The sequence below is a fragment of the Enterovirga sp. genome (assembly GCF_035325185.1).
Lineage (GTDB): Bacteria > Pseudomonadota > Alphaproteobacteria > Rhizobiales > Beijerinckiaceae > Enterovirga.
The window spans coordinates 1-51,900 of sequence record NZ_DAOLAJ010000019.1; the positions used below are offsets into that span (position 1 = coordinate 1).

Here is a 51,900-nt window from a genome sequence, read left to right on the forward strand (position 1 = left end):
CGCTCGGTGCCGTTGACGATGAAGGTGCCGTTATCCGTCATGAGCGGCATCTCGCCCATGTAGACGTCCTGCTCCTTGATGTCCTTGACGGATTTCGCCTGCGTGTCCGGGTCGACGTCGAACACGATGAGGCGGAGCGTCACCTTGAGGGGCGCCGAGAAGGTCATGCCGCGCTGGCGGCATTCGTCCACGTCGTATTTCGGCGGCTCGAAGGTGTACTTGACGAATTCGAGGAGCGCGGTCGAGGCGAAGTCGGAGATCGGGAAGACCGACTTGAAGACCGATTGCAGGCCCTCGTCGGGCCGCCCGCCCCTGGGCTCGTCCACCATCAGGAACTGGTCGTAGGAAGCCTTCTGAACCTCGATCAGGTTCGGCATCTCGGCCACCTCGGCGATCTTGCCGAAGAACTTGCGGATCCGCTTGCGTCCAGCGAGCGTGCTGCCCATTTGGCCCTCGTCCTTGCGAAACATCTGGCCGGGCGTCCGCGCCCCCAACGGGCGCCTGGTCAGATGTCGGCGGAAGCCCGCCTCGGTTGCGTTTCGTTCCCGGAACCCGGAAACGGCCGAACGGCCCCGGGCACGAGGCCCGGGACCGCCGGATTTCTATTCTTCCCGTCCCCACGCCACGGCCGGACTCGGCCCGGCCATCGCGATGGGGGGACGTGCGGGCCGCCGAGATCCTTGGATCTCGGCTCCGCCCCGTCCGAGGACGGAACTCAAGCGCGCCTTCGGCTTACTTGAGTTCCACCTTGGCGCCGGCCTTCTCGAGCTGGGCCTTGAGCTTGGCGGCATCGTCCTTCGACACGCCTTCCTTGACGGGCTTGGGAGCGCCCTCGACCAGATCCTTGGCCTCCTTGAGGCCGAGGCCCGTGATCGCGCGGACCTCCTTGATGACCTCGATCTTCTTGTCGCCGGCGGCGGCGAGGACGACCGTGAACTCGGTCTGCTCCTCGACGGCCGCGGGAGCCTGGTTGACCGGCGTGGCGACCGAGACGGCCGCGGCCGCCGAGACGCCCCACTTCTCTTCGAGCATCTTAGCGAGCTCAGCCGCCTCGAGCACGGTCAGCGACGACAGGTCGTCAACGATTTTCGCAAGATCAGCCATGATTTGGGTATCCTTGAACGGTTCGATAAGGGGCCGCGCCAAAATGCGCGGCGGCTCTCCGAGGGATCAGGCCGCCTCGTCCTTCGCGGCATAGGCTCCGAACACCCGCGCGAGCTTCGCGGCGGGGGCGTTGGCGAGCTGGGCGAGCTTGGTGGCCGGCGCATTGACGAGGCCGACCAGCTTGGCGCGCAGTTCGTCGAGCGAGGGAAGCGTCGCGAGCGCGCGCACCCCGTTCGGGTCCAGTGCGGTCGTGCCCATCGCTCCGCCGAGGATGACCAGCTTGTCGTTGGTCTTGGCGAAGTCGACGGCGACCTTGGGCGCCGCGACCGGATCGCCGGAATAGGCGATCAGGGTGGGCCCCTTCATCAGGGGCCCGATGGACGCGACGTCCGTGCCTTCGAGGGCGATCTTGGCGAGCCTGTTCTTGGCGACCTTCACCGTGGCGCCGGCCTGCTTCATCTGCGCGCGCAGCTTCTGCATGTCGGCGACGGTGAGGCCCTTGTAGTGGGCCACGACCACGACGGCGCTTTCGCTGAAGACGCCGTTGAGCGTCGTGACGAGCTCGCGTTTCGCTGCTCTATCCACTGGCTCACTCCGTTAGACGGAACCAAATCGGCTCCGCCGGTGACGAATGCCGGCCGGACGATGCCCGGCCGACGGTGAGAGCCCTGTCCACCCCGGCGGCGAGCCGCCCGGGCGAGATGGTTCGAACCGTCTGCGTTCCGCCGCGTCGCCGCGGCGGTGAATTCGGCTTCCCCGTCTATGCAGGCGGAGGATTAAGCCGTCGGGGCGCGAAGCCCCTCGGGCACCTGCAGTCTCGGACAGGACATGGCCGGACCGGACCGGGAGAATCCCGGATCGGCCGGCCGTCCATCCAGCCGGTCGCCCGGCTGGAATGCGAAAACGATCACCGGCCCGAAAGGAGCCGCCGACCGTTCAGATTGAAAGACATGAATCGCCTCTTAACGGCTTGCATGCGCGATGCCAAGCGGCGAATCGCGCATGCAACGCAGACATCCCCTGCCTTCAGGGCAGGCTGCCTCAGGCCGCCGAGACGCTCGACGGATCGACCTTCACGCCGGGACCCATCGTGGAGGAGACCGCGATGCCCTTGATGTAGGTGCCCTTCGCGCCGGCCGGCTTCGCCTTGGCGACCGCCTCGACGAAGGCGCGCAGGTTCTGCGTGAGCTTGTCCGCGCCGAACGAGACCTTGCCGATGCCGCCATGGACGATGCCGGCCTTCTCGACGCGGAACTCCACGGCGCCGCCCTTGGCGTCCTTGACCGCCTGGGTGACGTTCATCGTCACCGTGCCGACGCGCGGATTCGGCATCAGGCCGCGCGGGCCCAGCACCTTGCCGAGGCGCCCGACGAGACCCATCATGTCCGGGGTCGCGATGCAGCGATCGAAATCGATCGTGCCGCCCTGGACGGTCTCGAGCAGGTCCTCCGCGCCGACGATGTCGGCCCCTGCCGCCTTCGCCTCGTCGGCCTTGGCGCCGCGCGCGAAGACCGCGACGCGGACCGTGCGGCCCGTGCCGTTCGGCAGGTTGCAGACGCCGCGGACCATCTGGTCGGCGTGGCGCGGATCGACGCCGAGATTCATCGCGATCTCGAGCGTCTCGTCGAACTTCGCGCTGGCGCGCGACTTGATGAGCGCCACCGCCTCGTCCAGCGGATAGAGCCTGGCGGTGTCGATGCCCTCGCGGGCGGCGCGGATGCGCTTTCCAGCCTTTGCCATCGTCCCCTCCTCAGCCCTTGACTTCGAGGCCCATGGCCCGGGCGGATCCCCGGATCATGGCGACCGCCGCGTCGATCGAATCGCAGTTCATGTCGACCATCTTCTTCTCGGCGATCTCGCGGAGCTGCGCCTCGGTCACGCGGCCGGCCGGCGCGCCCTTGCCCGGCGTCTTCGAGCCGGAAGCGGGCTTCTTGCCGATCTTGAGGCCGGCGGCGCGCTTGAGGAAGAACGAGACGGGCGGCTGCTTCATCTCGAAGGTGAAGGAGCGATCCTGATAAGCCGTGATCACGACCGGGATCGGCGTGCCCTTCTCGATCTGCTGGGTCTTCGCGTTGAAGGCCTTGCAGAATTCCATGATGTTGAGACCGCGCTGACCGAGCGCGGGACCGATGGGCGGCGACGGATTGGCGGCGCCGGCCGGGACCTGGAGCTTGATGTAGCCCGAAACCTTCTTGGCCATGGGAACACTCCCGATTGTGCCGCTCCCCGGGCTGCCGGCCCGGCTCGCGGCGCTTCAGAAGCCGCGGTGCGATCCCCTTCGCAGGCCCGGCTGGCGGCCGGGCGGGATCTCCCGCGGATTTGCCCTCCGGGGAGGGCTTCACCCCGCAAAGCGGGGAGAAGGGGATATGCGCTACTGCTTCTCGACCTGCCCGTATTCCAGCTCGACGGGCGTCGCGCGACCAAAGATCGAGACCGCGACCTTGACGCGGGCGCGGGCCTCGTCGACCTCCTCGACCGTGCCGTTGAAGGAGGCGAAGGGGCCGTCGGCGACGCGGACCGTCTCGCCGATCTCGAAATGGATCGAGGGCTTGGGCCGCTCGATTCCCTCGGCGACCTGCCCCTTGATGCGCTCGGCCTCGGCATCGGGGATCGGCACGGGCTTGGCCTTGTCGGCGCCCAGGAAGCCGGTGACCTTCGGCGTGTTCTTGATGAGGTGATAGACCTCGTCCGTGAGGTCGCATTTCACCAGCACGTAGCCGGGGAAGAACTTCCGCTCGGTATCGACCTTCCGGCCGCGGCGGACCTCGACCACCTTCTCCATCGGCACGAGGATCTCGTCGAACTTGTCCTCGATCCCCCGCTGCGCGGCCTGGTCCTTGATGGATTGCGCGACCTTGCCTTCGAAATTCGAATAGGCGTGCACGATGTACCAGCGCTTGGCCATGGCCTCAGCTCCCGATGCCGAGCACGAGGCCCACGGCCTTCTGCATGATGAAATCCGCGAACAGGAAGAAGACGGAGGCGAGAATCGCCATCACGATCACCATGGCGCTCGTGATCATGGTCTCCTTGCGGGTCGGCCAGGTGACCTTCTCGCCCTCGGAGCGCACCTGGGCCAGGAATTCCAGGGGCGACACGCGCCGCTTCTTCTTGGGGACGACCGCCTGCGGGGTCGCGTCTGACTTTGCCATGTCTCTCGAACCGTCGGGCCAACCGAGAGGGCGCGGCGACCAGCGGCCGACCGCGCACATCCCTCAATCCCGCATGGAAGATGGGGCGCCATACAGCAAACGAAAGGGCGTGTCGAGCGAGCCGCCCGCGAAGAACGCCTCGCCGCCACGGACGGCACCGGGATCGAGAACGGCGCAGGCGGAATATCCGACGGGGAGCGGCAGGAGAGGCCCCTGGCAGGAGTGGAGGGATTCGAACCCACGACCCCCGGTTTTGGAGACCGGTGCTCTAACCAGCTGAGCTACACTCCTGCACCGCGGGAATCCCGCGGGCAGCGGCCCCTACCATGCCGGCTCGCGGGAAACCAGTGCCTTCCTGCCGCTCCGAGACGATCCGCATTCCGATCGCGGAACGGCGCGATCGAGGCGAGCCGCCGCATCCACGAAAAACGCCCCGCTCAGGCGAGCCCGCGGGCCTCCCGCTTTGCGCTTAACGAATCGGCAAGGAAATGTTCTCTATTTGTTCTCTCGCCACGACACGGGAGCCCGTCATGAGTGAAACCGAGATCGCCCTCGCCCGCGCCTATCTCACGGCTGCCGACCAGGACCCGGTGGCCGCGCTGATCCGCTCGGTGAAGGATCTCGCCCAGACCCGCCGCATGCTGGCGAGCCTGCCCGCGCTCATCGCCGCACTCCATGACGAGGAGCCGGTTCCGCGCTCGCCGGAGACGATCGGGGACGAGGAAAAGCGCGGGGAGCGGGAGCCCGCGCCCGCGCCCCGCGGGGCGTGGATTTCGCCTCTCGACAGGGGCGCCGTCTTTCCGGTCTAGTGAGCGGGTCGCCATGTCCCACGGCCGCAGAAGGAGACGCGATGTCGAGCGACTGGAGGATTCCGCCCGGCATCCAGCCCCGCCCCCAGGATTACGATTTCGATCTCGAGCGGAGCCTGGCCTCGGTGCTCGGATTGTCCGCCAGCATCCCGGCCGACGCCTTCACCGCCGAGACGCTGGGGCGCGAGCGGGCCGGCCATGCGGTGCTGATCCGCGACGATGGAATCGCGCTCACCATCGGCTACCTGGTCACGGAGGCCAGCAGCCTCTGGCTCACCACCCAGGACGGCCGCGTCGTCCCCGCGACCGTGATCGGCTTCGACGGCGAGACCGGCTTCGGCCTCGTCCAGGCGCTCGGGCGGCTGGACATGCCCGCCCTGCCCCTCGGCGATTCGTCGCAGGTCGCGGTCGGCGACGAGGTGGTGATCGCGGCGGCCGGCGGCCGGCGGCGCTCCGTCGCAGCCCAGGTCGTGATGAAGCAGGAATTCGCGGGCTACTGGGAATATGTCCTCGACGAGGCGCTCTTCGTCGCCCCTTCCCATCCCCATTGGGGAGGCACGGCCCTGATCGGGGAGCGGGGCGAATTGCTCGGCATCGGCTCGCTGCAACTCCAGCAGGAGGAAAGCCGGCACGGCTCGGCCGTCAACATGGTGGTGCCGATCGACCTCCTGAAGCCGATCCTGGCCGACATGCTGCGGACGGGACGCGCGGCGCGCCCCGTCCGTCCCTGGCTCGGCCTCTTCGCGGCGGAGATCAACGGCCGGGTGACGATCGCCGGCGTGATCCCCGGCGGGCCTTCCGAGAAGGCGGGGCTCGAAGCCGGCGATCTCGTGGTCGGCGCGAACGGCGTCGCGCCGAAGAGCCTCGCCGCGTTCTTCCGCGCCGTCTGGAAGGCCGGACCCGCGGGCACGTCCGTCCCCCTGCAATTGCTGCGGGACGGACAGCCCCTGGAGGTCGAGATCGCCTCGACCGATCGCGCTCTCCTGCTCAAGCGTCCGGTTCTGCACTGAATCCGGTCGAAACCTTACCGGCCCCCGATTCGTTGGATGCGGCGACACGGAGATTGACATGGACATCGATCAGGCGGCCGGCGAGGCGAAGAAGATGGCGGAGCAGGCGGGGGCGAAGGCCACGGTGGTGCTCGACGATGCCTCGAACGCAGCACAGAACGCCGCGGTCCAGGCAAAGGACGCCGCCCAGGATGCTCTCGACCGCGCCCGGGAGGCCACCCAGGATGCCGTCGACAGGACCAGGGATGCGGCCAAGGCGGCCTATGGCCAGGCCAGGGACACCGTGAGCGACTATGCCGGCCAGGCGGGCGATCTCGCCGAGCGCACCCTGGCGGAAGGGCGGCGCTACGCCCATGAGGGACGCCGCTATGTCGACGAGCGGCTGGAGCAGCTCCCGGATGCGCGGCACTATGTCGAGGAGAGCCGGCGGGCGGTCAGCCACAGCCCGCTCGCGGCGGTGCTGATCGCCGGCCTCGTCGGCTATGCGCTCGCGCTTCTCGTCCACAGCCGGCGCTGACAGGGCCGGTGGCGAAAACCGATTCTTTCGAAGGAAGGCGGCGGGCGAGGCCGGGACATGGTGGGCGCGACAGGGATTGAACCTGTGACCCCTACGATGTCAACGTAGTGCTCTCCCGCTGAGCTACGCGCCCGGACGGCGGGGCGAGCCCCGCCGGAAGCGGCCGTATAGAGACTTGCGCCGGACGGCGCAAGCGTCCGATTTCACCTCGCCGGGACGATCCGCCGAAGCGCCCCGCCGCCCTCACCTGAAGGCGGCGCCGGGCCACAGGGCGGGCGCGGCGCGGGCATATTGCGGCGGCCGCGAGACCTCGGCGCCGAGCGCCTGGGCGGCGTGCCAGGGCCAGTGCGGATCGTCGAGCGCCGTGCGCGCCAGTGCCACCATGTCGGCCTCGCCCGAGGCGACGATTCCCTCGGCCTGCCCGGGCGTCACGATCAGCCCGACGCCCATGACGGGCAGGCCCGTGCGCCGCCGGACCTCCGCCGCGAACGGGATCTGGTAGCCCGGCCCGATCGCGATCTTCGCCTCGAGCGAGATGCCCCCGGAACTGACATCCACGAAGTCGCAACCCCGCGCCTCCAGCTCCGAGGCGAAGGCGACCGCCTCGTCCACGGTGATGCCGCCCTCGATCCAGTCGAAGCCGGTGATGCGCGCGCCGACCGCGAGGCCCGGCGCCGCCGCCCTGACCGCCTCGAAGACCCGCAGCGGGAACCGCATGCGATTCTCCAGGCTGCCGCCATATTCGTCCTGCCGCCGGTTCGAGACGGGCGAGAGGAACTGGTGGAGCAGATAGCCATGCGCCGCATGGACCTCGATCAGGTCGAAGCCGAGATGCACCGCGCGCCGCGCCGCTGCCGCGAAGGCCGCCACGATCCGGTCGAGATCGGCCTCGCTCGCGGCGGCCGGCACGTGCCAGTCCGGCGCGAAAGGCACGGCGGAGGCGGAGACGGTCGGCCAGGGATCGCCGTCCGGACCGAGCGATCGCCCCCCCTCCCAGGGCGCCTGCGAGGACGCCTTGCGCCCCGCATGGGCGAGCTGGATGCCGAGCTTCGCGGAGCCGTGCCGGCGGCAGAAGCCGAGGACGCGCGTCAGCGCCGCCTCGTTGTCGTCGTTGTAGAGGCCGAGGCAGCCATGGGTGATCCGCCCGATCGCCTCGACGCCGGTCGCCTCCACCACCAGGAGCGCCGCGCCCGACATCGCGAGCGATCCGAGATGGACGAGATGCCAGTCCGTCGCGTCGCCGTGGATGGCGCTGTACTGGCACATGGGAGCGATCGTGATCCGGTTCGGCAGGTCGAGCGGCCCGAGCCGGATGGACGAGAAAAGCTGGCTCACGATCAATCCTTCAGATGCAGCGGCCGCCATCGACCTGCAGAACCGTCCCGGTCACCATCTCCGCCTCGTCCGAGCAGAGGAAGAGGGCGGCATGGGCGATGTCCTCGGGCGTCGACAGGCGTCCCCAGGGAATCGTGGCCTTGAAGGCCGCGCGCTTCTCCGGCGTGTCCTCGCCCATGAAGGAGGCGAGGAGCGGCGTCTCGCCGGCCACCGGCGCGATGCAGTTGACGCGGATGCGGTCGGGCGCGAGTTCCACCGCCATCGATTTCGACAGCAGGTTCACCGCCCCCTTGGACGCATTGTACCAGGCGAGGCCCGGCCGCGGCCGGATGCCCGCCGTCGAGCCGATATTGAGAATGCAGCCTCCGCCATGGCCGCGGAAATGCGGCACCACGGCCTTGGCGAAGAGGTAGATCGACTTCACGTTCACGTCGAAGACGCGGTCGAACTCCTCCTCCCCGACCTCCAGCATCGGCCGGTTGCGATGGGTCGTGCCGGCATTGTTGACGAGGATGTCGAGGCCGCCGAGGCCCCGGATCGCCTTCTCGCACGCCTCCGCGACCTCCTCCGCCTTCGAGACGTCGCAGCGAAGCGCCAGGGCCGCCGGCCCCAGCTCCGCCGCCGCCCGCGCGGCGGCCTCCCCGTTGAGGTCGAAGAGGGCGACCAGGGCGCCCTCGCGCACGAAAGCCCGCGCGATGCCGAGGCCGAAGCCCTGCGCGGCGCCGGTGACGATCGCGATTTTGTTGTGAAGCTTCCCGGCCATGCGGCTCCTCCTGCGCCGTGTCTCCCGCCTCCCTTCCGGCACGTCAAGCCGAAGCCGGGGGAACGGCCGCGCTTTGGGGTTGATCCATTTCCAGCTTTGAACAAGACTGTCCGAAAGCGGTCCATCACACCGTCGCCGGCTTCCACGACCGGCCGTGGCGTATCACGGGGGCGCAGTCTGGAGGCCAGGCAGGCATGACCGGAACGCGCCGGATGACAGCGCTCATTGTCGAGGACGATCGCGGACAGAGCGAGCTTGCCGCCCTCCTCCTCGAGGAATTCGACCTGCGCGTGATCCAGGTCGCCTCGGCCGAAGAAGCGCTGGGCCGCCTGTGCGACCTGTCCGAGGAGATCGGCGTCGTCCTGATCGACATCCATCTGGAGGGGGAGATGGACGGCCTCGCCCTTGCGGAGCGCGTGGCCGTCCTGTGGCCGACGCTGAGCGTCCTCGTCACCTCGGGCGATGTCGATGCCGCGGCCTGCGGCCTGCCCCCCCGCGCCACCTTCATCCCCAAGCCCTGGCGGCCGCTGGACATCGTCGCGGCCGCGGAGCGGGCCGCGCGCGCCGACCATTCGGTCCACGCCCTGCGCCTCTGAGAGACCCCGCCCGCTTCGCGGGACGCCCGGTCGTGCCGAATCGCGCCAGCGCCCGCTGCGCGCCGTTAACGCGCCGTTAGAGTTTGAGTGGTCCACTCAACACATCGTTTACCAGCCGGAACGGGGGCAACCCGACCGGCCTCGAGAGGTGAAGCGATCAACGGGAATTCGGAGGTCGAATCGTGGCCAGGCAGCTCACAGTCCTTCTTGTCGCGAGCGACGGACTGACGCGGCAAATCACGGCGAACGGACTCGCCATGTACGGCTACGAGACCCTCCTGGCAAAGGACGGCGTGGAGGCGATGGGGGCGATCACCGCCGGGGGGCGCATCGACATCCTCGTCGTCGATGCCGATATCGGCGGGGACATTCCCGGGCTCGAAGTCGCCAAGGCCGCGAGGCTGCGCCATCCCCGGGTCGACGTGATCTATACGTCCCGCATGCCTTTCCGCATCCCGGAGGCGGCGAAGGTGAAGGGCGCCCCCTCGATCCGTACGCCCTACCAGCCCCAGCAGATCGTCGGCATGATTTCCGAGCTGCGCCACCGCGGCAGCGCCGACGAGGCCCGCCGGGTCGCCTGAGGACAGGAGCGCCGCATCGCCGCGAGACGGTTGATCCGGGCGCCAAAGGCTGGTTCCGTGGCGGCGAGGCCGAACGGCCGCAACGGGGAGCCGCCATGAAGGCCGTCGTCATTCATCCGCCGCATGAGCTGCGCGTCGAGGACACGGCGCTGGGCGAGTGCGGCCCCGGCCAGGCCGCGGTGCCGATCAGGGCCGGCGGCATCTGCGGCTCCGACCTGCATTACTATCGCCATGGCGGCTTCGGTGCGGTGCGGGTGAAGGAGCCCATGGTGCTCGGCCACGAGGTGGCGGGCGAGGTCCTGGCGGTCGCGCCGGATGTCGGGCGCGTGAAGGTGGGCGACCGCGTCGCCGTCAATCCGAGCCGCCCCTGCGGCCGATGCCGCTACTGCGCCGAGCGTCTCTTCAATCATTGCGAGAACATGCGCTTCTACGGCAGCGCGATGCCCTTCCCCCATATCCAGGGCGCGTTCCGCGAGACGCTCGTCTGCGACGCGAGCCAATGCGAGATCGGGCCGCCGGGCATCTCCTTCGAGCTGCTCGCACTGTGCGAGCCGCTCTCGGTCGTCCTGCACGGGATCGGCCGCGCGGCGCCGCTCGCCGGCAAGCGCGTGCTCGTGACGGGCTCGGGGCCGATCGGCGGGCTCGCCGCCCCCCCCCTCCGCCATGGCGGCGCGGCCGGGGCCGTGCCCACGGATGTCCCGGGCGAGCCCCCCTCCGTCGCGACGCGCCTCGGCGCCGACCGCACGATCGACGTCGCCGCCGAACCCGAGGCGCTCGCCGCCTATGCGGCCGGCAAGGGCACCTTCGACCTCCTGGTGGAATGCTCGGGCAACGGGGAGGCCATCCGCGGCGCCATCCCGACGCTGCGCCCGCGCGGCGCCATCGTCCAGCTCGGCATCGCCGGGGGCGACGTGGCGCTGCCGCTGAACACCATCGTCTCCAAGGAGCTGGCCTTGCTCGGCTCCTTCCGCTTCCATGAGGAATTCGCGACCGCGGCCAAGCTGATCGGCTCGGGCGCGCTCGACCTGTCGCCGCTTCTTACGGGCACCTACCCGGTGGATCAGGCGATCGCCGCCTTCGAGCTGGCGGGCGACCGCCGCCGCGCGATGAAAGTACATCTGGCCTTCTGAAGCGGGGGCGGCGAGCCCTCCTCCGGCCGGGATGACGGGTGGCGGGTCTACCTCTGCGCCTCGCCCCTGGCCCAGCCTTCGCGGATCTCCGCCACGTGGTCGGCCAGCCGGCCGGCCGCGATGGCGGCGCGCAGGCCCGCCATGAGATCCTGGTAATAGGCGAGATTGGCCCAGGTCATCAGCATCATGCCGAGGATCTCGCCCGCGCGGACGAGGTGATGCAGATAGGCTCGCGAATAGTCGCGCGCCGCCGGGCAGGACGACGCCTCGTCGAGCGGGCGCGTATCCTCGGCGAAGCGGGCGTTCTTGAGGTTCATGCGCCCGAAGCGGGTATAGGCCATGCCGTGGCGGCCGGCCCGGGTCGGCATGACGCAGTCGAACATGTCGATGCCGCGCAGAACGGCCTGGGCGATGTCGTCGGGCGTGCCGACCCCCATCAGGTAGCGCGGCTTGCCGGCCGGCAGATGCGGCTCGACGGCCTCGATGACGCGCAACATCTCGGCCTGGGGCTCGCCGACCGCGAGGCCGCCAACCGCATAGCCGCCGAGATCAAGCCCGACCAGTTCCCGCGCGCTCTCAGCCCGCAGCGCCTCGTCCGTCCCGCCCTGCACGATGCCGAACAGCGCCCGGCCCGGCTGGCTGCCGAAGGCGGCGCGGCAGCGCTCGGCCCAGCGGAGCGAGAGCCGCATCGCCTTCTCGACCTCCTCGCGCGGCGCGGGCAGGCGCACGCATTCGTCGAGCTGCATCTGGATATCCGCCCCGAGCAGGGTCTGGATCTCGATCGAGCGCTCCGGCGTCATCTCGTGGCGCGAGCCGTCGATATGGGACTGGAAGACGACGCCCTTCTCGCTGAGCTTGCGGAGCGCCGACAGGGACATGACCTGGAACCCGCCCGAATCGGTCAGGATCGGCCCGTCCCAGCGCATCATCCGGTGCAATCCGCCGAGGCGCGCCACGCGCTCCGCGCCGGGGCGCAGCATCAGGTGATAGGTGTTGCCGAGCACGATATCGGCGCCGAGCGCCTTCACCTGCTCGGGATACATCGCCTTCACGGTTCCCGCCGTGCCGACCGGCATGAAGGCCGGAGTGCGAATCGCGCCGCGCGGCGTCACGATCACGCCCGTCCGCGCAGCCCCGTCGCGGGCATGTACCGAGAACGCGAATCCGCTCATGCCGGCGCGCGGTCGAGGAGGCAGGCGTCGCCGTAGGAATAGAAGCGGTAGCCGGAGGCGACGGCCTCGGCATAGGCGGCGCGCATCCGCTCCAGCCCCGAGAAGGCCGCGACGAGCATGAACAGGGTCGAGCGCGGCAGGTGGAAATTCGTCATCAGCACATCGACCGCGCGAAAACGATAGCCCGGCGTGATGAAGATCGAGGTCTCGCCGCAGAAAGGCCGGATCGTCCCGTCGGGATCGGCGGCGCTTTCGAGAAGGCGGAGCGAAGTCGTGCCCAAGGCGACGATCCGCCCGCCCGCTTCCCGCACCGCGTTGAGCGCCGCCGCCGTCTCCGCATCGAGCATCCCCTGTTCGGGATGCATGCGGTGATCCTCCGTGTCCTCGGCCGAGACGGGCAGGAAGGTCCCCGCGCCGACATGGAGCGTCAGGCGATGCAGCGTCACGCCGCGCTCTTCCAGCCGCCGCATCAGGTCGCGGCTGAGATGCAATCCCGCCGTCGGCGCCGCCACCGCGCCGGGCTCGGCCGCATAGACGGTCTGGTAATCGACGAGGTCCCGCTCGTCGGCGGGGCGCCGGCCGGCGATATAGGGTGGCAGCGGCACCTCGCCATGGGCCGCGATCGCATCGTCCAAAGCCGGGCCCTGGAAGGCGAAGCGCAGGCGCACCTCGCCCCCCTCCCCGCGCTCCTCGACCTCGGCATCGAGGCTGGCGAGAAGGCAGACCATGCTCTCCCGGTCGTCGCCGAAGCGGATGCGGTCGCCGGGCGCGAGCTTCTTCGCCGGCCGCGCAAAGGCGAGCCAGCGATCCGGTCCGAGCCGGCGATGCAGCATGATCTCGACGCGGGCCGCGTTCTCTCCCCTCACCCGCAGGCCCCGCAGGCGCGCCGGGACGACGCGCGTATCGTTCAGGACGAGCGCGTCGCCGGGCCGCAGGAGATCCGGCAGGTCGGCCACCGTACGGTGGCCGAATGCGCCGGCCGCCGGCACGACCAGGAGCCGCGCCGCCTCGCGCGGCTCCACGGGCCGCAGCGCGATGCGATCCTCGGGAAGATCGAAATCGAAGAAATCGACGCGCATGCCCACCCCTCCAGCCCCTCTCCCCGGTGGGAGAGAGGCCGGTGCCGACGCTAGGCGTCGGCCGCGATGCGGGCCTTGACGATCTTGTCCGGGCTGCGCACCGGCTCGCCGCGGGCGAATTTGTCGACATTCTCCATGCCGTCCGTCACCTCGCCCCAGACCGTGTATTGCCGGTCGAGGAAGCTCGCATCCGCAAAGCAGATGAAGAACTGCGAATTGGCGGAATTCGGGTTCGAGCTGCGCGCCATGGAGCAGACGCCGCGCTGGTGGGACTGCGCGTTGAACTCGGCGGGCAGGTTCGGATATTTCGAGCCGCCCGTGCCGGTCCCGGTCGGATCGCCGCCTTGCGCCATGAAGCCGTCGATGACGCGGTGGAAGACCACGCCGTCATAGAAGCCCTCGCGCACGAGGGTCTTGATGCGCTCGACATGCTTCGGCGCGAGGTCCGGGCGCAGGCGGATGGTGACGGGGCCCTTCGAGGTCTCGAGGACCAGGGTGTTCTCGGGATCTGACATCTGGAATCTCCTTGGAATTCTACTTCGCGTCCGCGGCAACCCGCATGCGGACGATCTTGTCGGGCGCGTCCACCGTGCCGTTGCGGCCCGGATCGCCCTTCTTGATCTTGTCGACGACGTCCATGCCGGAGACGACCTCGCCCCAGATCGTATAGGCGCCGTCGAGGTTCGGCGCCGCGTCGAAGGTGATGAAGAACTGGGAATTGGCCGAATTCGGAGAGCGGGCCCGCGCCATCCCGACCGTGCCGCGCTTGAATTTCTCGGTCTTCGAGAACTCGCCCGGAAGGTCGGGCAGGTCGGAGCCACCCGTGCCGTTCCCGTTCGGATCGCCCGTCTGGGCCATGAAGCCGTCGATGACCCGATGGAAGGTCAGCCCGTCATAGAAGCCGCGCCGCACCAGCGCCTTGATCTGCGCGACATGCTTCGGCGCGAGATCGGGCCGCAGGCGGATCGTGATGCGGCCGTTCTTGGTGTCGAGATAGATCGTATTCTCAGGATCGGCGGCGGCCCAGGCCGCGCCCGGCACCGCCGCGAGCAAGGCTGCGCCGGCGACGAAGATGCGGCGGGTCGGATGGGGCATGGGATCCTGTGCTCCTGTCGTCCGGGGATGGCGGGATGCCGTGACGAGCTACGCGCCCGCGGCCTTCCCGGCGGCGAAGCGCGCCGCGAGGCGCCCGGCGACGGCCGGGGGCACGAAAGAGGTCACGTCCCCGCCCATCCCGGCGATCTGGCGCACCAGCGTGGCGGTGATGGGGCGGGTCGCGGGCGAAGCGGGAACGAAGACGGTCGCGACATCGGGGGCCATGGCCTCGTTCATGGCCGCCATCTGCATCTCGTAGTCGAGATCGGTGCCGTCGCGCAGGCCGCGGATGATGAGCGAGCAGCCGAGCCGGCGCGCGGCATCCACGGCGAGATCGCCGAAGGTCACGACCTCGAGGACCGCTCCCCGTTCTTGCGCGAGCGGCTCCACGGCCTCGCGGATCATCTGGGCCCGATCCTCGGCCGGGAAGACGGGCGTCTTCGAGGAATGGACCCCGATGGCGACCACGAGGCGATCCGCCATGGCGCAGGCCCGCCGGCAGACGTCGAGATGGCCATTGGTCAGCGGATCGAAGGAGCCGCTATAGAGGATGGAGCGGCGGAGCGTGCTCATGAGGGGGGCTTACGCGAGGCCGCCCGCCGCCGCAACTCGTCGCCCGCGCCTCTGGATTCTGATATGCTGGCGCGTGACAGGACCGGCGGAGAGACGCTCCGGCGAAACGAGGCGGCCATCGTCCGCCGCGGAACCGCCATGCATTCGGCCGTCGCGTGGAAGAAGGCGCCGGGATGGTCGGTCGCAGCATCGGATATGCGCTTGCCGCCCTGTTCCTGGCGGTCGCCGCGCTGGCCGCGGCCGCCTATTGGTGGTCGCCTCACGCGACCATCCGCATCACGGTCGGACAGGTGGGCGGCCCCGTCGAGCGTTTCGTCGCCGCGCTCGTCGCCGTCTCGAAGATTCAGCATCCGCGCGTGCGGTTCGAACCCGTCACCGTCAACACGCTGAAGGAGAGCAGCGCGCAGATCGAAGCCCGCCGCGCCGATCTCGCGATCGTGCGGGCCGACGTGTCCCCACCGGCCAACGGCCAGACCATCGCAATCCTGCGCCGCGATGCCGTCGGCTTCCTCCTGCTGCCGGCGGCGAAGGTCGATTCCATCGCCGGCCTGGGCGGGCGGACCGTGCTCCTCATCGCCGGACGGACCGAGGACGACAATGCGGCGCTCCTCGATACGGTGCTCGGCTATTACAACGTCGTCCCCGCCTCCGTGCATCGTCGCGTGGTGACCATGGCCGATCTCTCGAAGGCGGTCCGGGACCATCACGTCGCCGCCGTGCTGGCCATCGGCCCGATCGGCCCGGGCGAGCTCACCGATGCCGTGGCGACCATCACCAAAGCCGTCGGGGCTCCCTCGCTCCTGGCATTCGACGATGTGGACGCTTTCGCCGACCGCAATCCCGGCTTCGAGAGCGTCGACGTGCCCAAAGGGGGGCTGCGCGGGCGGCCCGAGATCCCGGACGACACGGTCACCACGCTCGCGGTGACCTATCGGCTCGTCGCTCCCTTCAGCATGCCCAATCTCGAGGCGGGCGCGATCCTGCGCTCGCTGCTGGCTGCAAAGTCGAAGCTCGCGGAGGTCTCGCCCCTCGCGGCCTATATCGAGGCGCCCGATCCCGACCAGAAGACGACAATCCTGCCCGTCCATCCGGGCGTCGCCGATTACCTGTCCTCGGGCGAGGAAAGCTTTCTCAGCGAGCTTCAGAGCTACGGCTACGGCCTTGCCGTTCTTTTCAGCGTGCTCGCCTCGGCCTGGGCGATGCTGACCGGCTATTTCAGCCGCCAACGAGCCAAGCGGGACCTGGACCATGTCTCGCGCTTCGTCGGCATCGCCGAGGAGGCGCGGCGAGCCGCGGCGGACGACCTTCCGCGATTGGAAACCGAACTGCACGATGCCGTCGCCTATCTGGTCGCGCACGGGATCGCGGACAAGGGCCCCACCGTGGCCCTTGCGGCGTCGCACGCGCGGGCAGCCCTCGTCGCGCGACGAGCCGAGTTGCAGGCGATGGGCGTTGCGGTCGCAGCGGTCAGGCAGCCGGAACCGGCCCCCACCTGAAACGGAGGCCGCCGGGCGCCGGCCGGACCATCCTACCCTCCCGGATACATCGCGCGCAGCCGGGCCTGGAGCTTGCACATCCCGCCGAGCCAGCGGTCGTAATCCTCGGTCTTGCGGCGCATGTAGCCGAGCACCTCGGGATGCGGCAGGATCAGGAAGGTCTCCGCCTCGAGCCCCCGGATCGCCGCCTCGGCCACCGCCTCGGGAGTCAGGACGCCGTCGAAGGAGGCCGGGCCCGCATCGAGGGCGCGCAGCATCGCCGTATCGACGCCCTGCGGACAGAGGACCGCGACGCGGATGCCGTCCTCGCGATGGGAAATGGCGAGATTCTCGGCGAAGCCGATCGAGGCATGCTTGGTGGTCGAATAGACCGCGCTGCCGACCTGCGACAGGAGCCCGGCCGCCGAGGCGGTGTGGAGAAACCAGCCCCCGCCGCGAGCCTTCATCCGCGGCACGAGCGCCCGTGCCGCCCAGACATGGGCCATGACGTTGACCGTCCAGGACCGGGTCCATTCCTCGTCCGGCACGCCGGCCGGATGCTCCGCGCGGCGGTCGAGCCCGGCCATGATGCCGGCATTGGAGCAGAAGAGTCCGATCGGGCCAAAACGCCGCTCCGTCTCGTCGATGAGACGGACAATCTCGCTCTCGCGGGAGACGTCGCAGCGGAACCCGGCCCCCCCGAGGCGCGCGCCGAGCGCCTCGGCCCCCTCGCCGTCGAGATCGGCCACGACGACGGCCGCCGCGCCCTCCCGGGCGAATCCTTCCGCAAGCGCCCTGCCGATCCCCGACGCGCCTCCCGTGACGACGACGACCTGCCCGGCCACCTTCATGGCGCCTCCCACGCGCTCCGCGCGTCATCGGACATGCGGCGGGGCGAGGCCGGAGCGGGCTCCTCTCCCGCCCCGGCCCTTCGCCTCAGCTCAGATGCTTGGAGATGTGCTTGTTCATCTCGAACATGGTGACCTTGTCGGTGCCGAAGACCTTCTGGAGCTTGTCGTCGGCGAGGATCTCGCGGCCATTCTTCGGATTCTGGAGCTTGTTCTTCTTGATGTATTCCCAGATCTTCGAGACCACCTCCGTCCGCGGCAGCGGCGCCGTGCCCACGATCGCACCCAGCTCCTTGGAGGGGGTCATCGGCTTCATGAGGGCCGGATTCACTTTCTTGGGGGCGGCGGCGGGCTTCGCGGCCTTCGTTTCCTTCGCCATCACTGCTCTCCTTGGTCCGAATGTGCGAATACCGGCGAGCCTTGTGCGCCTCGGGGGGCGCCGTCAACAGGGGCTTCCCGCGCGGCACCACTTTTTGACAGCGTTTTGGCGCCCGACGCGCAAAACCGAAGCCCTGACGGACTTCGGCAAAAGCCGGGCTCCCGAAAGGCGACGGGGTGCGGGAAGCCGATTCGCCTCCCTCTCCGTTCAGCCGAGGGCGACCTTGAACTCCGCCTCGGTCTTCTCCCGGACCTCCTCGACCGTGACGCCGTCGGCAAGCTCGATGAGGGTGAGGCCGCCATCGCCCTTCTTGTCGATGCTGAAGACGCCGAGATCGGTGATCACGAGGTCGACGACGCGCGTGCCGGTCAGCGGCAGGGCGCATGTCTTGAGCAGCTTCGGCTCGATCGAGCCGTCCTTGTTCTTCGCCACATGCTCCATCGTCACCACGACGCGCTTGACGCCGGCAACGAGGTCCATGGCCCCGCCCATGCCCTTCACCATCTTGCCGGGGATCATCCAGTTGGCGAGGTCGCCGTTCTGGGCCACCTGCATCGCGCCCAGGATCGACAGGTTGATATGGCCGCCGCGGATCATGCCGAAGCTGTCGGAGGAGGAGAAATAGCTCGTCGTCGGCAGTTCCGTGATGGTCTGCTTGCCGGCATTGATCAGGTCGGGATCCTCCTCCCCCTCGAAGGGGAAGGGCCCCATGCCGAGCATGCCGTTCTCGGACTGGAGCTGCACGGTCATCCCCTCGGGGATGTGGTTCGACACCAGCGTCGGGATGCCGATGCCGAGATTGACGTAGAAGCCGTCCTCCAGCTCCTTCGCGGCGCGCTGCGCCATCTGATCACGGGTCCAGGCCATGTCGTCCTCCCTCAGGCGGCGCGCTTGCGCACGGTGCGTTGCTCGATGTGCTTGGCCGCGTTCGGCACGTGCACGATCCGCTTCACGAAGATGCCGGGGGTGATGATGTGGTCGGGATCGATCTCGCCTGCCGGAACCAGGTTCTCGACCTGGGCGACGGTCATCGTGGCCGCGGTCGCCATCATCGGATTGAAGTTCCGCGCGGTCTTCCGATAGACGAGGTTGCCTTCCGTATCGCCCTTCCAGGCGTGGACGACGGAGAGATCGGCCCAGAGGCCCTTCTCCATCACGTAGTGCTCGCCGCCGAATTCGCGCGTCTCCTTGCCCTCGGCGATCGCCGTGCCGTAGCCGGTCTTGGTGAAGAAGGCCGGGATGCCCGCCCCGCCCGCGCGGATGCGCTCGGCCAGCGTGCCCTGCGGGTTGAACTCGATCTCGAGTTCGCCCGCGAGATATTGCTGCGCGAAGAGCTTGTTCTCGCCGACATAGGACGAGACCATCTTCTTCACCTGCCGCGTCTCGAGCAGCACGCCGAGCCCGATCCCGTCGACGCCAGCATTATTGGAGATGACCGTGAGACCCTTGACGCCCGATTCCCTGATCGCGGCGATCAGCGCGTCCGGGATGCCGCAGAGGCCGAAACCTCCCGCCATGATGGTCATTCCGTCCCGCAAGACCCCGGCCAGCGCCGATGTTGCGTCCTGGTGAACCTTCTTCATCAACGCCCTCCCCGTGGCCCGGCTGTCGCGTTCCGTAGGGACCTTCAACATATCCGGCAGGACCCGCGCAACCCATTCCCGCCCCGTTTGGACAAATAGATGCCGAACGGCTAGGACGGGCATCCCGACGCGAGCGTCCTTCCCCTGGCGACACGCCGCCCCGGAGCCGATGACCCGCCGCAGGACAGCCATTCTCTGCCTTCTGGCCGGCGCGCTGCTCGCCGCTCTCGTCCCCTGGACGGTGCGCTCCGACCACGTGGTCGCGACGCTCGCCCGCCAGATCAAGGAGAGCTACGGGATCGTCCTGTCCTCGAACGGCAGCCTCACCCTGACCCTGCTGCCCCTGCCCCAGCTCACGCTGTCGCAGGTGCGCCTCGCGGGCGCCGACGGCGCGGTCGAGGCGGAGGCCGAGGAGCTGAGAATGCAGCTTCGCCCGCTCCCGCTCCTGCGCGGGCGCCTGCGGCTCTACAAGGTCTGGCTGGCGAGAAGCCGCGTCGCGATCACCCTGCCGGAGACGCCCTCCCCGAGCCTCGCGGGAACGCTGGCGCAACTGCGCGCGCGCATCGGCACCGCGCCCGATTCACGCTGGGTGCCGCGCATCGACCGCTTCCTGCTGACGGAGGGGGAGATCGCCGTCCGGGACCGGAGTGGGCGCGACCTCGCGCAGGTGCGGCAGGCTTCGCTGTTCCTCAACTCGCCCGAGCCGGACGGCGAGATCGACCTCACCGCGTCGGGCGAATGGAACGGCGAGAGCGCCATTGCCTCACTGAGCGGCCTCGACCTCAAGGCGATCCGCGACGGGCAACCGCAAGCCGTCGAGGCGGATGTCACCGGGCGCCTCGGGCGGCTGACGCTCGCCGGGCAACTGGTCTGGTCCGAAAAGCCCCGCTTCGAGGGCGCCATCCGGGGGCGGACGACGTCGCTCGGCGCCCTCGCGCGCTGGTCCGGCCTCGCGGCCGATCTCGCCGAGATCGACCGGCCCGGCTCGGTCTCCGGGAACGGCTCGATCGATCTCGCGGCGGTCCAGATCCCCCGCGTCTCGATCGAGATCGCGGACCGGCGCCTCGACGGCACCGTGGCGATGCAGTTCGCGCCGAAGCCGCAGCTTCGCGCCACCCTCGCGGGGGACGATCTCGATCTCGGCTGGCTGGGACGGATCCTCGACCCGGCCGGAACTGACCGCCTGGGCGCCGATTACGACGTGAGGCTTTCGGCCTCCACCCTCGCTCTCGGCCCGTTGCGGCTCGCGGATGCGGCGGTGAGCGTCCAGAGCACGGCGCGCGCGATCGAGGTGTCGCTCGGCCGCGCCTCCTTCGCCGGCGGCACGCTGCGCGGCCGCGTCTCCGCCGTTCTCGACGGAGAGGGCCGCGAGATCCGCGCGCTGGCCTGGGCGGAGGAGATCGATCTGGGGCAGGTCCTCCCCGTTCTCGCGGGCCTCCGCAGCCTGTCCGGGACGGCGAATTGCCAGTTCGCGCTCGACGTCACGGGAGACCGGAGCGCGAATCCGGTGCCCCAGATGCGCGGCCGGGGCATGGTCCAGGTTCGCGACGGCGAATTCGCCGCGGCGACCCTCGGCGAGGCGGCGAAGCGCGCCGCGCCCGGCACCGCGCCCGCCGATTGGCGCACCGGCCGGATGCGCTTCGGCGAGGCGCGGGCGACGATCGATTTCGGCCACGGACGGGCGGAACTGCGCGAAGCCGTCGTCGAGACCGCCGGCACGCGCTCGCAGCTCAGCGGCGGGGTCGATCTCAGGAGCATGGATGCCTCGCTGCGGCTCTCGACTCCCGCACCCGCCTCGGGTCCGGCGCCCGCCTCGGGCCCGGCGCCCGGAGCGGCGCGCCCTCCCCTGGTCCTCGATCTCAGCGGCCCGCTCCGGCACCTGAATGTCAGCGTCGATGCGGCGGCCCTGCCACCCCCCGTCGCCGGCCCCTGATCAGCCTCGCCCCCTGCGCGCCTTCGCAGCCAGGGTCGAGACCGTCAGCAGGACCGCGACCGCCGCGATCAGAAGCGTCGAGATCGCGTTCACCTCCGGCGTCACCCCGCGCCGCGCCTGGCCGAACACGTACATGGGCAGGGTGGTCGAGCCGGGCCCGGAGGTGAAGCTCGCAAGCACGAGGTCGTCCAGCGACAGGGTGAAGGCGAGGAGGAAGCCGGCGAGGACGGCCGGGGCGACGATGGGCAGCGTCACCGTCAGGAAGGCGCGCAGCGGCGAGGCGCCGAGATCGCGCGCCGCATCTTCCAGCGTCCAGTCGAAGCCGGCGAGCCGGGCCTGCACGACCAGCGTCACGAAGGACATGGTCAGCGTGACATGGGCGATGGCGACCGTCGTCGCGCCCCGCTCGAGATCGAGCGCGACGAAGAGCAAGAGGAGCGCGAGCCCGGTCACGACCTCGGGCAGCACCAGCGGCACATAGACGAGGGTCGTGAAGACGCCGCGGCCGAGGAAGCGCCCGGCCCGGACCAAAGCGAGCGCCGCCAGGGTGCCGAGCACGGTCGAGACGACCGCCGAGGCGAAGGCCACCTTCAGCGACGTGCCCAGCGCCGAGAGCAGCGCCGCATTGGCGGGCAGCGCCCGATAGGCGTCGAGCGAGAACCCCGCCCAGACAGTGACGAGGCGCGAGGCGTTGAAGGAGAAGATCACCACCAGCAGGATCGGCCCGTAGAGGAAGGCGAGGCCGAGCGCGAGGGCGGCGAGGTTGAGAGGCGTGAGCGCCCCGATCCGTCTCATCGGGCCGCCTCCTGCCGCCGCGTCTCGATCTCGCGCAGGGCGAGGATCGGCACGAGGAGCAGCGCGAGGAGTGCGACGGCGATGGCGGCGGCGAGTGGCCAGTCGCGGTTCTGGAAGAACTCGCTCCACAGCGTGCGGCCGAGCATGAGCGTGTCCGAGCCGCCGAGCAGTTCGGGCACCACGAACTCGCCCACCATGGGGATGAAGCAGAGCAGCGATCCCGCCGCGATTCCGGGCAGCGAGAGCGGCACGGTCACGCTCCAGAAGCGCCGCAGCGGCGAGGCGCCGAGATCGGCCGCCGCTTCGAGCAGGGCCGGGTCCTGCCGGTCGAGCGAGGCATGGACCGGCAGGATCATGAAGGGGAGATAGGCATAGACGAGGCCGACCAGCACGCCGGCATTGGTGTTGAGCAGTTCCAGCGGCTCGCGGATGACGCCCAGCGCCATCAGTCCCTGGTTGAGCCATCCGTCCTGCTTCAGGATGCCGATCCAGGCATAGACGCGCACGAGAAAGCTCGTCCAGAACGGCAGCACGACCGCCGCAAGCAGCAATCCGCGCCAGCTTTCGGGCGCCCGCGCGATGGCGAGGGCGACGCCGTAGCCGATCACGACGATGAGCGCGGTCGCGGCGAGGGCGAGGACGAGCGAGGTGAGGAGCGCCTCCGCATAGAGGCTGCTCGCGGCGAATTCCCGGTAGTTGTCGAGCGTCAGCGCGCCCAGCGCCTCGCGCCAGGCGGCCCCGTCGAGGCTCATGGGCAGGTGCGGGCGGTAGGGAGGTCGCGCCAGCGCCTTCTCGGAGACGCTCATGCGCAGGACGATGGCCAGCGGCACGAGCACGAAGAGCCCGAGCCAGAGGGCCGGGATCGCGATGGCGACCGCCCGTCCGAAGGTCGTGCGACCGGCCTTCACGGCAGCACCCGCGCGGCCGCGGCGGCGAAGGCGATCCTGGCCGGCTCGCCGGGCGCAGGAACCTCGCCCGCGAAGCCGGCGGGCGCCGAGACGCGCACCTCCTGCCCTTCCCTCAGCGCGATGCGAAGCGCGACCTGCCCGCCGAGATAAGAGGCGCCGGTCACGATGCCGTCGAGGCGGTTCGGCCCCTCGATGTCGCGCGCGGCGAGGGCGAGGCGCTCGGGCCGCACCATCACGGCGACGGCATCGCCCGGCTCTCCGGCCTGCGCCGCCGCCTCGACGGTCTCCCCGCCCGCAAGGACGATACGCGCGAAGCCGCCGAGCCGGCTCTCCAGAACCCCTTCCAGCAGGTTGGCCGCGCCGACGAAGCCGGCCACGAAGCGGCTCGCCGGCTCTTCGTAGATCTCGCGCGGCGTGCCGACCTGGACGAGGCGGCCGGCCTGCATGACGCCGATGCGGTCGGCGAGACCCATCGCCTCGTCCTGGTCGTGGGTCACCATGACGAAGGTCGTGCCGACCTGCGCCTGCAACGCCTTCAGCTCGGCCTGCGTCTCCTCGCGCAGGGCTCGGTCGAGAGCGCCGAGCGGCTCGTCGAGCAGCAGCACGCGGGGACGACGGGCGAGGGCCCGGGCCAGCGCGACGCGCTGGCGCTGGCCGCCCGAAAGCTGCGCGGGATAGCGTCCCTCGAGCCCCTCGAGCCGCCCGAGCCGGACCATGTCCGCGAGGCGGGCGGCGCATTCCTCGCGCGGCAGGCCCGCGAGCTTGAGCCCGTAGGCGATGTTCCCGGCGACCGTCATATGCGGGAAGAGCGCATAGGACTGGAACATCATGTTGATGGGCCGCTGGTGCGGCGGAGTGCGGGTGAGGTCCTCGCCGTCCAGCTCGATCCTGCCCTGGCTGGCGGTCTCAAATCCCGCGAGGAGCCGCAGCAGCGTGCTCTTGCCGCAGCCCGAGGGGCCCAGCAGGCAGAAGAACTCGCCCTCCTCGAGGTCGAGAGATACTCCGTCGATCGCGACGGCCGTGCCGAAGCGCCGCGTCACGTTCGCGATGCGGATGATCGTCTTGCTGGTCACCATGGCCCCATTGAAAACCGGCCCAGACCTAGCAGGGGATGGCGCCGGGGCTCAATCCGGGCAGCTTGACGGCGCGTCCCGCACCCTTGTCGACTCAATTGATGGATACGAGACGTTCGAAGCTGCCCCCGTCATCCCTGGCCGCCGCGCCTAATGCGCATCCGCGCCCGCTGCGGCGGCGGGCTTCTTCACGAAGACGAGCATCACCGTCATGCCCACGAACAGCGCAGTCAGGGCGAGGAACACGTCGCCGAAGGCCATGACCAGGGCCTCCTGCCGGAAGAGCGCTTCCAACTGCTTCAGCGCCGCCATTTCCGCGTCCGAGCCGAGGCGGGAGAAGGCTCCCTTGAAGGTGTCGAGGGTCTCGAGGGTGCGGAAATGCGACCAGGACAGAGTCTCGCGCAGCCGTTGCAGGTGCAGGTCCCAGCGCCAGTTGAGGAGCGTGTTGATGAGCGCGAGCCCGACCGCGCCGCCCAGGTTTCGGGTCAGGTTGTAGAGGCCCGACGCGTTCTTGATCCGGTCCGGCGGAAGGGTGCCGAGGGCGACGTTGTTGATCGGGATCATGCAGACCATCAGCGAGACGCCGCGGAAGATCTGCGGCACCACCAGTTCGCCGAAGGCCCAGTCCTTGGTGATGTAGGAGGCCCACCAGGTCCCGACGCCGAAGCCGAGGAAGCCGATCCCCATCATCACGCGCGGATCGAGCTTCATGGACATCCGCCCCGCGATGGGAGCGGTCAGGAACATGCAGATGCCGGTGACGAACATGGTCTCGCCGATCTGGAGGGCGGACATGCCGCGCACGCGCCCGAGATAGACGGGATAGAGATAGGTCAGGCCGTAGAGCCCGATCCCCATGATGAAGGAGAAGAGGGAGCCCACGGCGAAATTGCGGTCGGCGAAGGCGCGCAGGTCGACGATCGGGTGCTTCGCCGTCAGCACCCGCCAGAAGAAGGCGATCCCGGCGACGAGGCTGACCACCGCGCTGATCGCGACCGCCTCCTCCGACAGCCAGTCGTGATTGGGCCCCTCCTCCAGCACGTATTCGAGACAGCCGAGAAAGGCCGCCATGAAGGCGAGGCCGGCCCAGTCGAAGGTCGAGAGCAGGTTCCATTGCGGCTCGTCGAAATCGACCAGGAAATAGGTCGCGACGGTGACGAAGATGCCGGGCACGACATTGACCAGGAACAGCCAGTGCCAGGAAAACAGGTCGGTGAGATAGCCGCCGATGGTCGGGCCGATGGTCGGGGCGAGCGTCGCCACGAGGCCGATGAGCGGCGTGACCACCCCGCGCTTCGAGGGCGGGAAGATCGTATAGGCCGAGGCGAAGACGGTCGGGATCATCCCTCCGCCGATGAAGCCCTGGAGCGCGCGCCACAGGATCAGCTCGTTGATCGTGCTGGAGGTCGCGCACATGAAGCTCATGAGCGTGAAGCCGCCGGAGGCGATCACGAACATCCAGCGCGTCGAGAGCACGCGCGAGAGCGTGCCCGAGAGCGGGATCATGATGACTTCGGCGATGAGATAGGCGGTCTGGACCCAGGAGATCTCGTCCGCCGAGGCGGAGACGCCCGCCTGGATCTCGGTCAGCGAGGCGGAGACGATCTGGATGTCCAGGATCGCCATGAACATCCCGAACACCATGCAGAAGAAGGCGAAGAGCTTGCGCCCCTCGCTCTGCTCGGGCTTCGCTGCCGGAACGGCCCCATGGAGAGCAATGGTGCTCACGGCGCGCGCCTCAGAACGCCTGCCGGTCCTGGGCAGGCGCCATCGCCTCGAGGGCGGCGCGGGCGGTCTTCGGATCCCGGGTATCGACCTTGACCACCACCGACATGCCGGGCCGCAGGAAGCCCTTGGCCGCAACCTCGGGATCGACCTTCACCCGGACGGGCACGCGCTGCACGATCTTGGTGAAGTTGCCGGTCGCGTTCTCGGGCGGCAGCAGGCTGTATTGCGAGCCTGAGGCGGGGGCGATGCTCTCGACGGTTGCCGGCACATCGAGCCCCGGATAGGCGTCGATTTCGAGCCGGACGACCTGTCCGGGCCTGATCGAGGCGAGCTGCGTTTCCTTGAAATTCGCATCGATATGCACGGTGCCGAGCGGGATGAGCGCCGCGAGACGCGAGCCCGGCGTGACATAGGAGCCGACCTGCACGGCGCGGTTGCCGACGATGCCCGAGACCGGCGCGCGGATCTCCGTGAAGGAGAGATCGCGCTCCGCGCGGGCGAGCTGCGTGCGGGCCTCGTCGGCCGTGCGGGCGGCCTCGACCCTCTGCGCCTCGAGGACGTCCACATTGGCCCGCGCGACGGCGAGCGCGGCCGCCGCCGTCTTCACCGCCGCGACGGTGCGGTCGCGATCCGCCCGCGCCTGCTCGAACTTGGCCCTGGAGGCGAAATCGGCCTGGGCGAGCTTCGCCTGCCGGTCGTATTCCGCGGCCGCCCTGATCTGGTCGGCGCGGGCCGCGTCGATCTGCGGCTCGGCCTGGGCAACCTGCTCGCGCGCCGCCGCGACCTGGCGCTCGATCCGCGCCGTGGTCGCCTCCAGCGTCGCAAGCTTGTCCCGCGCTGCCTGTACGGCAAGCTTGTAGTCGCCGTCATCGATGCGCGCGACCACCTCGCCTTCCGTCACGGGCTGGTCGTTCTGGACCTCGATCGCGCTGATATAGCCCGGGATCTTGGCGGCCAGGATCGTGATGTCGCCCGCCACATAGGCGTCGTCGGTCGTCACGAGGAAGCGGCCGTCGGTCCAGTAGCGCCAGCCGTAATAGCCGCCACCCATCAGGGCGGCGAGAAGCACCGCGAGAAGCACGAGGCGCTTGCGGCCGGATTTGGGCTTGCCGGACGCCTGCTCCGCCGCCGGCTGCTCCGGGGCGGGGACCGTCCCCGGCGCGGGGAGCGTCCCCGGCGCGGGGGGCGCCCCCGGCGCGGGGAGCGCCCCCGGCGTCTCCCGGACCTCGGGCCGTCCGGCCGGAGCGGGAGCCTTGCGGGCGGGGCGGGAGCGGGCGGGCGCTTCGGCCTCGGCGGAAGCCGCCTGTTCGGGCTCGGCCTCCCGGGCCTCGGGCACCGAGCGATCCTCTCGATAAGCCACCACGATACTCCACGGATCGGGGTTTGAGGTTTGACAACGTCCGGAACGGGAAATAGTTTGACCGAACGGTTCGGTCAATAAGGATGGATGAGGGGCCATGAGCGAGGTGTCGGCGCGCACATCGGAGCGGGAGCGCGCGGCCGACTCGTCGAAGCGCCGGCAGATCCTCGACGGCGCACGGCGGGTCTTCCTCGCCGAGGGCTTCGACGGCGCCTCCATGGGCGGCATCGCGAAGGCGGCCGGCGTCTCGAAGGGGACGCTCTATGTCTATTTCGACAACAAGGAGGCCCTGTTCGAGGCCCTGACCCAATCGGAGAGAGGCGACCTCGCCGAGGTCCTGTTCCGGCTGGACGAGGGCGACCCGGACATGCGCGCCGTGCTTCGCCGGGTGGGCACGAGCCTCCTCGAGATGATGATCCGCCCCGACCACATCGCCTCGATCCGCATGGTGATCGGCGCGGCCGACAAGTTCCCGGATTTCGGCCGCTCCTTCTACGAGGCGGGCCCCGCCTTCGGGGCGGCGCGGCTGAAAGCCTATCTCGACGGGCAGGTCGCGGCGGGCCGGCTCGCGATCGACGACACGGCGCTTGCGGCCGAGCAGTTCCTCAACCTGTGCTCGACCGGCATCCTCAAGCGCCTGCTCTTCGGCATGCCGGTCGCGGACCTGCCGAAGACGGCGGCCCGCAATGTCGAGGCGGCCGTGAGCGTCTTCCTCGCCGCCTACGAGCGCTCGTCCTCGCGCATGGCCGCCGCGACGCGCGACTGAAGCACCTCGGGCTTCGTCAGGACGAGGGCACCGCGCGTCCGCTCGATCAGCCCCTCCCCCGCCATGGCGGTGAATTCGCGCGTGACCTGCTCGCGCCGGCAGCCGATGCGGGCCGCGAGGACGTGGTGATAGGGCGGAGGCGTGACGACCCTCTCCCCGTCATGGCCGGCCCTCGGGATCGAGAGCCGGATCAGCTCGGCATAGAGGCGGTGGCGCAGGTCGAGGACCGCATTCTCCATGATGCGCGCGTCGAGATCCCGGATGCGCCGCGCCAGGAGCCGGAAGAGCCGGTCCGCCACGGTCGGCGAGGCGAAGAGCAGGTCGCGGAAGACCGAGGCCGACATGGTGCAGACCTCGCCCCGCGTCAGCGCCGTGACGTTGGCGGAGCGCGCGATCCCGTCGAGCGCGGCGAGTTCTCCGAACACGGCCCCGCTGCGCATCTCGCCGAGGATGATCTCCTTGCCCGCACGGGTGCGGATGAGCACGCGCACATCCCCCGAAATGAGGAAATAAACATCTGTGGACGAATCGTCGAAATCGACGAGAGTCTCGTTCGGATTGAAGGTGCGGCAGCGCGTGCGGGCCTCGAAGGGCGCGAGATCGATCTCCGCGTCCTGAAGCAACGTGACTTTCGACAGCCGGCTCATGCGATCCTCGTCCGCGCGAGAATGGGGACGGGCGAAGCCCGGCCGTGTCAAGTCGCGCGCGCCGACGCAAGGCGAACCCCTACCAGCCGGCGCGATCCTGGCCGGCCATGTCAGGCTTGCGCCCCCTCGATGAGCCGCGCCGCCGCGGCGCGGGCCTCGTCGGTGACGGAGGCGCCGGCCAGCATGCGGGCGATCTCCTCCCGGCGGGGGCCGGGCGCAAGAACCGCGACGCTCGTCGCAACCCGCCGGCCTCCCCCCTCCTTGGCAATGAGAAGATGGCTCGCGGCCCGCGCCGCGACCTGGGGCGCATGGGTCACCGCGATGACCTGGAGGCGCTCGGCAAGGCGGGCGAAACGCTGGCCGATGGCATCGGACACGGCTCCGCCTACCCCCGTATCCACCTCGTCGAAAACGAGAGTCGGCGCGGAGCCGCGATCGGCCAGCACGACCTTGAGGGCCAGGATGAAGCGGGACAATTCCCCGCCCGAGGCGGTCTTCATCAGCGGGCCCGGCCGCGTGCCCGGATTGGTCTCGACCCAGAACTCGACCCGGTCGAAGCCGCCCGGGTCGCGGGATGCCTCGTCGGTCTCGACCCGCGTCAGAAACCGGGCCCGGCCGAGCTTCAGGGGGCCAAGCTCGCCCGCGACCGCCTTGTCGAGCTTCGCCGCGGCCTTGCGGCGCGCGGCGGAGAGCCGGCCCGCGGCCGCCACGTAATCGGCCTCGGCTGCGCGGGCGGCGGCGGCGAGCTTCTCGGCTTCTCCCTCCCCCGCCTCGATGGCGGCATGGTCGGCCGCGAGCGTGTCGCGCAAGGCGGCGAGATCGTCGGCCGGGACGGCATATTTGCGCGAAGCGGCCCGCAGCCTGAACAGGCGCTCCTCCGAGCGCTCCAGCTCGGCGGGATCAAACTCGGCCTCCCGCATCGCCTCGCCGAGCGCCCGCTCGGCCTCGTCCAGCGCAACGAGCAGCGCATCGAGCGCGGCGACGGGACGGGCGACCAGCGGCCCGGCGAGGTTCGAGCGGCGCTCGAGCTTGCGCAAGGCGGCCGACAGGCCGCCGACCGGCGCGGCGACGGCGTCACGCGCATCGGCGAGATCCTGCGTCACCTTCTCGGCCTGCTGGAGCAATTGCCGGCGCTCGGTCAGCGCGGCCTCCTCGCCGGGCTCGGGCGCGAGCGCCGTCAGTTCCTCGACCGCATGGGCGAGATAGTCCTGCTCCTTGCGCAGCCCCGCGAGACGCGCCTCCGCCTCCCGCGCGGCGTCCCTGGCGGCGCGATGGCGGCGCGCAGCCTCGGCCACGGCCTGGACATGCTCCGACAGCCGCCCATGGGCATCGAGAATGGCGCGGTGGGTCGAGGGATCGACCAGCGCCCGGTCCGCATGCTGGCCATGGATCTCGACGAGGGAGGCGCCGATCTCCTTCAGGAGCTGGACGCTCGCCGGCTGGTCGTTGACGAGCGCCCGCGTGCGCCCGTCCGCGAACTGGACGCGGCGGAGGATCAACTCGCCCTCGACCTCCAGATCGGCCGCGGCGGCGAGCGTCCGGGCGGGATGGCCGGCGGGGATGTCGAACACCGCCGTCACCTGGCCCTGGCTCTCGCCGTGCCGGACGAGCGAGCCGTCGCCACGCGCCCCGAGGGCGAGCGCGAAGGCGTCGAGGAGAATGGATTTCCCCGCCCCGGTCTCCCCGGTCAGCACGCTGAGGCCGGCCTCGAAGCGGAGATCGAGCCGGTCGATCAGGACGATGTTGCGGATCGAAAGCTGCGCGAGCATGCCCCGCCTTCCTTAGAGCATGCGGGTGTTTTGCGGAAACGGCGGCATGCCCGAACGAGACGATGGAGCGCAGGTCCATCGGCGCTTCGAACGGCGGGCGCCGCGCCCTATTGCCCGACCGCGATGGCGCGGAAGCCCTTGAACGCCTTGCTCATCCAGGAATCGGCGTCCTCGCGCGGCTCGAGCCCCTTCGAGCGGACCAGCGTGTAGGCATCCTGATACCACTGGCTGTTCGGGAAGTTGTGGCCCAGCACGGCGGCGGCGGTCTGCGCCTCGCCGGTGAGGCCGAGCGCCATATAGGCTTCCGTCAGGCGCTCCAGCGCCTCCTCGACATGGCGCGTCGTCTGGTACTTGGAGACCACGTCGCGGAAGCGGTTGATCGCGGCGGTGTAGTTGCGCTGCTCCAGATAGAAGCGGCCGATTTCCATGTAATTGCCGGCGATCTGGTCACGCGCGACGTTGATGCGGTAGCGCGCATCGCTGGCATATTCGGAGTTCGGATATTTCTGGACGAGATCGGTCAGCGCGGCGAGCGCCTTCTCGGAGCGCTCCTGGTCGCGCGTCGCGTCCGGGATCTGGTTGAAGTTGGACATCGCATACAGATATTGCGCGTAGGCGGCATCCTTGGTGTTGGGATATTTTTGCAGGTAGGAGCGCGCCGCGGTGATGGCCCCCTCCCATTGCTGCCCCTCGTAATTGGCGAAAGCCTCCATGATCAGGCCCTTCCGCGCCCATTCCGAGGACGGGTAGTTGCGGCTGATGGCGGCGAACTTCTTGGCGGCCCCCTCATGGTCGCCGTTCTTCAGCCGCCCGAGCCCCTGGTCGTACAGCTGCTGCGGCGGCACGTCCGCGGTGACCTTCATCTCGTATTTTTCGGAGGTGTCGAAGGGATTGAGGTTGGAGACCGTATCGCAGCCCCCCAGCGCCGCCGCCGTGCCCGCGAGCAGCGCCAAGCGGAACATGACTCCCCGCGTCCCTGCAATCGTCTCGATCATCATCCGTCGTCGATCCCCAGACTCGCGGTCGCCGAGCCGTCCGGCGCAAAACAGAGGGCGTAAGGATCGATGGCAAGTCCGGCAATGCCGCCGCTGCAACACCCGCTGCGGATGATGGCGGCGTGCCTGTCCTGCCGTGCGTTTCCGGGCCGGCCGGCCCGAATCTCAGCGTGCGTCGGCCGCGTAAGCCGGGGCGGCGATGCCGCTCCCGATCTCCGCATAACCCGATTCGCGACGCGCCCCGCCTTCTACGATCGCGTAGTTTGCCCGGTCGGAGAGAAGCTCTTCCAACACGGCGACATTGAGGCGATGCCCGCTGCAATGGGACTTGTAGGTGGCGAGGAGCGGAAATCCGGCCAGGGAGAGATCACCGACCGCGTCGAGCATCTTGTGCCGCACGAACTCGTCGGCGAAGCGCAGGCCCTCGGGATTGATGACGGCGTCATCGCCGATGGCGACGGTGTTCTCGAGCGTGGCGCCGAGCGCGAAGCCCGCCTTCCAGAGCTTCTCGACATCGCCGATGAAGCCGAAGGTGCGGGCGCGGCAGACGTCCTGGCGGAAGCTGTCGGGCGTGAGGTCGAGGACCTTGCGCTGCTTGCCGATGACGGGATTCTGGAAATCGATCGAGACGTCGAGCCGGAACGCCCGGGCATTGGGGCGAAGCTCGGCCGAGGCGATGCCGCGCTCGACGCGGACGGTGCGCAGCACCTTCAGATATTTGCGGGGCGCCTTGCTGCGGACGAGGCCGACCGAATCGATCGCCGCGACGAAGGGGGCGGCACTGCCGTCGAGGATGGGAAGCTCGGCCCCGTCGACCTCGACCAGCACATTATCCACCCCGAGCCCGGTAAGGGCGGACATCAGGTGCTCGATCGTGGCGACCGCACCGCTCTCCTTGTCGCCGATCACCGTGCAGAGCTCGGTTGCGGTCACCGCCGCGAACCGCGCCTCGATCAGGCGCTCGCGGCCATGGGGGAGACCGGTGCGGAGAAACTGGATGCCGTGATGGGCCGGAGCCGGATGGAGATGCAGATTGACGATCTTGCCTGAATGGACACCGGTGCCGCTCAGTGAAACAGGCGCCCCGATCGTGGCTTGATGGCTGCTCTTCATCCTATCACCTCGGGCCGAGCATCTACGGCGCGCCAACACGCGTCCACCGATTCCAGATCTCGCCCGTGCTTGTGCCCCGATCTCGGCGCGGCCTTATGAACGCGAACGCGCTGCCGGATCAAATATGTGTGGGGATTACTAGTCCCGGGACGCTTCTGCGCCAAATCACTCTTTCTTACGCTCTGTTACAACCCGCCCCGATTGTGTTTCGCGCGCGACACGCAAGACGCGCGAAAGCCCCGGATCTCGCGATCCGGAGCTTTCGGAACGGCCTTTGGGAGCCGCCTGGTCAGGCCGAGTTGCCGCGCCGCAGGAAGGCGGGAATCTCGAGCTGCTCGTCATCGCCGGTCCGCGGCGAGGGCACGACGCGGCCCTGCCCGTCGAGATTGCCGTGGGCCGGCCGATATCCCGGCGCCGCCGGCGAGCGCTTGGCATATTCGGACCCGGCCGGCGGCATGGATCGGACCGCCTCCGGCAGGTCGCCGTGCGCCATGTGGCGCGAGGACGGCGGCATGGGCTCGGGCAGGACGGGCGCCGGCGAGGCCGGGGCGTCGTCGCGGCGTCCGAATCCGACCGTCGCGAGCTTGCGCAGGAAGCTCTTCGCCTCGCCACCGCCCGTTTCGCCCTGGCCGCCCTGGGCCCGGATCTGCTTCTGGGCGGGCATCGGCAATTCGTCGATCCGCGGCATGCGGGTCTGGCGAATGCGCTCGGGCTCCGGCGGCAGGTAGGGCTGGGCCGGGGCGGCCTCCTGGTGGGAGACCGGAGCGTGATGGTGATGCTGGATCGGCTCGAAGCCCGCCCCCTTCGGCGCGACGGGGGTCAGGGTGACCTCGTCGCGGAGGAGGGGCGCCGGGGCCGGCGCGGCGGACGGCGGCATCGGGGAGGCCATGGAAGCCTGGGCCACGATCTCGGCGGCCCGCGCGGTCGCCATCTCGCCCTGCATCGGCGCGCTGGCCTGCGCGGCGCGCTGGCGCGCCTCGGCGCGAAGCTTCTCGGCCACCTCGGCGATCCGGCGCTCGGTATCGGACAGCGGCGCCTCGGCCTCGAAGGGCTGGTCGATGCCGGTGGCGACGACGGAGACGCGGATCGTGCCCTCGAGCGATTCGTCGAAGGTCGCGCCGAGGATGATGTTCGCCTCCGAATCGACCTCCTCGCGGATGCGCGTCGCGGCCTCGTCCAGCTCGTAGAGGGTCAGGTCGCGGCCGCCCGTGATCGAGATGAGGAGCCCGCGGGCGCCCCGCATCGAGACCTCGTCGAGGAGCGGGTTGGCGATCGCGGCCTCGGCGGCGCGCATGGCGCGCTTCTCGCCGGACGCCTCGCCCGTGCCCATCATCGCCTTGCCCATGCCGCGCATGATCGAGCGGACGTCGGCGAAGTCGAGGTTGATGAGCCCTTCCTTGACCATCAGGTCGGTGATGCAGGCGACGCCCGAATAGAGAACCTGGTCGGCCATCGAGAAGGCGTCCGCGAAGGTCGTCTTCTCGTTCGCGACGCGGAACAGGTTCTGGTTCGGGATGACGATCAGCGTGTCGACATGCTGCTGAAGCTCGGCGACGCCGGCCTCGGCGATCTTCATGCGGCGCACGCCCTCGAACTGGAAGGGCTTGGTCACGACGCCGACCGTCAGGATGCCCATCTCGCGGGCCGCCCGCGCGACGACGGGAGCCGCGCCCGTGCCGGTGCCGCCGCCCATGCCGGCGGTGATGAAGGCCATGTGAGAGCCGGAGAGCTGGTCGCGGATCTCGTCGATGACCTCCTCGGCGGCCGCCCGGCCGACCTCGGGCTGGGAACCCGCCCCGAGGCCCGCGGTCACCCCGAGCCCCATCTGCACGATCCGCTCGCAGCGCGAGGAGGCGAGAACCTGCGCGTCGGTATTGGCGCAGACGAACTCGCAGCCCATCAGCCCCGACACGATCATGTTGTTGACCGCGTTGCCCCCGGCGCCGCCGACGCCGAACACCGTAATACGTGGCTTCAGTTCCCGGATGTCCGGGGCTCCCAGATTGATCATGACCTTGTCCTTTCTCCGACCCCGTTTCGGATTTTCTTAGAAATTCTCACGCAGCCAACGCGCCATCTTCCCAACATAGCTGCCTGATACTGATTCGTCTCCAAAGAAGCCACGCCCCTTCGGCTCGAAATGCTCGATATGCGCGACTTGCGGATAGACGAGGAGGCCCACCGCGGCAGCGAAGGCGGGCCCCTTGCCGGCCTCGGGCAGCCCCTTCACCCCGAGCGGCCGGCCGATGCGGACCTGGCCCTGGAGGATGCGGCGCGCGAGATCGGGCAAGCCGACGAGTTGGCTCGCACCGCCGGTCAGCACGATCCGCCGGCCGGCCTGGGCGGCGTAGCCCGCCTGCTTCAGGCGGTCGCGGACCAGCTCGAGGCTTTCCTCGACGCGCGGCCGGATGATCCGCACGAGTTGGGAGCGCGGCACGTGGTTCACCGTCTCCCGGTCGTCGTCCTCGCCGATATGGGGCACCGCGATCATGTCGCGCTCGTCCGAGGTCGAGGCGATGCAGGTGCCGTAGAGCGTCTTCATGCGCTCGGCCGCGGCGACGGTCGTGGTGAGGCCGCGGGCGATGTCCATCGTGACGTGATGGCCGCCGACCGCGATCGCATCCACATGGACGAGATGGCCCTCGGAGAAGACGCCGACCGAGGTCGTGCCTCCGCCCATGTCGATCACGACCACGCCCATTTCCGCCTCGTCGTCGGCCAGGGCCGAGAGGCCCGCCGCATAAGGCGTCGCCACCACCGCCTCGATGTCGAGATGGGAGCGCTCGACCGCCAGCATGAGGTTGCGGGAGGCGGCCGAATCGGAGGTCACGACGTGGAGATCGACGCCGAGCTTGCGGCCGAGCATGCCCGAGGGCTCGACGATGTTGCGCTGGCCGTCGAGGGAGAAGCCCGTGGGCAGGGCGTGGAGCACGGCCCGGCCGGGACGGAGCGTGTGACCGCTCGCGACTTCCAGCACGCGCCCGATATCGGCCGCGCAGACCATGCCCGTGCGCACCGGGACATGGGCCTCGAAATGATGCGAGGCGAGGCGCCCGCCCGTGAGGTTCACGATGGCCGACTTCACCTCGGCCCCCGCCATCCTCTCGGCCGCGTGGATCGCCTGGCGGATCGCGGTCTCGGCGGCCTCGAGATCGACCACGACCCCCGCCTTCAGCCCGAGCGAGCGCTGGTGGCCGACGCCGAGGATGCGGGCGAGATGGGTGCGTCCGCGCAGGACGTCGCCGGGCTCGGCCGGCCGCAGCTCGGCGATCAGGCAGACGACCTTCGAGGTGCCGATGTCGAGCACGGAGAGCGTGGCGCTCCGGCGCGAGGAGAGCGGCTTGAGGCGGGGGGTCAGGCCATGGGCTTGCAGGGTCACGTGTCGATCCCCTTCACGCCGCGCTGGAGTTTCTTCTTCGTGTTCTCGGCACGGGCGGCCACGGCCTCCTCCGTCAGGCGCAGGACGATTCGGTCGGGCATCCGCAGGTCGACGGTGAGCACGTCCTTGTTGAGGAGGCCCGCCTCCCGGTCCAGGCGCACGAGGCGGCGGACGGCCGCGGCGGCCCCCTCCTCCGGCAGGCGGATGTCGAGGCCGTTGGTCATCTTCAGGGTCCAGCGGCGCCCCGAGATCAGCATCCCGGCCCGGATCTTCGAGCGCAGGGGCCCGGCCGCCTCGAGCAGCGAGACATAGTCGGCCGCCTTCAGATTCGCTCCCTCGCCGACGACGAGAGGCAGGTCCACGAGGGAGGGGTCGCGCATCTGGTCGATCTGGGTGCCGTCCTCGGCCACGACGTAGAGGTCTCCGTTGAGCTGCCAGAGCGCGAAGGGCTCGCGCTCGACGATGTTGATCAGAAGCTCGTGGGGATAGAGCTTGCGGACCTCGGCCGACTTGATCGACGGGTCCTCCATGAGGCGGCGGCGCACATGCGCGACGTCCAGGAAGACCAGCGAGTTGCGGCTCGACAGGCCGGCCGTCCGCAGCAGCTCGGCCTCGCCCAGGCGCGCGATGCCCGAGATGGTGACCTTGTCGAGGCCGAAGCCGACGGCCCGCGCCGCGACGTCGCGCAGATCGCCGTAGGCGTCCTTGAAATCGGCATAGCTTCCGTTGAGGACGAGGCCGTAGGCGCCGATCGCCGCAAAGAAGCCGAGGGCGAGGCAGGTCCCGGCGAGCCGCGGCACGCGGCGCGCGAAGGGAACGGAGACCGAGGACCGGCGCCGGAACCCGAATCGCGGCAGCGCCATCGAGCGCAGGAGCCGAAGCGACAGCCCGGCGAGACGCCCTCCGGCCTGCTGCCGGGGGGCGCGCGCAGCCGTCCCGCCGGCCGGCCCGGCGCTTAACGGCTCAACGACGCGTCCTCCACGATCCATCTCACCAACTCGCCGAACGGGAAGCCCGCATGGGCCGCCATCTCCGGCACCAAGGACGTTGCCGTCATCCCGGGCTGCGTATTGACCTCGAGCACCACGAGCGCGCCCGAGCCACCGGGCGTGTCGTCGTATCTGAGGTCGGCGCGGCTGACGCCGCGGCATCCGAGTGCTTGATGCGCCGTTAACGCCAACTCTTGGACCCGTTGGTAAATATTCGGTGAAAGTTCGGCCGGCAGGATGTGAATCGAGCCCCCCTCGGCATATTTCGCGTCGTAGTCGTAGAACTCCCCGGTGGCCGCGCGGATGTCGATCACGCCGAGGGCCCGGTCGCCCATCACGGCGCAGGTCAGCTCCCGCCCGGCGATGAAGGGCTCGACCATCACCTCCTCGCCGAACTGCCAGTCCTCCCGCCCCAGCTCCTGGGGCGGATGGGTGCGGCCGGCCCGCACGATGATCACCCCGACCGAGGAGCCCTCGCGAATCGGCTTGACGACATAGGGAGGCGGCAGGACATGCCGCCGCGCGGCCTCGCGCCGCGACACGACGAGGCCGTCCGGCACCGGAACGCCGGCCGCCCGCATGACGTGCTTGGCCTTCTCCTTGTCCATCGCCAGCGCCGAGGCCAGGACCCCGGAATGGGTGTAGGGGATGCGCAGGATCTCCAGCAGGCCCTGGATGGTGCCGTCCTCGCCCTGCGGCCCGTGCAGCGCGTTGAAGGCGACGTCAGGCCGGACGGCCTGGAGCACCCGGGCGATGTCCTGGTCGACGTCGATGGGGGTGACCCGGTAGCCCTGCTCCTCGAGGGCCTGGGAGCAGGCTCTTCCGCTGTTGAGCGAGACCTCGCGCTCGGCCGAGAGACCTCCCATCAGGACGGCGACGTGCTTGTGACTCTGCGGCATGAGAGGGCCCCGGCTCGATCTCGCGATCAGTGATTCGCGCTCTCGCCGGATAGCCGGCCCGGACAGGCTGCCGCAAGCGAGCCGCCCTTTCCCCGCTGGCGGGGAGAAGTGGACGCCATCACGAAACCGGAACCTCCGAATCCCCGATTCGGGCCTTTTCGGCCGCCAGGCTTTCCGCCCGCCGACCGAGCCAGACCGCGTTCGCCGTCCACAGCACCGCGAGCACGAGCCCGACCAGCGAAATGCCGACCGTGCCGAGGCCCGAGACCAGGGCGTAGGACCAGCTCCCGACCTGATCCCCCAGGCGATAGACCACCGTGTCGACGACGCTCTTGGCCTTGTACTTGTCCTCCCGGCTGACGACCGTGAACAGCACCTCCCGCGTCGGGCGCGAGAGGCCGAAATTCCCGACCCGCCGCAGGACCTGGAAGCCGACGAGGACGGCGATGGTCGGCACCGCCGCGAGGATGCCGTAGCCGCCGACCGTCAGGAGGGGCAGGAAGGCCGCGCTCGCGGCGATGCCGAGCCCCTTCAGGATGCGGCCCGTCAGGAAGACCTGCATCAGGAGCGTCAGCACGTTCACCGCGAGATCGACCTGCGCGAAGAAGGCCCGCCGCTCTCCGCTCGAGGGGAAAGCCGACTGGGCGATCGCCGCTTGCTGGAAATAGAGAAAGGTCGAGGTGATGGCGTAGAGGAGGATGTAGAAGCCGATGCTGAGGAGATAGGGCGAGCGGGCGACATGGGTCAGCCCGGCCCAGATGCCGCCGCCGATGCGCTGGCGCTCCAGCTTCACGGCCTCCTCGCCCTTGAGGTCGCGCGCGATGCGGAAGACCTGCGTCACGCACAGGATCGCCCCGCACAGGAGGAGCGCCGCCCCCGCCATCAGCAGCGAATGGCTCCAGCCCCGCGCCAGGAACCCGGCGAGCGAGGAGCCGAGGATGGCCCCGAGGCTCGCCGCCGCCGCGAGAATGCCGAAGAGGCGCTTCGACTGGGCGGTGTCGACGATGTCGACCATCAGCATCCAGAACACCGAGACCACGAAGAGATTGAAGACCGAGGTCCAGATGAAGAAGGCGCGTCCCGCCCAGATGCGCGCTGCCCCCTCCGTCGCGCCGAGCAGGAGGCCGAAGCCGAGGAGGTTGAAGATGAAGAAGACATAGACGAGGGGAATGAAGACCTGCGCCGAGAGCCGCCGCACAAGCAGCCCGAAGAGCGGGTTGATCGCGATCATCGCGACCAGCGTGCCCGTGAACAGCCAGGGCAGGTTCTCGACCCCGCCCTCGACCCCCATCGCGTCGCGGATCGGACGCAGCACGTAATAGGAAGTCATCAGGCAGAAGATGTAGAGCCCGCCCCACAGGACGAGCGCTCCCTCCCCCGGCCGGATATCGACCAGGCGCCGGACCGGGCTTACGTCCTCGTCAGGCGAAGGCAGCGATCAGTTCCTTCTGCTGGGCCTCGTCCGGCATCGGGCCGAATCCGGCGCGCATGTTGTCGGCCTGACGCTCGGGGCGCCCGGTCGCGGGAATGACGCAGGTCACGGCGGGATGGGCGAGGGCGAATTTGAGGAACATCTGCGCCCAGGAGGTGACGCCGATCTCGGCCGCCCAGCCCGGCAGCGCCCGCCCTTTCACCTTCGCGAAGAGCCGCCCGTCGTCGAAGGCGCGGTTGATCAGGACGGCGACGCCCTTCTCCCGCGCCAGCGGCAGGACGGTCTTCGCGGCCTGCGGGGAATTCACCGAGTAGTTGATCTGGATGAAGTCCAGCTTCTCGGCCCGCATCACCTCCTCCATCGCGGCGAGCCCGCTCGGCAGGTAATGGGTGATGCCGACATATTTCGTCCTGCCCTGCTCCTTCAGCTCGCGCGCATAGGGCAGCGCCATCTTCAGGGCGCGCAGGTTGTGGACCTGGAGAAGCTCGACCTTGTCGGTCCGCAGCTTCTTCAGCGAGCCGGCCCATTGCCGCTCCGCCTCCGCCCGGCTGTCGGCGGCGATCTTGGTGGCGAGGAAGGTCTTGTCGCGCCATCCGCCCTCGGCCAGGAGCCTGCCCACGACCGCATCCGAGCGGTCGTAGTTCGGGGAGGTGTCGATCACGCTGCCGCCGGCGCCGTAGAAGACCTTCAGCACCTCGACGAGCTTGGCGAATTCGGGAGACCCGTCCGCGACGTCGTAGCTGCCCGAGGTGCCGACGCCGATCACGGGCAGCTTCTCGCCCGTCGCCGGGATCGGACGCATGGCAATCACCTCGTCGGCTGCACCCGCCGGCCGGCCGAGGACAGAGAGGGCGCCGGCGGTGGCCGCGGCGCCGGCGATGAAACGGCGGCGTGACTGCATGGGGATCTCCGGGCGAGGCTCGCGACGGGCTGATACCAGCCTCGAACGCGCTCGCGAGACCGGCGTTCCGTGCCGTCCGGGCGGGGGACCGTTGCATTTGCCGGCGGGGAGCCCCGTTCACGTGGGAGGATCAGGGGGCCGCGGCGTCCCCTCCGCCGCTTCGGCCGGCAGCCGGCGCTTCTGGGCGCGCTTGCTGCGGCGGCGCGCCGCGATGAGGACGCCGTTCACCTCGCCCCCGAAGAGGAACATGGCGGCGAGCCAGTAGAGGAAGACGAGCGCCACCATGGCGGTGGCGAGGCCGCCATAGGTGGAGACATAGGCGCCCGAGAAGCTGTCGAGATACCAGCCGAACAGGGTGCCGGCGACGAGCCACAGGAGGAGCGTCGTCGAGATGCCGGGCACGATGTCCCTGAAGCGCCGCCGCCCCGCGGCGATGAACTTGTGGGCGATCGTGAGCGTGCCGACGATGGCGAGCGTGGCGACGACGATCCGAAGGGTGGTGATCACCCAGCTGAGCGGCGCGAGCTGCGGCACGAAGGCGACCGCGCCGCGCCAGATCAGCGGGCCGAGCACGACCAGGAACGCGAAGGCCAGCATGGCGCAGGCGCCGAACACGACATAGGCGATGGATTCGAGGCGCGTCAGCCACCAGGGCCGCAATTCCGGCTTGTCATAGGCCCGGTTGAGCCCGACGCGGAGCGATTCCACGCCCGAGGAGGAGAAATAGAGCGCCAGGATCGCGCCGTAGGTCAGGATCCCCGGACGCGTCGTCGAGAGGACGCGGTGGACTTCCGCCGCGATCGGGCCGCCGACCTCCTTCGGCCACGCCTCGAGGATGAGGCTCGCGGCCTCGTCGGCAAGCGCCTCCGTGCCGAAGAGCGGCGCCACCGCGGTCAGGAGAATCAGGAACGGGAACAGGGACGTCAGGACGGAGAGCGCGATATGGCTCGCGATCGCCCAGCCGTCATGCATCACGAAGCGCTGGAAGGCGAGCGCGGGGACGTCGAGAAAAGGAACGGTGCGCGTCTGAGCCGGCATTCGCAGATCAGATGTCAGGCAGCCCTGCCCCCCGCAAGCCGAAAAGGAGCTTTTCGCGGAAACGACAGGTCCCCGGGGCAGGTTTCGCCCGAAGCCCGGCCGGGTTAGGAGGCGGCCCCCGAGACTCGGGGCGCGAGGCCCCTTCGCCGATGCAGATCCTGTCCCTCGCCGTTCCGCTTCTCTTCGTCTTCATCTGGGCGACCGGCTTCGTCGTGGCGCGGCTCGTCGCGCCCCATGTCGAGCCGATGACGTTCCTGGCCATCCGCTTCGCCTTCGCGGGCGGCGCGCTCGGCGCCCTCGCCCTGATCATGCACGCGCCCTGGCCGACGACGCGGCGGGCCTGGGGCCATGCCATCGGAATCGGCCTGTTGCTCCAGGGCGTCTATCTCGGCGGCGTCTTCTGGGCCGTGCGGCACGGGCTGCCCGCGGGCATCGTCTCGCTCGTCGTCTCCCTCCAGCCGCTCCTGACGGCGCTCGTCGCCCGCCGGCTCCTCGGCGAGAGGGTGCCGATGCGCCGCCGCATCGGGATCGCGATCGGCTTTGCCGGCGTCGCCCTGGTCCTCGCCCCGAAGCTCGGCGGGGCAGACGGCTATTCCCTGCCGACCCTGCTCGCCGCCTTCGGCAGCCTCCTCACCATCACGGTCGCGACCATCTGGCAGAAGCGCGCCGGCGGGGAGATCGACTTCCGGGCCGGCACCGCGATCCAGTTCGGCGCCTCCGCGCTGCTGATGCTGGCGATGGCGCTGGCCACCGAGACGATGCGAATCGATCCCGCCCCGGGATTCTGGATCGGCCTGTTCTGGGCGGTCTTCGGCCTGTCGATCGGGGCGATCTTTCTGCTCTTCCTGATGATTCGGCGCGGCGCCGTGGTGAGCGTCGCCGCCTGGCTCTTCCTCGTCCCGCCGGTCGCGGTGCTGATGAGCTTCGCGCTGTTCGGCGAGACGCTGTCGCCCCTCCAGATCGCCGGCATGGCCGTTGCGACGGCGGGGGTCGCGCTCGCGACCCGCGCCTGACGCCCCGATTGACGCACCCCGCCGGCTCGGGAAAAGGAGATTCCATGTCCACCACCCCGCCTTCCGCCGATCTCGTCTCCCTCGCCCGGGAGGGCGCGGCCGCAGCTTCCGACCTCGTGGCCGAAGCCTCGCGGCGCGTCCGGGCCCGGCTCGTCGAGAATGGCCGCATCTCGCAGCAGAAGCTCGACGAGGAGCAACACGCGACCCACGCCCTCGCCTGGGCGGCGACCTATTCGATCGCGCTGCGCGAGCTGGCCGCCTATGCCGAGCGCCTTGCCGGCGAAGGCCGCCTCGGGGAGGCCGAGAGCCTGATCGTGCGCATCGGCATGGGCGAATATCTGGAGCAGCTCTTCTCCGGCATCCCGATGAGCCAGCTCGAGACGGCGCGGCTCTCCGATCTCGGCCTGCCGGCGCGCGAGGCGGCGAAGTTCCGCACCGAGGCGGTCGAGAGCCTGATCGAGGCCGGCAGCACGCCCGCCCACCGCGCCCGGCTCGCCGCGATCCTGCACGAGAAGGGCCCGACGCCGGCCGATCCCGGCCTCGACGAGGACCTCCAGGCCATCCGGGGCGAGATGCGCCGCTTCGCCGAGCGCGAGGTCGAGCCGCATGCCCATGGCTGGCACATGCGCAACGAATACATCCCGATGACGATCATCGAGCAGATGGCCGAGCTGGGCGTGTTCGGCCTCACGATCCCCGAGGAATTCGGCGGCATGGGCCTGTCCAAGGTCTCCATGTGCGTCGTCTCCGAGGAGCTGTCGCGGGCCTATATCGGGGTCGGCTCGCTCGGCACCCGCTCGGAGATCGCGGCCGAGCTGATCATCGGCGGCGGCACCGAGGAGCAGAAGGCGCGATTCCTGCCCCGGATCGCCTCGGGAGAATTGCTGCCGACCGCCGTCTTCACCGAGCCGAACACGGGCTCCGACCTCGCCTCGCTGCGCACCCGGGCGGTGAAGGAAGGCGAAGTCTGGAAGGTCTACGGCAACAAGACCTGGATCACCCATCCGGTGCGTGCCGACATCATGACGATCCTCGTCCGCACCAAGCCCGAGGAGCCGGGCTACAAGGGCCTGTCGCTCCTGATCGGCGAGAAGCCGCGCGGCACCGACGCGGATCCCTTCCCCGTCGAGGGCCTGACGGGCGGCGAGATCGAGGTGCTGGGCTATCGCGGCATGAAGGAATACGAGCTGTCCTTCGACGGCTTCGCGGTGAAGGCCGAAAACCTGCTCGGCGAGGTCGAGGGCCGGGGCTTCACCCAGCTCATGCAGACCTTCGAATCGGCCCGCATCCAGACGGCGGCGCGGGCGACGGGGGTCGCGCAATCGGCACTCGACGTCGCGCTCCGCTATGCCGAGGAGCGCCACCAGTTCGGCAAGGCGCTGGCGGAGTTTCCGCGCGTCTCCGACAAGATCGCCATGATGGCGGCCGAGGTGATGATCGCGCGCCAGATCACCTATTTCGCCGGCCGCGCGAAGGACGAAGGCAAGCGCTGCGACCTCGAGGCCGGCATGGCGAAGCTCCTCGCCGCCCGCGTCGCCTGGTCGGCCGCCGACAACGCGCTCCAGATCCATGGCGGCAACGGCTTCGCCCTCGAATATCCGGTGAGCCGCCTCCTCTGCGACGCCCGCATCCTGTCGATCTTCGAGGGGGCGGCCGAAATCCAGGCGCAGGTCATCGCCCGCCGCCTGCTGGAGAGCCAGTAGCGTCCCGGCCTACCGCGTGATCTGCACCGAGATCGGATCGCTGCTCGGGAAGCTCTCCTCGGACGCCTCGTCGAGACGCTTGTCGAGGGCTTCCTTGGAATTCTCGGGCAGCTTCCGGTCTCCGGGGCTCGCCGTCTCGCCGAAGCCCGTGTGCTTGCGGGTCTCCTGCTCCTGCTCCGCCGGCTTTTCCTTCGTGTCCATCGTCATCGAATCCCTCTCGCGGCAAGATCTTGCGAGAGGTCAACGCCGGGGCGGGCTCTTCGATCCACTCAGCCGCCGGAGGGGAGCGCAGCCCGCATCAGGGCGAGGCCCTCGGGGCTCGCCCATTCGGCCCAGCCCGAGAGCTTGCCGATCTTGCAGCCGTCCGGCCCGACAAGGAGCGTCGTCGGCAGGCCCTCGACCTCCCCTGCCCGCTTCAGATCCTGGAAAATCCCGGCCTTGGGGTCGGCATAGAAGGCGAGCTTCGCGATTCCCGCCTCGCGCAGCCATTGCCGGGGGCGGTCGAGATTGCGCGTGTCGATATTCACGGCCGCGATCTCGAAGCCCGGGCCGCCGAGCTCCGCCTGGAGCTTGTCCAGGGCCGGCATCTCGCGCTTGCAGGGCTCGCACCAGGTCGCCCAGAGATTCAGCAGCACCGTCCGGCCCCGGAAGGAAGAAAGAGCCAGCGGCGTTCCGTCGGGACCTTCGAAGGCGAGATCGGCCAGCGGCTTCGGCGCCTTCTCGACCCGGAACGCGGCGAGTTCCCCCTGCGCGAGCAGCGGGAGCCGCTGGGCGATGGCGGCCGAGGCCGCGCAGGCGCCGCCGTCGCGGTTGCCCCACGGGCCGGCCGTCCCGTATAGGCCGGCGGCAGTGACGATGAGGGCCGCGCCCAAGAGGAGCGCGGTCCTGCCGAAGAGTGAAGAGCATCTCACCATGAGCAACCGGATGTGGGGCGGCCGCTTCGCCAGCGGCCCGGCCGAGATCATGGCCGACATCAACGCCTCGATCGATTTCGACAAGCGCCTCGCGGCCCAGGACATCCGCGGCTCAAAGGCGCATGCGGCGATGCTGGGCGCGGCCGGCATCCTCTCGGCCGAGGACGTCGCGGCGATCGCGGCGGGGCTCGACCGGGTGGGCGGGGAGATCGAGCGGGGCGAATTCGCCTTCTCGCGCGAGCTGGAAGACATCCACATGAATGTGGAAAGCCGCCTCCGGGACCTCATCGGCCCGGCCGCCGGGCGCCTGCACACGGCCCGCTCGCGCAACGACCAGGTCGCGACCGACATGAAGCTGTGGGTGCGCGATGCGATCGACAGCCTCGATTCCCAGCTCGCCGACCTCCAGCGGGCGCTCGCGGAGAAGGCCCTCGCCTTCGCCGACACGGTGATGCCGGGCTTCACGCATCTCCAGCCGGCCCAGCCCGTGACCTTCGGCCACCACCTCCTCGCCTATGTCGAGATGACCGGGCGCGACCGGGGCCGCCTTGCGGATGCCAGGCTGCGGCTCAACGAATGCCCGCTCGGCTCGGCCGCGCTCGCCGGCACCTCGTTTCCGATCGACCGCGAGGCCACCGCCCGCGCCCTCGGCTTCGACCGGCCGACCGCCAATTCGCTCGACGCCGTCTCGGACCGCGACTTCGCGCTCGAAACGCTCGCGGCGGCCTCGATCTGCGCGGTGCATCTCTCCCGCCTCGCCGAGGAGATCGTGCTCTGGACGACGCCGCAATTCGCCTTCGTGCGGCTGTCGGACGCCTTCTCGACCGGCTCCTCCATCATGCCGCAGAAGCGCAACCCGGATGCGGCGGAGCTGGTGCGCGGCAAGTCCGGCCGCATCCTCGGGGCGCTCCAGGGCCTGCTCGTCGTGCTCAAGGGGCTTCCCCTCGCCTACGGCAAGGACATGCAGGAGGACAAGGAAGGTGTCTTCGACGCGGTCCACACGCTCTCGCTCTGCATCGCGGCGAGCGCGGGCATGGTGCGCGACATGCAGCCCGACCGCGAGGCCATGCGGCGCTGGGCGGGCGCGGCCTACGCCACCGCGACCGACCTCGCCGACTGGCTGGTGCGGGTCCTGAACCTTCCCTTCCGCGACGCGCACCACGTCACGGGCCGGCTCGTCGCCGCCGCCGCCTCCCGCAATGCGGGGCTGGAGGAGCTGTCGCTCGCGGAGATGCAGGCGGTCGAGCCGCGCATCACGGCGGCCGTCTTCGACGTGCTCGGCGTCGACGCCTCGATCCGCAGCCGCACCAGCTTCGGCGGCACCGCGCCGGACAATGTCCGCACCCAGGCGCGGGGCTGGCTGGAGCGCCTCGGAAAAGAGACTGCGACCTGAGGCTTGGCTGCACTCGTCACGCCGTTTCCTATGTGGCTAGAAAACCGCGAAAGCGGAGCATCTCGATGACGCCCCCCACGATGACCTCCCGGCAGGCGCTGCTGGCCGTGCTCCTGGCCGGCACGCTGGCGCTGAGCGTCGGCGCCTGCGGCCGCCGCGGCCGGCCCGAGCCGCCGCCGGACCCCAACGCGCCGGCGGCCCGGGCGAGCACCACATCCGGCAAGGCGCAGCCGGCGGCCCGGACCCGCCCCGGAACCGGCGCCCCGAGCGACGACGATGACGACGAGGAATCCGATCCCGGATCGCTCTCCATCTCGCCGCAGCCGAACGCGCCGGGACGCAGGAAGAACAAGCCCTTCGTCGTCCCGAAGGAGCCCTTCATCCTGGACTGGCTGCTGTAGCCCCGCCGCCCGAGCTTCGGGGGCCTTGCCCCTCTTCGTCATGGCCGGGCTTGTCCCGGCCATCCACGCACGCGGCAGCTGCTTGCGAACCCGTTCACCGCAGAGTGCGCGGAAAGGCGTGGATGGCCGGGAGAGAACGGGCGGAGCGATCGACCGGATTTCGGATCATGCATCACTTTCACTATCGGAACGGCCTGCTCCAGGCCGAGGATGTCGATCTGACGGCGCTCGCCGAAGAGGTGGGGACGCCCTTCTATTGCTATTCGACGGCGACCCTCGAGCGGCATTACCGGGTCTTCGCCGAGGCATTCGCGGATGTGGACGCGCTCGTCTGCTATGCGGTCAAGGCGAATTCCAACCAGGCCGTTCTGGCGACGCTGGCCCGGCTCGGCGCGGGCATGGACATCGTCTCCGAAGGGGAGCTGAAGCGGGCCCTCGCCGCCGGCGCCCCGACCGAGCGGATCGTCTTCTCGGGCGTCGGCAAGACGCGCGCCGAGATGGCGGCGGCGTTGGAGGCGGGCATCCTGTGCTTCAACCTGGAGAGCGAGCCCGAGATGCGCGCCCTCTCCGAGGTGGCGAGCGGCATGGGCCGCGAGGCGCCGATCTCGATCCGGGTCAACCCGGACGTCGATGCGAAGACCCACGCCAAGATCTCGACCGGCAAGTTCGACAACAAGTTCGGCATTCCGATCTCGCGCGCCCGCGCGGCCTATGCCGAGGCGGCGCGGCTGCCGGGCCTGCGCATCGTCGGCGTCGACATGCATATCGGCAGCCAGATCACGGACCTTTCCCCCTTCGGCAACGCCACCGAGCTTCTGGTCGAGCTGGCGCGCGATCTCATGGCCGAGGGCCATCCGCTGCGGCATCTCGACCTCGGCGGCGGCCTCGGCATCCCCTATCGCCACGCGGACCCGCCCCCGCCCGATCCGCGCGCCTATGCGCAGATCGTCAAGGAGCGCACACGCGGCCTCGGCCTCGAGCTGGTCTTCGAGATCGGGCGCATGATCGCGGGCAATGCCGGGATTCTGCTCACCCGCGTCCTCTATGTGAAGGAAGGCGAGGGCCGCACCTTCGTCATCGTCGACGCGGCCATGAACGACCTCGTCCGCCCGACCCTCTACGAGGCCCATCACGACATCCTGCCCGTCGCCGAGGCCGCCCCCGGCGCGGAGCGCATCCGGGCCGACGTCGTCGGGCCCGTCTGCGAGACCGGCGACTTCCTCGCCCTCGGCCGCGATATGCCCGCCGTCCGGGCGGGCGATCTCCTCGCCGTCATGACGGCCGGCGCCTACGGCGCCGTCCAGGCGGGCACCTACAACACCCGGCCGCTGGTGCCGGAGGTGCTGGTGCGCGGAGCCGCCCATGCCGTCGTCCGGCCGCGCCCCTCGCTCGACGCCCTGATCGCGCTCGACCGGATGCCGGACTGGCTGTCGAAACCTGCCTGACACCCCGCGCCATTCGGCTGCACTAGCCGGGGGATCGGGGCATGCTATCGTCGGGGCATGAGACGGATCGCGCCCGCGCGCCCCCGGAGACCCGCATGACGGGCGAGCCGACGCCCCCTCCCGCCTCTCCGGCGAATGCCGGAGCCGGGCGCAGGCTGGACCGGCTCGTGCGCGAGGCCCGCCGGGCGATCGCGTGGGAGCGGATCTGGCCGGCCCTGTGGTGGCCGCTCGGCCTGCTGCTCCTCTTTCTCACCGCCTCCTGGCTCGGGCTCTGGCTCGAGTTGCCGGCGATCGGCCGGCAGGCGGGCCTCGGGCTCTTCGCACTCGCGCTGCTCGCCTCTCTCTATCCGCTGCTGAGGGTCCGCTTCCCCGGCCGGACCGAAGCGCTCGACCGGGTGGACCGCGATTCGGGCGGCCCGCACCGGCCGGCCAGGACGTTCGAGGATTCCCTCGCCCTCGGAGCCGCCGATTCGGGCAGCCGCGCGCTCTGGGAACTGCATCGCCGGCGCGCCGCGGCAAAGCTCGCCGCGCTGCATGTCGCTCCCCCGAGCCCCGGCATGGCCCGCCGCGACCCCTGGGCTCTCCGCGCCGCCGGCCTCGCCGCGGCCGTCGCCGCGGCCTTCGTGGCGGGCCCCGAGATCGCAAGCGGGAGCGGGGCCCCTTTCGACGGGGGGGGCGCCCGGGGCCCCGCCTCGCTGTTCCGCATCGACGGCTGGATCGATCCCCCCCATTATACGCGCCTGCCGCCCCTGATGATCGACCTCGCCGCCGGGGCGCAGAAGCTGCGTGCGCCGATCGGCTCGACGATCGTCGTGCGCATGGCCGGCCAGGGCGAAGCCACGCTCGCCGCCTCGCCGGGCCTCGTCGAGATCAAGTCCGCCGAGAGCGGCAGGGAGGGCCTGCGCGAGCGGCGCTACAAGCTCGCGGCCTCGGGCGACCTGACCATCGGCACGGGCCTCGCCGCGCGCGCCGGGCTCCCCGGCAGCCTCTCGCTCTCCATCGAGGCGATTCCAGACCATCCTCCCGAGATCGCCATGAGCGGTCCGCCGGAGATCAATGCCCGCGGGACCTTCAACCTCACCTACAAGGCCAAGGACGATTACGGCCTCGCCTTCGCCGAGGCGAGGTTCGAGAGGGCGGACGGAACGAAGGCCGCGCGGCGCACCCTCGTCCCCGCCCCTTCCGCCATCCTCCAGCTTCCCGACGACCACCGGGCGGGCGCGGAGACCAAGGCCACGCTCGACCTCACCGAGAATCCCTGGGCCGGGGCGCGCGTGCGCATGACGCTCGTCGCGCGCGACGAGGCCGACCAGGAGGGCCGCAGCGCGCCTCTCGAATTCACCTTGCCGCAGAAGCCCTTCGCCAAGCCCCTGGCCAGGGCGCTCGTCGAGCAGCGGCGCCATATCGTCCTCGACCCGGACGATCGCAAGCCGGTCCAGACCGCCCTCGACGCGCTGCTGATCGCGCCCGAGCGCTTCACGCCCGAATGGGGCGTCTTCCTCGGCCTCAGGATCGCAGCCGACCGCTACCGGGCCGCGCGGACCGACAGCGACCTCGCCGACGTCGCCGACTGGCTCTGGGCGATGGCGCTCCAGATCGAGGAGGGCGATCTCGGGGAGGCGGAGCGCGAGCTTCGGGCCGCGCAGGAGCGCCTGCGCGAGGCACTGGATCGCGGCGCCGACGAGAAGGAGATCGCCCGGCTCACGGACGAGCTGCGCCGGGCCATGGACCGCTTCCTGCGCGAATTCGCCGAGCAGATGCAGCGCGACCCCAAAGGCGAGTCTCCCTCCGCGGGGCGCGAGCGCGTCATCACGCAGAACGATCTCAACCGGATGATGCGGGAGATGGAGGATGCGGTGAAGCGCGGCGACCTCGCCGAGGCGCAGCGCCTGCTGAACCAGCTCAAGAGCATCATGGAGAATCTCAGGACGGCCCGCCCCGGCGGACGCGGCGATCCCGTGGCGCGGGAGATGCAGCGCCAGATGGACGAGCTGGATGCACTGACGCGCGAGCAGCAGCAGCTTCGCGACGAGACCTTCCAGGGACGGCAGGGCCAGCGCGGCACGCGGGAGGGCCAGCGCGGGCAGAAGGGCCGGCAGGGGCAGGACGGAGAAGACCGCGAGCAGGCCGAGAACGGCCAGGGCCAGGGGGGCGGCGATCTCCAGGGCCGCCAGCGCGCCCTGAGGGAGCGCCTGGAGGCCCTCCAGCGCCGCATGCGCGGCATGGGCCTGCGCAACGAGCAGGGCCTGGCCGATGCGGAAGGCGCCATGCGCGACGCCGAAGGACAGCTCGGCCAGGGCCGCGAGGGCCAGGCGATCGACAGCCAGGGCCGCGCCCTGGAGGGATTGCGGCGCGGCATGCAGGGCATGGCCAGGCAGATGGACCAGATGATGGCCGAGGGCGACGAGGACGGCGAGCCGGACGGGCCCGGCAATCCGCAAGGCCGCGCGGCGAACGATCCCCGCAGCGACGATCCTCTCGGCCGCCCGATGCGCTCGCGCGATTCCTCGGACGGGCGCGTGCGCATTCCCGGCATCGACGAATCCGCCGCGGCGCGCGCGCGCCGCATCCTCGACGAGCTGCGCCGCAAGCTGGGCGATCCCTCGCGCCCCCGCGAGGAACTGGATTATTTCGAACGCCTGCTGAAGAGGAACTGAGGAGCGCTACCCGTAGCCGGAGGCGCGCTTGGTGCGGGCGAGGATGGTCATCGCCTCCGACGAGCGGCCGGCCGCGCAGGCGCTCTCGGCCTGGCCGACCGGGCCGATGGCCTTGTCGTAGACCGTCCTGTGCACGCGCCCGACGCTGAGGTCGTAATCGAGGATTTCCCGGAACCGGGCGATCTGGGCGGCGCAGCCCGGGCCCACGGGCCCGTAGGAGGGCTCGGCCACGACGGGCCTGACGACCGGCATCGTCGCCATCTGGTTGCAGGCGGCGAGGCCGAGGGCGAGGAACGGAGCGATCAGGATGCGCATGGACCTGCGGCCGAACGGGCGGTTGCGGGCGCCATATCACGGATCGGCGCCCGCCCCAACTCTCCGGCGACGACGTACCGCGTGACCGCGAGCGCCGGAGGGGCTAAGGACCGCGCATGTCGAACGTCCTCGTCATCGTGGCCGTCCTGGTCGTCGCGGCCGTGCTCGGGCTCGGGCTGGTCAACATGATGAGGGGCGGCTCGCCGCAACGCTCCCAGCAGCTCATGCGCATGCGCGTCGCGCTGCAATTCGTCGCCATCGTCGTGATCATGCTCGTGATCTGGGCGAGGCATTCGGGCTGAGAACATGGTCGCGCTGAACCGCATCTACACCAAGGCCGGCGACGGCGGCCGCACCCAGCTCGTGGGCGGCGAGCGCCGCAAGAAGCACGACCTGCGCATCGAGTGCTACGGCACGGTCGACGAGCTGAACGCCTCGATCGGCCTCGCCCGCCTTCACACGGCCGGCGAGGCCGCCCTCGACGCGATGCTCGCGCGCATCCAGAACGACCTCTTCGACCTCGGCGCCGATCTCGCCACCCCCCCGCGCGACGCTCCCGCGAAGCGCGAGGATCTCCGCATCCTGGATTCGCAGGTGGAGCGCCTGGAGCGCGAGATCGACGGCATGAACGAGGGCCTGGCGCCTCTACGCTCCTTCGTCCTGCCGGGAGGGACGGCGGCGGCGGCCCATCTCCACCTCGCGCGAACCGTCTGCCGGCGGGCTGAGCGCCGCGCGCTGCTCGTGGACGACGCCAACCGCCTCTCGGACCTCCTCTTCGTCGCCGCACGCCACGCCAACGGGCAGGGGAGGCTGGACGTGCTCTGGGTGCCGGGCCAGAACCGATAGGGGGCCGGCCGCGCCATATCGCGTTGCAAACAGCGCCGGGCAACTTTACGGTTCGTCCGGAGCATGCTTTGTCGCGGCTGCGGCCTGCAAGGCATAAGTGCAAATTCAGGGAACGCCCTCGATGAAGGTCCTCGTACCCGTAAAGCGGGTTGTCGATTTCAACGTGAAGATCCGTGTGAAGCCGGACGGTTCGGGCGTCGAGCTGGCGAATGTGAAGATGTCGATGAACCCCTTCGACGAGATCGCGGTCGAGGAGGCGATCCGGCTGAAGGAGAAGGGCAAGGCCA

General features: G+C 69.8%; 53 protein-coding genes, 2 tRNA genes and 2 pseudogenes. 18 read left to right on the forward strand and 39 right to left on the reverse strand.

The features are described 5' to 3' along the window. The 8 genes and pseudogenes from PKD06_RS05835 to PKD06_RS05870 form a co-directional block, all read right to left on the reverse strand. A pseudogene (locus tag PKD06_RS05835) lies at positions 1 to 446 on the reverse strand (DNA-directed RNA polymerase subunit beta); the annotation flags it as partial. Positions 447 to 732: 286 nt separating this feature from the next. Further along, on the reverse strand, positions 733 to 1,104 hold the full coding sequence (gene rplL / locus PKD06_RS05840) for a 50S ribosomal protein L7/L12 (protein ID WP_324378528.1): 372 nt from the start codon (positions 1,102 to 1,104) through the stop codon (positions 733 to 735). 66 nt (positions 1,105 to 1,170) lie between these two features. Next, positions 1,171 to 1,689, reverse strand: coding sequence for a 50S ribosomal protein L10 (gene rplJ / locus PKD06_RS05845; RefSeq protein WP_324378530.1), 519 nt, complete (start codon positions 1,687 to 1,689; stop codon positions 1,171 to 1,173). Positions 1,690 to 2,145: 456 nt separating this feature from the next. Further along, positions 2,146 to 2,844, reverse strand: a complete 699-nt coding sequence (gene rplA / locus PKD06_RS05850) for a 50S ribosomal protein L1 (protein ID WP_324378532.1) — start codon at positions 2,842 to 2,844, stop codon at positions 2,146 to 2,148. 10 nt (positions 2,845 to 2,854) lie between these two features. Next, a complete protein-coding gene (rplK, locus tag PKD06_RS05855; protein ID WP_324378534.1) occupies positions 2,855 to 3,304 on the reverse strand; it encodes a 50S ribosomal protein L11 in 450 nt (149 codons plus the stop codon). A 171-nt stretch (positions 3,305 to 3,475) separates the two neighbouring features. After that, entirely contained in the window at positions 3,476 to 4,009 is a 534-nt protein-coding gene (gene nusG / locus PKD06_RS05860) for a transcription termination/antitermination protein NusG (RefSeq protein WP_324378536.1), read from the reverse strand. 4 nt (positions 4,010 to 4,013) lie between these two features. Then, a complete protein-coding gene (secE, locus tag PKD06_RS05865) occupies positions 4,014 to 4,256 on the reverse strand; it encodes a preprotein translocase subunit SecE (RefSeq protein ID WP_324378538.1) in 243 nt (80 codons plus the stop codon). 214 nt (positions 4,257 to 4,470) lie between these two features. Beyond that, positions 4,471 to 4,547: transfer RNA gene (locus PKD06_RS05870), tRNA-Trp, on the reverse strand. Between the two features lie 239 nt (positions 4,548 to 4,786). Between PKD06_RS05870 and PKD06_RS05875 the strand changes: the two genes are divergently transcribed. From PKD06_RS05875 to PKD06_RS05885, 3 genes are read left to right on the forward strand one after another with little or no spacing between them, the layout of a single operon-like run. Next, on the forward strand, positions 4,787 to 5,065 hold the full coding sequence (locus tag PKD06_RS05875) for a hypothetical protein (RefSeq protein WP_324378539.1): 279 nt from the start codon (positions 4,787 to 4,789) through the stop codon (positions 5,063 to 5,065). 41 nt (positions 5,066 to 5,106) lie between these two features. Beyond that, positions 5,107 to 6,075 (forward strand): S1C family serine protease, encoded by a 969-nt coding sequence (locus PKD06_RS05880; RefSeq protein WP_324378541.1) that lies wholly within the window; start codon positions 5,107 to 5,109, stop codon positions 6,073 to 6,075. A gap of 58 nt (positions 6,076 to 6,133) precedes the next feature. Continuing rightward, positions 6,134 to 6,592, forward strand: coding sequence for a hypothetical protein (locus tag PKD06_RS05885; RefSeq protein ID WP_324378543.1), 459 nt, complete (start codon positions 6,134 to 6,136; stop codon positions 6,590 to 6,592). A 58-nt stretch (positions 6,593 to 6,650) separates the two neighbouring features. Here the strand turns inward: PKD06_RS05885 and PKD06_RS05890 are convergent. The 3 genes from PKD06_RS05890 to PKD06_RS05900 form a co-directional block, all read right to left on the reverse strand. Further along, positions 6,651 to 6,725: transfer RNA gene (locus PKD06_RS05890), tRNA-Val, on the reverse strand. A gap of 110 nt (positions 6,726 to 6,835) precedes the next feature. Beyond that, a complete protein-coding gene (locus PKD06_RS05895) occupies positions 6,836 to 7,927 on the reverse strand; it encodes an NADH:flavin oxidoreductase/NADH oxidase (RefSeq protein WP_324378545.1) in 1,092 nt (363 codons plus the stop codon). Positions 7,928 to 7,937: 10 nt separating this feature from the next. After that, on the reverse strand, positions 7,938 to 8,690 hold the full coding sequence (locus PKD06_RS05900) for a glucose 1-dehydrogenase (RefSeq protein ID WP_324378547.1): 753 nt from the start codon (positions 8,688 to 8,690) through the stop codon (positions 7,938 to 7,940). Positions 8,691 to 8,902: 212 nt separating this feature from the next. Here PKD06_RS05900 and PKD06_RS05905 point away from each other — a divergent pair, with 212 nt between their 5' ends. From PKD06_RS05905 to PKD06_RS05915, 3 genes are all read left to right on the forward strand, one after another. Next, positions 8,903 to 9,286: a response regulator gene (locus PKD06_RS05905; protein ID WP_324378549.1), complete on the forward strand. Its 384-nt coding sequence runs from the start codon at positions 8,903 to 8,905 to the stop codon at positions 9,284 to 9,286. Positions 9,287 to 9,468: 182 nt separating this feature from the next. Beyond that, positions 9,469 to 9,867: a response regulator gene (locus PKD06_RS05910; RefSeq protein ID WP_324378551.1), complete on the forward strand. Its 399-nt coding sequence runs from the start codon at positions 9,469 to 9,471 to the stop codon at positions 9,865 to 9,867. A 95-nt stretch (positions 9,868 to 9,962) separates the two neighbouring features. Then, positions 9,963 to 10,997 carry an L-idonate 5-dehydrogenase gene (locus tag PKD06_RS05915; RefSeq protein ID WP_324378553.1) on the forward strand — a complete coding sequence of 345 codons (1,035 nt, stop codon included), beginning with the start codon at positions 9,963 to 9,965 and terminating at the stop codon, positions 10,995 to 10,997. Positions 10,998 to 11,044: 47 nt separating this feature from the next. Here PKD06_RS05915 and tgt read toward each other — a convergent pair whose 3' ends face one another. The 5 genes from tgt to coaD are packed head-to-tail and all read right to left on the reverse strand — an operon-like array spanning position 11,045 to position 14,916. After that, entirely contained in the window at positions 11,045 to 12,169 is a 1,125-nt protein-coding gene (gene tgt / locus PKD06_RS05920) for a tRNA guanosine(34) transglycosylase Tgt (RefSeq protein WP_324378555.1), read from the reverse strand. Beyond that, on the reverse strand, positions 12,166 to 13,248 hold the full coding sequence (queA, locus tag PKD06_RS05925) for a tRNA preQ1(34) S-adenosylmethionine ribosyltransferase-isomerase QueA (RefSeq protein WP_324378557.1): 1,083 nt from the start codon (positions 13,246 to 13,248) through the stop codon (positions 12,166 to 12,168). Before queA ends, tgt begins: the two co-directional genes overlap by 4 nt. 50 nt (positions 13,249 to 13,298) lie before the next feature. Then, complete coding sequence (locus PKD06_RS05930; RefSeq protein ID WP_324378558.1) at positions 13,299 to 13,763, reverse strand: peptidylprolyl isomerase; 465 nt, start codon at positions 13,761 to 13,763, stop codon at positions 13,299 to 13,301. 19 nt (positions 13,764 to 13,782) lie between these two features. Further along, positions 13,783 to 14,343 (reverse strand): peptidylprolyl isomerase, encoded by a 561-nt coding sequence (locus tag PKD06_RS05935; protein WP_324378560.1) that lies wholly within the window; start codon positions 14,341 to 14,343, stop codon positions 13,783 to 13,785. Positions 14,344 to 14,391: 48 nt separating this feature from the next. Then, a complete protein-coding gene (coaD, locus tag PKD06_RS05940) occupies positions 14,392 to 14,916 on the reverse strand; it encodes a pantetheine-phosphate adenylyltransferase (RefSeq protein WP_324378562.1) in 525 nt (174 codons plus the stop codon). A 173-nt stretch (positions 14,917 to 15,089) separates the two neighbouring features. On the opposite strand from coaD, the gene PKD06_RS05945 reads away from it, so the two are divergent. Further along, a complete protein-coding gene (locus tag PKD06_RS05945) occupies positions 15,090 to 16,412 on the forward strand; it encodes a C4-dicarboxylate ABC transporter substrate-binding protein (RefSeq protein WP_324378565.1) in 1,323 nt (440 codons plus the stop codon). Between the two features lie 32 nt (positions 16,413 to 16,444). Here the strand turns inward: PKD06_RS05945 and PKD06_RS05950 are convergent, their stop codons facing one another. The 4 genes from PKD06_RS05950 to PKD06_RS05965 form a co-directional block, all read right to left on the reverse strand. Beyond that, entirely contained in the window at positions 16,445 to 17,242 is a 798-nt protein-coding gene (locus PKD06_RS05950; RefSeq protein ID WP_324378566.1) for an SDR family oxidoreductase, read from the reverse strand. A gap of 85 nt (positions 17,243 to 17,327) precedes the next feature. Then, complete coding sequence (locus PKD06_RS05955; protein WP_324378569.1) at positions 17,328 to 17,618, reverse strand: SWIB/MDM2 domain-containing protein; 291 nt, start codon at positions 17,616 to 17,618, stop codon at positions 17,328 to 17,330. A gap of 207 nt (positions 17,619 to 17,825) precedes the next feature. Further along, a complete protein-coding gene (locus tag PKD06_RS05960; protein ID WP_324378570.1) occupies positions 17,826 to 18,485 on the reverse strand; it encodes a CoA transferase subunit B in 660 nt (219 codons plus the stop codon). A gap of 11 nt (positions 18,486 to 18,496) precedes the next feature. Continuing rightward, complete coding sequence (locus tag PKD06_RS05965) at positions 18,497 to 19,201, reverse strand: CoA transferase subunit A (protein WP_324378572.1); 705 nt, start codon at positions 19,199 to 19,201, stop codon at positions 18,497 to 18,499. A gap of 169 nt (positions 19,202 to 19,370) precedes the next feature. Here PKD06_RS05965 and PKD06_RS05970 point away from each other — a divergent pair, with 169 nt between their 5' ends. After that, positions 19,371 to 21,134 (forward strand): AsmA-like C-terminal region-containing protein, encoded by a 1,764-nt coding sequence (locus PKD06_RS05970; RefSeq protein ID WP_324378574.1) that lies wholly within the window; start codon positions 19,371 to 19,373, stop codon positions 21,132 to 21,134. Here PKD06_RS05970 and PKD06_RS05975 read toward each other — a convergent pair whose 3' ends face one another. The 5 genes from PKD06_RS05975 to PKD06_RS05995 form a co-directional block, all read right to left on the reverse strand. Then, positions 21,135 to 21,929, reverse strand: coding sequence for an ABC transporter permease (locus PKD06_RS05975; protein ID WP_324378576.1), 795 nt, complete (start codon positions 21,927 to 21,929; stop codon positions 21,135 to 21,137). It abuts the gene before it with no gap. Continuing rightward, positions 21,926 to 22,837 (reverse strand): ABC transporter permease subunit, encoded by a 912-nt coding sequence (locus PKD06_RS05980; protein WP_324378578.1) that lies wholly within the window; start codon positions 22,835 to 22,837, stop codon positions 21,926 to 21,928. Before PKD06_RS05980 ends, PKD06_RS05975 begins: the two co-directional genes overlap by 4 nt. Next, on the reverse strand, positions 22,834 to 23,913 hold the full coding sequence (locus tag PKD06_RS05985) for an ABC transporter ATP-binding protein (protein WP_324378580.1): 1,080 nt from the start codon (positions 23,911 to 23,913) through the stop codon (positions 22,834 to 22,836). The genes PKD06_RS05980 and PKD06_RS05985 overlap by 4 nt, the downstream gene beginning before the upstream one ends. A 147-nt stretch (positions 23,914 to 24,060) precedes the next feature. Then, positions 24,061 to 25,554 carry a DHA2 family efflux MFS transporter permease subunit gene (locus tag PKD06_RS05990; protein ID WP_324378623.1) on the reverse strand — a complete coding sequence of 498 codons (1,494 nt, stop codon included), beginning with the start codon at positions 25,552 to 25,554 and terminating at the stop codon, positions 24,061 to 24,063. Positions 25,555 to 25,648: 94 nt separating this feature from the next. Continuing rightward, on the reverse strand, positions 25,649 to 26,974 hold the full coding sequence (locus tag PKD06_RS05995) for an HlyD family secretion protein (RefSeq protein ID WP_324378582.1): 1,326 nt from the start codon (positions 26,972 to 26,974) through the stop codon (positions 25,649 to 25,651). Positions 26,975 to 27,095: 121 nt separating this feature from the next. Between PKD06_RS05995 and PKD06_RS06000 the strand changes: the two genes are divergently transcribed. Next, entirely contained in the window at positions 27,096 to 27,764 is a 669-nt protein-coding gene (locus tag PKD06_RS06000; RefSeq protein ID WP_324378583.1) for a TetR/AcrR family transcriptional regulator, read from the forward strand. On the opposite strand, the gene PKD06_RS06005 is transcribed toward PKD06_RS06000, so the two are convergent. The 11 genes from PKD06_RS06005 to PKD06_RS06055 all read right to left on the reverse strand — a co-directional run bounded on the left by PKD06_RS06005 (position 27,719) and on the right by PKD06_RS06055 (position 40,926). Continuing rightward, the gene (locus PKD06_RS06005; protein ID WP_324378585.1) at positions 27,719 to 28,411 is read right to left on the reverse strand and encodes a Crp/Fnr family transcriptional regulator; all 693 of its coding nucleotides are present in this window, start codon (positions 28,409 to 28,411) and stop codon (positions 27,719 to 27,721) included. The genes PKD06_RS06000 and PKD06_RS06005 overlap by 46 nt on opposite strands. 110 nt (positions 28,412 to 28,521) lie before the next feature. Continuing rightward, a complete protein-coding gene (recN, locus tag PKD06_RS06010) occupies positions 28,522 to 30,180 on the reverse strand; it encodes a DNA repair protein RecN (RefSeq protein ID WP_324378587.1) in 1,659 nt (552 codons plus the stop codon). A gap of 107 nt (positions 30,181 to 30,287) precedes the next feature. Further along, positions 30,288 to 31,142 (reverse strand): outer membrane protein assembly factor BamD, encoded by an 855-nt coding sequence (locus tag PKD06_RS06015; protein ID WP_324378625.1) that lies wholly within the window; start codon positions 31,140 to 31,142, stop codon positions 30,288 to 30,290. 198 nt (positions 31,143 to 31,340) lie between these two features. Continuing rightward, positions 31,341 to 32,288, reverse strand: a complete 948-nt coding sequence (lpxC, locus tag PKD06_RS06020) for a UDP-3-O-acyl-N-acetylglucosamine deacetylase (RefSeq protein ID WP_324378589.1) — start codon at positions 32,286 to 32,288, stop codon at positions 31,341 to 31,343. 289 nt (positions 32,289 to 32,577) lie between these two features. Further along, positions 32,578 to 34,299, reverse strand: coding sequence for a cell division protein FtsZ (gene ftsZ / locus PKD06_RS06025; RefSeq protein ID WP_324378591.1), 1,722 nt, complete (start codon positions 34,297 to 34,299; stop codon positions 32,578 to 32,580). Between the two features lie 36 nt (positions 34,300 to 34,335). Beyond that, on the reverse strand, positions 34,336 to 35,661 hold the full coding sequence (ftsA, locus tag PKD06_RS06030; RefSeq protein WP_324378627.1) for a cell division protein FtsA: 1,326 nt from the start codon (positions 35,659 to 35,661) through the stop codon (positions 34,336 to 34,338). Between the two features lie 2 nt (positions 35,662 to 35,663). After that, positions 35,664 to 36,656, reverse strand: coding sequence for a cell division protein FtsQ/DivIB (locus PKD06_RS06035; RefSeq protein ID WP_324378593.1), 993 nt, complete (start codon positions 36,654 to 36,656; stop codon positions 35,664 to 35,666). Beyond that, a complete protein-coding gene (locus PKD06_RS06040; protein WP_324378595.1) occupies positions 36,623 to 37,555 on the reverse strand; it encodes a D-alanine--D-alanine ligase in 933 nt (310 codons plus the stop codon). The genes PKD06_RS06035 and PKD06_RS06040 overlap by 34 nt, the downstream gene beginning before the upstream one ends. A 118-nt stretch (positions 37,556 to 37,673) precedes the next feature. Continuing rightward, positions 37,674 to 38,885: an Npt1/Npt2 family nucleotide transporter gene (locus PKD06_RS06045; protein WP_324378597.1), complete on the reverse strand. Its 1,212-nt coding sequence runs from the start codon at positions 38,883 to 38,885 to the stop codon at positions 37,674 to 37,676. A gap of 91 nt (positions 38,886 to 38,976) precedes the next feature. Then, positions 38,977 to 39,888, reverse strand: coding sequence for an aldo/keto reductase (locus tag PKD06_RS06050; protein ID WP_324378599.1), 912 nt, complete (start codon positions 39,886 to 39,888; stop codon positions 38,977 to 38,979). A 117-nt stretch (positions 39,889 to 40,005) separates the two neighbouring features. After that, positions 40,006 to 40,926 (reverse strand): YihY/virulence factor BrkB family protein, encoded by a 921-nt coding sequence (locus PKD06_RS06055; protein ID WP_324378601.1) that lies wholly within the window; start codon positions 40,924 to 40,926, stop codon positions 40,006 to 40,008. 149 nt (positions 40,927 to 41,075) lie between these two features. Here PKD06_RS06055 and PKD06_RS06060 point away from each other — a divergent pair, with 149 nt between their 5' ends. Both PKD06_RS06060 and PKD06_RS06065 read left to right on the forward strand, forming a co-directional pair. Then, the gene (locus tag PKD06_RS06060; RefSeq protein WP_324378604.1) at positions 41,076 to 41,939 is read left to right on the forward strand and encodes a DMT family transporter; all 864 of its coding nucleotides are present in this window, start codon (positions 41,076 to 41,078) and stop codon (positions 41,937 to 41,939) included. Positions 41,940 to 41,983: 44 nt separating this feature from the next. Then, the gene (locus tag PKD06_RS06065) at positions 41,984 to 43,642 is read left to right on the forward strand and encodes an acyl-CoA dehydrogenase family protein (protein ID WP_324378605.1); all 1,659 of its coding nucleotides are present in this window, start codon (positions 41,984 to 41,986) and stop codon (positions 43,640 to 43,642) included. A 9-nt stretch (positions 43,643 to 43,651) separates the two neighbouring features. Here the strand turns inward: PKD06_RS06065 and PKD06_RS06070 are convergent, their stop codons facing one another. Continuing rightward, positions 43,652 to 43,849, reverse strand: coding sequence for a hypothetical protein (locus PKD06_RS06070; RefSeq protein WP_324378607.1), 198 nt, complete (start codon positions 43,847 to 43,849; stop codon positions 43,652 to 43,654). Between the two features lie 62 nt (positions 43,850 to 43,911). Further along, on the reverse strand, positions 43,912 to 44,514 hold the full coding sequence (locus PKD06_RS06075; RefSeq protein ID WP_324378609.1) for a TlpA disulfide reductase family protein: 603 nt from the start codon (positions 44,512 to 44,514) through the stop codon (positions 43,912 to 43,914). Positions 44,515 to 44,554: 40 nt separating this feature from the next. Between PKD06_RS06075 and argH the strand changes: the two genes are divergently transcribed. The 4 genes from argH (at position 44,555) to PKD06_RS06095 (ending at position 50,452) form a co-directional block, all read left to right on the forward strand. Further along, on the forward strand, positions 44,555 to 45,949 hold the full coding sequence (gene argH, locus PKD06_RS06080; protein ID WP_324378610.1) for an argininosuccinate lyase: 1,395 nt from the start codon (positions 44,555 to 44,557) through the stop codon (positions 45,947 to 45,949). Positions 45,950 to 46,014: 65 nt separating this feature from the next. Further along, a complete protein-coding gene (locus tag PKD06_RS06085) occupies positions 46,015 to 46,350 on the forward strand; it encodes a hypothetical protein (RefSeq protein WP_324378612.1) in 336 nt (111 codons plus the stop codon). Positions 46,351 to 46,517: 167 nt separating this feature from the next. After that, positions 46,518 to 47,795, forward strand: coding sequence for a diaminopimelate decarboxylase (gene lysA, locus PKD06_RS06090; protein WP_324378614.1), 1,278 nt, complete (start codon positions 46,518 to 46,520; stop codon positions 47,793 to 47,795). Between the two features lie 95 nt (positions 47,796 to 47,890). Then, positions 47,891 to 50,452, forward strand: coding sequence for a TIGR02302 family protein (locus tag PKD06_RS06095; protein ID WP_324378616.1), 2,562 nt, complete (start codon positions 47,891 to 47,893; stop codon positions 50,450 to 50,452). 6 nt (positions 50,453 to 50,458) lie between these two features. Here the strand turns inward: PKD06_RS06095 and PKD06_RS06100 are convergent, their stop codons facing one another. After that, positions 50,459 to 50,767, reverse strand: a complete 309-nt coding sequence (locus PKD06_RS06100) for a hypothetical protein (RefSeq protein WP_324378617.1) — start codon at positions 50,765 to 50,767, stop codon at positions 50,459 to 50,461. A 116-nt stretch (positions 50,768 to 50,883) separates the two neighbouring features. Between PKD06_RS06100 and PKD06_RS06105 the strand changes: the two genes are divergently transcribed. The 3 genes and pseudogenes from PKD06_RS06105 to PKD06_RS06115 form a co-directional block, all read left to right on the forward strand. Next, positions 50,884 to 51,069: a twin transmembrane helix small protein gene (locus PKD06_RS06105; protein WP_324378619.1), complete on the forward strand. Its 186-nt coding sequence runs from the start codon at positions 50,884 to 50,886 to the stop codon at positions 51,067 to 51,069. Between the two features lie 4 nt (positions 51,070 to 51,073). Further along, complete coding sequence (locus PKD06_RS06110; RefSeq protein WP_324378621.1) at positions 51,074 to 51,613, forward strand: cob(I)yrinic acid a,c-diamide adenosyltransferase; 540 nt, start codon at positions 51,074 to 51,076, stop codon at positions 51,611 to 51,613. Between the two features lie 121 nt (positions 51,614 to 51,734). Continuing rightward, positions 51,735 to 51,900 (forward strand): annotated as a pseudogene (locus PKD06_RS06115) (electron transfer flavoprotein subunit beta/FixA family protein); the annotation flags it as partial.

Bases quoted from the DNA above. Each gene is read 5' to 3' on its own strand.
- PKD06_RS05880 (WP_324378541.1), top strand. From the start codon at position 5,107: ATGTCGAGCGACTGGAGGATTCCGCCCGGCATCCAGCCCCGCCCCCAG.
- rplL (WP_324378528.1), bottom strand. From the start codon at position 1,104: ATGGCTGATCTTGCGAAAATCGTTGACGACCTGTCGTCGCTGACCGTG.
- secE (WP_324378538.1), bottom strand. From the start codon at position 4,256: ATGGCAAAGTCAGACGCGACCCCGCAGGCGGTCGTCCCCAAGAAGAAG.
- PKD06_RS06060 (WP_324378604.1), top strand. From the start codon at position 41,076: ATGCAGATCCTGTCCCTCGCCGTTCCGCTTCTCTTCGTCTTCATCTGG.
- rplK (WP_324378534.1), bottom strand. From the start codon at position 3,304: ATGGCCAAGAAGGTTTCGGGCTACATCAAGCTCCAGGTCCCGGCCGGC.
- PKD06_RS05930 (WP_324378558.1), bottom strand. From the start codon at position 13,763: ATGTCAGATCCCGAGAACACCCTGGTCCTCGAGACCTCGAAGGGCCCC.
- PKD06_RS05905 (WP_324378549.1), top strand. From the start codon at position 8,903: ATGACAGCGCTCATTGTCGAGGACGATCGCGGACAGAGCGAGCTTGCC.
- PKD06_RS05985 (WP_324378580.1), bottom strand. From the start codon at position 23,913: ATGGTGACCAGCAAGACGATCATCCGCATCGCGAACGTGACGCGGCGC.
- recN (WP_324378587.1), bottom strand. From the start codon at position 30,180: ATGCTCGCGCAGCTTTCGATCCGCAACATCGTCCTGATCGACCGGCTC.
- PKD06_RS05960 (WP_324378570.1), bottom strand. From the start codon at position 18,485: ATGGCCTGGACCCGTGATCAGATGGCGCAGCGCGCCGCGAAGGAGCTG.
- PKD06_RS05945 (WP_324378565.1), top strand. From the start codon at position 15,090: ATGGTCGGTCGCAGCATCGGATATGCGCTTGCCGCCCTGTTCCTGGCG.
- PKD06_RS06085 (WP_324378612.1), top strand. From the start codon at position 46,015: ATGACGCCCCCCACGATGACCTCCCGGCAGGCGCTGCTGGCCGTGCTC.
- PKD06_RS05965 (WP_324378572.1), bottom strand. From the start codon at position 19,201: ATGAAGAAGGTTCACCAGGACGCAACATCGGCGCTGGCCGGGGTCTTG.
- PKD06_RS06105 (WP_324378619.1), top strand. From the start codon at position 50,884: ATGTCGAACGTCCTCGTCATCGTGGCCGTCCTGGTCGTCGCGGCCGTG.
- lysA (WP_324378614.1), top strand. From the start codon at position 46,518: ATGCATCACTTTCACTATCGGAACGGCCTGCTCCAGGCCGAGGATGTC.
- PKD06_RS06000 (WP_324378583.1), top strand. From the start codon at position 27,096: ATGAGCGAGGTGTCGGCGCGCACATCGGAGCGGGAGCGCGCGGCCGAC.
- tgt (WP_324378555.1), bottom strand. From the start codon at position 12,169: ATGAGCGGATTCGCGTTCTCGGTACATGCCCGCGACGGGGCTGCGCGG.
- PKD06_RS05915 (WP_324378553.1), top strand. From the start codon at position 9,963: ATGAAGGCCGTCGTCATTCATCCGCCGCATGAGCTGCGCGTCGAGGAC.
- lpxC (WP_324378589.1), bottom strand. From the start codon at position 32,288: ATGAAGAGCAGCCATCAAGCCACGATCGGGGCGCCTGTTTCACTGAGC.
- PKD06_RS06040 (WP_324378595.1), bottom strand. From the start codon at position 37,555: ATGCCGCAGAGTCACAAGCACGTCGCCGTCCTGATGGGAGGTCTCTCG.
- PKD06_RS06095 (WP_324378616.1), top strand. From the start codon at position 47,891: ATGACGGGCGAGCCGACGCCCCCTCCCGCCTCTCCGGCGAATGCCGGA.
- PKD06_RS05900 (WP_324378547.1), bottom strand. From the start codon at position 8,690: ATGGCCGGGAAGCTTCACAACAAAATCGCGATCGTCACCGGCGCCGCG.
- nusG (WP_324378536.1), bottom strand. From the start codon at position 4,009: ATGGCCAAGCGCTGGTACATCGTGCACGCCTATTCGAATTTCGAAGGC.
- PKD06_RS05955 (WP_324378569.1), bottom strand. From the start codon at position 17,618: ATGGCGAAGGAAACGAAGGCCGCGAAGCCCGCCGCCGCCCCCAAGAAA.
- PKD06_RS06100 (WP_324378617.1), bottom strand. From the start codon at position 50,767: ATGCGCATCCTGATCGCTCCGTTCCTCGCCCTCGGCCTCGCCGCCTGC.
- PKD06_RS06015 (WP_324378625.1), bottom strand. From the start codon at position 31,142: ATGTTCCGCTTGGCGCTGCTCGCGGGCACGGCGGCGGCGCTGGGGGGC.
- argH (WP_324378610.1), top strand. From the start codon at position 44,555: ATGAGCAACCGGATGTGGGGCGGCCGCTTCGCCAGCGGCCCGGCCGAG.
- PKD06_RS05875 (WP_324378539.1), top strand. From the start codon at position 4,787: ATGAGTGAAACCGAGATCGCCCTCGCCCGCGCCTATCTCACGGCTGCC.
- coaD (WP_324378562.1), bottom strand. From the start codon at position 14,916: ATGAGCACGCTCCGCCGCTCCATCCTCTATAGCGGCTCCTTCGATCCG.
- PKD06_RS06050 (WP_324378599.1), bottom strand. From the start codon at position 39,888: ATGCAGTCACGCCGCCGTTTCATCGCCGGCGCCGCGGCCACCGCCGGC.
- PKD06_RS06055 (WP_324378601.1), bottom strand. From the start codon at position 40,926: ATGCCGGCTCAGACGCGCACCGTTCCTTTTCTCGACGTCCCCGCGCTC.
- PKD06_RS05990 (WP_324378623.1), bottom strand. From the start codon at position 25,554: ATGGTGTTCGGGATGTTCATGGCGATCCTGGACATCCAGATCGTCTCC.
- ftsZ (WP_324378591.1), bottom strand. From the start codon at position 34,299: ATGATCAATCTGGGAGCCCCGGACATCCGGGAACTGAAGCCACGTATT.
- PKD06_RS05935 (WP_324378560.1), bottom strand. From the start codon at position 14,343: ATGCCCCATCCGACCCGCCGCATCTTCGTCGCCGGCGCAGCCTTGCTC.
- PKD06_RS06035 (WP_324378593.1), bottom strand. From the start codon at position 36,656: ATGGATCGTGGAGGACGCGTCGTTGAGCCGTTAAGCGCCGGGCCGGCC.
- PKD06_RS06005 (WP_324378585.1), bottom strand. From the start codon at position 28,411: ATGAGCCGGCTGTCGAAAGTCACGTTGCTTCAGGACGCGGAGATCGAT.
- PKD06_RS06065 (WP_324378605.1), top strand. From the start codon at position 41,984: ATGTCCACCACCCCGCCTTCCGCCGATCTCGTCTCCCTCGCCCGGGAG.
- PKD06_RS05975 (WP_324378576.1), bottom strand. From the start codon at position 21,929: ATGAGACGGATCGGGGCGCTCACGCCTCTCAACCTCGCCGCCCTCGCG.
- PKD06_RS05950 (WP_324378566.1), bottom strand. From the start codon at position 17,242: ATGAAGGTGGCCGGGCAGGTCGTCGTCGTCACGGGAGGCGCGTCGGGG.
- rplA (WP_324378532.1), bottom strand. From the start codon at position 2,844: ATGGCAAAGGCTGGAAAGCGCATCCGCGCCGCCCGCGAGGGCATCGAC.
- PKD06_RS06110 (WP_324378621.1), top strand. From the start codon at position 51,074: ATGGTCGCGCTGAACCGCATCTACACCAAGGCCGGCGACGGCGGCCGC.
- PKD06_RS06045 (WP_324378597.1), bottom strand. From the start codon at position 38,885: ATGACTTCCTATTACGTGCTGCGTCCGATCCGCGACGCGATGGGGGTC.
- PKD06_RS05970 (WP_324378574.1), top strand. From the start codon at position 19,371: ATGACCCGCCGCAGGACAGCCATTCTCTGCCTTCTGGCCGGCGCGCTG.
- PKD06_RS06070 (WP_324378607.1), bottom strand. From the start codon at position 43,849: ATGACGATGGACACGAAGGAAAAGCCGGCGGAGCAGGAGCAGGAGACC.
- queA (WP_324378557.1), bottom strand. From the start codon at position 13,248: ATGCGCGTCGATTTCTTCGATTTCGATCTTCCCGAGGATCGCATCGCG.
- PKD06_RS05885 (WP_324378543.1), top strand. From the start codon at position 6,134: ATGGACATCGATCAGGCGGCCGGCGAGGCGAAGAAGATGGCGGAGCAG.